This window comes from Blastococcus sp. SYSU D00820 (assembly GCF_054050695.1).
This window is the reverse complement of record NZ_JBJGZW010000028.1, coordinates 1-56,046: the sequence shown is the minus strand read 5'-3', so window position 1 is coordinate 56,046 and position 56,046 is coordinate 1. Positions and strand designations below refer to the sequence as shown.

The following is a 56,046-nucleotide window of genomic DNA, read 5'->3' as shown; positions in this document are numbered from 1 at the left end:
ACGTCGACGGCGACGTCGTCACCGTCGACGCGGCCGCGGCGGGCGTGACCGTGACCGCGATGGACGGCCTCGACCTCACCCGGCCGCTGGCCCGGGTCGTGCTCGACGCGGCGCCGGCCACGCCGGTGGCCGCCGGCGCCCGGGCGGCGGTGGACCGCGGCCTCGCCGAGGCGACCGTCGTCCTGGCCGCCGAGCTCAGCGGCGTCGCGGCTGCGGCGCTGGCCGAGGCCGTGGACTACGCCCGGCTGCGCACCCAGTTCGGCCGGCCGATCGGGTCGTTCCAGGCCCTCAAGCACCGCATGGCCGACGTGCTGGTGGCCGCCGAGGGCGCCTGGTCGAGCACCCGGTACGCCGCGCTGCTGTGCGACCAGCCGGACGCCGGCCCCGACGAGCTCACCCTCGCCGTCGGGGTCGCCAAGTCGGCGGCCTCCACCGCCGCGGTGTTCGCCACGGCCGAGGACATCCAGGTCCACGGCGGCATCGGCTTCACCTGGGAGCACCCGGCGCACCTGCGCTTCCGGCGGGCCCGCAGCGCCGCGGCGCTGCTCGGCCTGCCGGCCGACCACCGGCGGCGCACGGCCGCCGTCCTGACCGGGGAGGGGACCCGTGGAGCTGCGTGAGGCCCACTACGTCGACGGCGGATGGCGCGAGCCCTCCGGCCGGGGCACGGTCGACGTCCTCGACGCCGTGACCGAGGAGGTCATGGGCCGGGTGCCGGCCGGGGACGACGCCGACGTCGACGCCGCCGTCCGCGCCGCGCACGCGGCCTTCCCGTCGTGGTCGGCGACCCCGGTCGCCGAGCGCGCCGCCCTGGTCCGGGCGATCGCCGACGAGCTGGACCGCGAGCGCGAGCCGCTGGCCCGGCTGATGGCCCGCGAGGTCGGCACGCCGATCGCGACGTCGTACAAGACCCAGGTCGACCTGGCCGTCGCCGTCTTCCGGTCGATGGCCGACCTGGTCGAGCAGTTCCCCCTCACCGAGCAGCTGGGCTCGGCGCGGGTGGTGCGCGTGCCGGCCGGGGTGGTCGGCGCGATCACGCCGTGGAACTACCCGCTCTACCAGCTGGCCGCCAAGGTGGCCCCGGCCATGGCCGCGGGCTGCACCACCGTGGTCAAGCCGAGCAGCGTGGCCCCGCTGGCCGCCTTCCACCTGGCCGACGTGCTCGACCGGCTGGGCGTGCCGGCCGGCGTGGTGAACGTCGTCTCCGGCGGCGGCGTGGCCGTGGGCGAGAGCCTGGTCCAGCACCCGCTGGTTGACATGGTCAGCCTCACCGGCTCGGTCAACGCCGGGGCCCGCGTGGGCGAGCTCGCCGCGCGCGGCATCAAGCGCTGCACGCTGGAGCTGGGCGGCAAGTCGGCGTTCGTGCTGGCCCCCGGCGCCGACCTCGCCGCCGCCGTGCCGGCGCTGCTGGCCAGCGCCTTCGCCAACAACGGGCAGACCTGCTCGGCGACCACCCGCCTGGTGGTCACCCGCGGCGACCTGGCCGACGTCGAGGACCTGGTGGCCGAGCAGGTCGCCGCCATGGCCGTCGGCGACCCGCTCGACCCCGCCACCGCGGTCGGCCCGGTCGCCTCGGCCGCCCAGCAGCAGTCGATCCAGCGCGACCTGGTCAAGGGCGCCGGCGAGGGCCGGGTGCTGGTCGGCGGTCCCGAGCCGGTGGCCGAGCACGACCGCGGGTTCTTCGTCCGGCCCACCGTGGTCAGCCGCCTGGACAACACCGCGTACCTGGCCCGCGAGGAGGTCTTCGGCCCGGTGCTGTCCGTCGTGCCGGTGGCCGACGTGGACGAGGCCGTGGCGGTCGCCAACGACTCCGACTACGGCCTCTCCGGCGCGGTGTACGCCGCCTCGGTGGAGGAGGCCACGGCCATCGCGATGCGGCTGCGCACCGGGCGGGTCTCGGTCAACGGCGGGCGCAGCAGCGTCCTCTCGCCGTTCGGGGGCTTCCGCAAGTCCGGGATCGGACGTGAACTGGGACCGCACGGCCTGGCCGAGTACTTCGAGCTGATGGCCCTGCACCTGCCCACCTGACCAGCACCACCCCTGACCGACCCCGCACCACGTACACGGCACCACCGAGGAAGGAACCAGCCATGACCGAGACCGCCGTCCCCGCCGAGCTCGACGGCGACCGCCGCGACGCACTCACCCAGCTCGTCGTCCGCGGCATGCACCGCGGCGAGCTCAGCGCCGCGCAGCAGGAGCTGGTCGACGCCGGGCTGGCGCTGGCGCGCGGGCCCGTGCTCATGCCCACCGAGGCCGGCCGCGACGCGGTCGCCGCGGCGCTGCGGCTGGAGGCCGGCAGCGAGACCGAGCAGAAGGTGTACCAGCTGTTCACCGCCTTCCTGCCGGTCAACCGGCAGCTGCGCGAGGTGTGCACCGACTGGCAGCGCAAGCCCGACGGCTCGGCCAACGACCACACCGACGCCGCCTGGGACGCCGCCGTCCGCGACCGGCTCGACGACGTCGACACCGCCATCGGCCGCGTGCTCCGGCGGCTGTCGGCCGTCGAGCCGCGGCTGGGCCACTACCGCGAGGAGCTGACCGCGGCGCTGGAGCAGCTCGACGCCGGCGACCCCTCCGCGCTCACCTCCCCCCTGTCGGCCAGCTACCACAACGTGTGGATGTGGCTGCACCAGGAGCTGCTCCTGATGCTGGGGATCAGCCGTGCCGAGGACGAGGCCTTGGAGGAGCAGCTGGTGCGGGGCCAGTCCGCCTGATGCCCACGCCACGTTCCACGGAGTTCCTCGTCCCCTACGGCCAGGGGGCGGCGCGCGGCCTGGGCCCCGACGAGATCGGCGAGCACGGCGCCCAGTTCGACCGCATGGTCGCCCTCGGGCTGCCGGTGGTGCCCGGGCTGACCGTCGTGGCCGGGTCGGCGTCGCTGCTCACCGACCCGGTCGGCGCCCAGCGGGCGGTCGAGCTGGTCGAGCAGCTGGCCGGCCGCAGCACGGTCGACGCCGACCGGCCGCTGCTGCTGCGGCTGATCGCCAGCGCGCCGGTGCCGGTGGCCGGGCTGCCGCCGGCGCTCACCGCCATCGGCCTGACCCGCGACCGGGTCGCCGACGTGCAGCGGGCCGTCGGCCGCGAGGGCGACACCGTGGCGCTGTGGGGGCTGCTGGTGCGCACCCTCGCCGTGGGCGCGCTGGACGTCGACCCCGACGACCTCGACGACGTCGTCTTCGACCTCTCCGACCCGCGCGAGCAGGTGGAGGCGGTGCTGCACCTGTGCGCCACCAAGGGCAGCGGCCCGGTGCCCGACGAGCCGGCCGCCCAGGTCGCCCTCGCCGCCCGGGCCTTCCTCGCGCACTGGGACTCCCCGCGCGGGCGGCGCGCCCGGGCCGCGCAGGGGCTGCCGGCCGACCTGCCGATCAGCCTGCACCTGCAGGCCCTGCGGATCGGCCCGTGGGAGAAGTCCGGCTTCGGCGAGGCGGTGAGCCGCGATCCGGAGACGGGGGACTTCGGCGCCCACGGGTCGTTCTTCCGGGGCATGCGCCGCTCGGCGGTGGCCGGGATGACCGGGGAGCCCCTCACCGAGCGCTCCGAGGGGTACGCGCTGCTCCGCCACGGCCTCACCACGCTGGAGACGCACCTGCAGGCGGCGGCGCAGGTGACCTACGAGCTGCGCGACGGCGAGCTGGCGCTGCTGTCGGCCTGCCCCGCGCCGCACCCGAACCGCAACGCCCTCCTCAAGCTGGCCTGCGACCTGGTCGAGCGGCGCGGCCTGCCGGCCACCGCCGGGCTGGCCCTGGTGTCCCCGCGGCTGGTGGAGGAGGTGCTGCACCCGCGGCTGACCCTGACCGGCGACGAGCACCCGTTCGTCACGGGCCTGGCGGCCTCCCCGGGCGCGGCCACCGGCCGGATCACCCTCTCGGCCGACCGGGTGCTGCAGTGGGCCGCCGAGGGCGTGCCGACGGTCTTCGTCACCACCGAGACCAGCCCGGCCGACGTCCCGGCGCTCATGGCCGCCGAGGGCGTCGTCACCACCCACGGCGGCCTGGCCTCGCACGCCGCGGTGGTCGCCCGCGGTGCGGGCCGCCCGGCGGTGTGCGGCGTGGCCGGGCTGACCATCGACCGGGCCGCGGGCCTGGTCACCGGTCCCGCGGGCACCCTCGCCGAGGGCGACCTCGTCTCCATGGACGGCCAGTCCGGCGCGGTGTACGCCGGCAGCCTGCCGGTGCAGGCGCCCGAGCCCCCGCCGCAGCTGCACAGCGTGCTGGGCTGGGCCGACGACTACCGCCGGCTCGGCGTCCGGGCCAACGCCGACACCGCGCGGGAGGCGGAGATCGCCGTCTCCCTCGGCGCCGAGGGCATCGGGCTGTGCCGCACCGAGCACCAGTTCCTCGGGGAGCGGCTGCCGCTGATCCGGCGGCTGCTGCTGGCCGGCAACCGCGACGAGGAGGTCGCGGCGCTGCAGGGCCTGCGGGCCGCGCAGCGGGAGGACTTCCGCGGCCTGCTCGCGGCGATGGGGGACCGGCCGGTCACGGTGCGGCTGCTCGACGCCCCGCTGCACGAGTTCCTGCCGCACGACGGGGAGTACGAGACCCCGGAGCAGGCCGAGCGCGCGCGGGGGTACCGCGAGGCCAACCCGATGCTGGGGCTGCGCGGGGTGCGCCTGGCGGTGCTGCGCGAGGACCTCTACCCGGCGCAGGTCGACGCGCTGGTGCGGGCCTACGCCGACGTCCGCGCCGAGGGGCTGACGCCGCGGCTGGAGATCATGGTGCCGCTGGTCGCGCTGCCGGCCGAGCTCGCCGTCGTCGTGGACCAGATCCACCGCGCGGTGGCCGCGGCCTCGGCCGAGCTCGGCATCGAGGTGCCCTACCTCGTGGGCAGCATGATCGAGACGCCGAGAGCGGCGCTGCTGGCCGGGGAGTTCGCCCGCGCCTCGCAGTTCCTGTCGTTCGGCACCAACGACCTCACCCAGCTCACGTACGGCTTCTCGCGGGACGACGTGGAGAAGCACGTGCTGGCCGCCTACACGGCCAAGGGCATCCTCTCGGCCAGCCCCTTCGCGGTGCTGGACGACCTGGGGGTCGGCGCGCTGGTGCGCAACGCCGTCCGCGACGCCCGCGCGGCCCGGCCGGACGTGAAGCTCGGCGTCTGCGGCGAGCACGGCGGCGACCCCGAGTCCATCGCCTTCCTCGACGAGGTCGGCCTGGACTACGTCTCCTGCTCGGCCCACCGGGTGCCGGTGGCCCGGCTCGCGGCGGCCCAGGCGACGTTCGCCCGGTGACCGGGATCCGGCTGCGCCGGACCCGTGACCACTAACTGTACTTCGACTAGAGTTCTGAGTCGTCGGCGGACGCCGGCGGGAAGCGAGGCAGACATGTCCGTCACCGAGGCAGGGGCGGAGGTGGGGGTGCTGCCGTCGGCCGACGTCATCCGCGACCTCCACCTGCGCATGGTCCGGATCCGGGTCTTCGAGACCGAGGCCGGCGTGCTCATGGAGGGCGGTGACCTCCCCGGGTTCCTCCACCTCTACGTGGGCCAGGAGGCGGTCGCCGCCGGGGTCATGAGCGTGCTCGAGGCCAGCGACCAGATCACCTCGACGCACCGCGGCCACGGCCACGCCGTCGCCAAGGGCGCGCAGTTCCGGCCGATGTTCGCCGAGCTGTTCGGCCGGGTCGACGGCTACTGCCACGGCCGCGGCGGCAGCATGCACATCAACGACCTGTCGATCGGCATGTACGGCGCCAACGGCGTCGTCGGCGCCGGCATCCCCATCGCCACCGGTGCGGCGTTCGCCAACGCCTACCGCGGGACGACGTCGGTCGCGGCGACCTTCTTCGGCGACGGCGCCTCGAACATCGGCACGTTCCACGAGGCCGCGAACATGGCGGCGATCCTGCGGCTGCCGGTCGTCTTCGTCTGCGAGAACAACGGCTACGCGGAGTTCACGCCGCAGAGCCGGCACATGCTGCTCCAGGACGTCGCCGAGCGGGCCGCCTCCTACGGCATGCCCAGCGAGATCTGCGACGGCATGGACGCCCTCGCCGTCCGCGCCGCCGCCGACCGGGCGGTGCAGCGGGCGCGGTCCGGGGGCGGCCCGACGCTGATCGAGGCCAAGACCTACCGCTACTACGACCACCAGGGCGTCAAGGGCCTGCGCAAGACCTACCGCACTCAGGAGGAGGTGGCGCAGTGGCGCGAGCGGGACGCCATCGCCCTCCTCGAGCGGACCGCGAGCGAGGCCGGCCTGGTGCCGGCCGAGGAGTTCCAGGCCGTCTGGGACGCCGTCCGCGCCGAGGTGGCCGAGGCCATCGAGTTCGCCCGCACCAGCCCGATGCCCGACGTGGAGGACTTCGATGTCGACGTCTACAGCGACTGACCCCGTGGCCCCCGCGGCCGCCGCCCCCGCCCGTCGCACCACCTACGGCCGGGCGTTCAACGAGGGCCTGGCCCAGCTCATGCGGACCGACGACGACGTCTTCGTCATCGGGGAGGACGTCGGCGCCTACGGCGGGGTCTTCCACAACTTCGAGAACCTGCACAAGGAGTTCGGCGACCGCCGCGTCGTCGACACCCCGATCGCCGAGGCCGGCCTGATCGGGCTGGGGGTCGGCGCCGCCGCCAGCGGCCTGCGGCCGGTCGTCGACATCATGTTCATGGACTTCCTCGCCGTCGCCCTCGACCAGGTGGTCAACCAGGCCGCGAAGATGAAGTTCATGTTCGGCGGCTCGGTCCGGGTGCCGCTGACCATCACCACCGCCTACGGGGCGGGGGTCAGCGCGGCCGCGCAGCACAGCCAGAGCCTGGAGGCCTGGCTCGCGCACACCCCGGGGCTCAAGGTGGTGATGCCGACCACGCCGCACGACGTCAAGGGCCTGCTGGTGGCCTCGATCCGCGACGACAACCCGGTCGTGTTCATGCAGCACAAGAAGCTGTTCGGGCTGCAGGGCGAGGTGCCCGAGGAGCTCTACGAGGTGCCCCTCGGTCAGGCGGCCGTGCGCCGCCCCGGCACCGACGTCACGATCGTGGCGCTGGGCCGGATGGTGCACGAGGCGCTCACCGCGGCCGAGCGGCTGGCCGAGGACGGCGTCTCCTGCGAGGTCATCGACCCCCGGACGGTGCAGCCGCTCGACGTGCCCACCATCGTGGAGTCGGTCCGCCGCACCAACCGGGTCATGGTGGTGCACGAGGCGGTCCGCTTCGGCGGCATCGGCGCCGAGATCGCCAGCCAGATCCAGGAGCAGGCGTTCGACCACCTCGACGCCCCGGTGGCCCGGGTCGCCGCGCCGTTCACCCCGGTGCCGTTCAGCCCCGCGCTCGAGGCCCACTACGTGCCCGACGCCGCCCGGATCGCCGCGGCGGCGCGGCAGCTGGTCGAGCGGAGCTGACCGTGGCCGTGGAGATCCTGGTCCCCAAGCTCGGGCTGACCATGACCGAGGGGATCGTCGACCAGTGGCTGGTCGAGCCGGGCGTCACCGTCCGGGTCGGCGATCCGCTGCTGACCCTCAGCACCGACAAGGTCGACGTCGAGGTGGAGGCCGAGGCCGAGGGGGTCTTCCACCCCGGCGTCCCGGCCGGGTCCTCCCTGCCGCCGGGGGCGGTCATCGGCTGGCTGCTCGCCGAGGGGGAGCAGCCGCCCACCGGGGCGGGGGCCGCGCCGCCGGCCGCCGCCGAGGCGGCCGCGCCGCCGGTCGCCGAGCCCGGCGCGGTGGTGCCGGCGGCACCGGCCGCGGACGCCCCGTCCCCGGACGGGACGGCCCCCGACGGGCGGCTCCGGGTCTCGCCCAACGCCCGCCGGGTCGCCCGCGAGCTCGGCGTCGACCTGGCCGGCCTGACCGGCACCGGTCCGGGTGGGCGGATCGTCTCCGAGGACGTCGAGGAGGCCGCCGCCGCGGCCGCGGCGGCGCTGCCCGCCGCCCCGCCGGCCGCGCCGGTGAACGGCAGCCGCACCAGCCCGCTGGTGCGCAAGCTGGCCGCCCAGCTGGGCGTCGACCTGACCGCGGTGGTGGGCACCGGGCCCGACGGGCGGGTCACCAAGACCGACGTGCACCTCGCGGCCCGGCCCGCGCCGGCCGCGCAGCCGGCCGCCGCCGCGGGCGGGGGGCTGACCGGCCTGCGCGGGGCGATCGCCCGCAACATGGTCACCAGCCTCCGGGAGATGGCGCAGCTGACCCTGGGCCACGAGGCCGACGTCTCGGCGCTGGTCGCCGCGCGCGCGGCGCTCAAGGCCGAGGACGCCGGGTCCGGCCGCCGCACGCCCACGATCAGCGACTTCGTGGTCCGTGCCGCGGCGCTGGCCCTGCGCGACCACCCGACGATGAACGCGACCCTGCGCGACGGGCGGATCGAGCCCAACGACACCATCGACGTCGGCCTGGCCGTCGCGATCGAGGGCGGGCTGGTCGTCCCCGTGCTCCGCCAGGCCGACCAGGGCAGCCTGCGGACGCTCTCGGAGACCGCGGCGGAGCTGGCCGCCACCGCGCGCGCCGGGAAGCTGACCCTTCCGCAGCTGGAGGGGGCCACCTTCGCCGTCTCCTCCCTGGGGACGGCGGGGATCGACTTCTTCACCCCGATCATCAACCCCGGCAACGTGGGCATCCTCGGGGTCGGCCGGATCCGCGACGGCGTCCGGTGGGAGGGGGAGACCCCGCGCCGGAGCAGCGTCATGACCCTGTCGCTCACCTTCGACCACCGCGTGATCGACGGCGCACCGGCCGCCGAGTACCTGCTGCAGGTCGCCGACCTGCTGTCGCGCCCGCTGGGCCTGCTCGCCGGCTGACCCGCCGACCGGGTCCCGGCCGGCGGGTCAGCCGGCCAGGACCCGGTCCAGGCAGCGGCCGAGCACCGTGCGGAAGGCCGGGGTCTCCCAGCTGCCGCGGTCGGCCTCGGTGGCGTCGGGCCGGCCGAGCTCGTGCAGCTCGGCCAGGCTGCGGCAGTGCCCGAGGGTCAGGTAGACGACCTCGCCGTCGCCGTACCGGCGCAGGTACAGCACCGGGCGCGGCTCGTCGTCGAGGGCGTCGCCCTCGGCGTAGGACGGGCAGCGCCCGGTGAACCGGGTGTGCAGCAGCACCTCGAGCGGGCCGTGCAGCTCGCAGACGTACAGCTCGTCGCTCACCGTGAACGGCTCGATCCCGGCGACCAGCTCGTGGGTGGGGTCGGTGACCTCGACCCGGTAGGGCGCGATCGGCGGGTGCCCGAGGACCTGGCTGCCGAGCACCCGCGCCACCTCGCCCAGCAGCCGCGGCGTGCCGAACACGCGCGGCTCCCCGGGAGCGGGGGGCTCCAGCACGGAGTTCGTGGCGTGCAGGGCCAGCCACCGCCCGCCGCCGGCGACGAAGTCGGCGAGGACCCGCTGCGCGGCGGGGGAGGGGCGCAGGTCGCAGGTGTAGGACACCAGGACCGCGCCCGGCGGCAGCGGCTGCTCCGGCCACGCGGGGGAGTCGAGCACCGCGGCGTCCCGCGCGGCGAGCTCGGCGTGCAGCTGCTCCCGCGCGTACGGGAAGTCGTGCCAGCGGCCCCCGGTGACCAGGTGGACGGCGCCCACCGTCAGTGGCCGCGGAAGATGCGGGCGCAGAGCTCGGCGGTGGCGTTGCGCATGCGGGCCATGGCCGCCGGCGTCTGCGGGCCGCCCTCCATCTGCAGCGGGTGCACCGCCAGCGCCAGGCCGATCACCGTGCGGACGGTCAGCGTGCGCACCGCGTGCTCGGCCGCGGCCTTGCGGCGGTTGTCGAGCACGGGGTCGGTCTCGAAGTAGTCGTAGGCGCGCCGGACGCTGCGGTCCAGGTACTCCCGGGCCAGCGCCCGCGACCCCGGGGTGGCACCGCCGGGCATGTGCAGGAACAGCAGCCGGGCCATGTCCGGATTGGCCTCCGCCCAGGTCCACGACGCCTTGACCACGTCCTTGAAGACGTCGGGGTCGGCCGGCGCGTCGTCGGGGCGGGCCTCGGCGATGACCGCGCTGTTGGCGGTCATGACCCGGCTGAGGGCCGCCTCGAACAGCTCCTCCTTGCCCGCGAAGTGGTAGTAGACCGCCGTGGCGACCATGCCGGCCTCGTCGGCGATCTCCTGGATGCTCGCCGCGGCGAAGCCCTTGCGGGCGAACACCCGGATCGCGGCCTCGACGATGAGATGCCGGCGCGAGGGCCGGTGCGGGCTCGGCCGGGCGGCGTCCGCCGCCGGCTCGGTCGCGGACTCCTCGTCGCGCTGGGCGGGAGCGGTGCGCGGGCGGCCGCGGTGACCGGCCACCGCCGTCGCGGGCCGCGGGCGGGCCGCCGGCTTGCGGGTCTTGGCGACGGCGGGCGCGGCGCCGTCCGCGGCCTTCTTGGCCGCGCGGGGAGCCGGGGGCGTCGCGGCCGGCTCGGGCGCCTCGGCGGGGCCCGACTCGCCGCCTGACCTGGGTCGCCGTACCGCCATGGGTAGATTAAACACGTGGCGACCGCCCCGAGACGTCCGGCGCATCGACCGTCCCGGCGGCAGGCCGTGCTCGACGCGGCCATGCACCTCTACGCGGTGCGCCGGTTCGAGGACGTCACCGTCGCCGACATCGCGACCGAGGCCGGCATGACCTCCGCGGCGGTCTACTACCACTACCCCTCCAAGGACGACCTCCTGCTGGAGGGGCTGCGGGCCTTCGCCGGCGGGATGCTCGAGGAGCTGCGCCGGCTGCTGGACGACGCCGCCGAGCGCGGGTCCACCGAGGGCGAGGTGATCGCCGACCTCGTGGCGTGGATGGACGGGCACCGGTACGCGGCCGTGGTGTGGTTCGTCGCCTCGCCGGGGCTGTCGGAGTCGGTGGAGCGGATCCGGCGGGAGACCCGGCTGGAGATGGTGGAGGTCTTCGCCGCGCTGTTCCGCGAGCGGGGCTCGGACATGAGCCGGGCCGACGCCACGGTCGCCGGCGCCGGCCTCGTGGTGCTGCTCGAGCAGTCCGCGGTCTCCTCGCTGACCGAGGACGTCGTCCTGGCCAACCTCGGCCGCCGCCGGTTCCTCGCCGAGGTCGCCGAGCTCGGCAACCTGATCGCCGGCCGCACCGCCGCCGAGCCCGCGGGCTGACCGGCGCGACCCCCTGCCCGGCCGGTGCATCAGTGCGCCGTGCTGCGTCCCTCGGGGTCCTTGCCCCGCAGGACGGTCGGGAAGCCGCTGGGGTCCACCCGGTCGCCGAACTGCTGCAGGTTGTGCGTGTGGCCCAGCTGCTGCAGCGCCATGGCCGCCTGCTGGGCGGTCCAGTAGCCCTGCGCGTCCTGCATCTGGTTGACCGCCTGCTTGGCCAGCTTCAGCCCGAAGCGGGAGCGCCCGGCGATCCGCCGGGCGAGGTCCATGACCCGCGCGTCGAGCTCCGCCGGCGGCACGACCTGGTTGACCATGCCCATCGCCTCGGCGGTGCGGGCGTCGACCCAGTCGCCGGTGAACAGCATCTCCTTGGCCTTGCGGACGCCGAGCTCCCACGGGTGGTTGAACATCTCCACGCCGTTGACCCCCATGGCGACGGTGGGGTCCCGGAACCGGGCGTCCTCCGCGGCCACGATCAGGTCGCAGGGCCAGACCAGCATCAGCCCGCCGGCGATCACCCGGCCCTGGACCGCCGCGATGGTGGGCTTGGGCAGGTTGCGCCAGCGCATCGACAGCCCCAGGTAGATCTCGTACTCGCGGGCCATCCACCCCTCGGCGCCGGGCAGGTCGAAGCCGCCCCACGAGGAGGTGAGCGGGAAGTCGGCCAGCTCGGCGTCGTCGAGCAGGTCGTGCCCGCTGGAGAAGTCCGGCCCCTCCGCGCGCAGCACGACCACGGTCACCGCGTCGTCGCGCACCGCCCGCACGAACGCCTCGTCCAGCCGGTACAGCAGGTCGAGGTTCTGCGCGTTGCGCTTCTCCGGGCGGTTGAGGGAGATGACCGCCACCGCGCCGTCGACGGCGTAGGTGACGGGCTGGTCAGAGGGCATCGTCGCACTCCTGGCTCGGGGTCCCGGACGCCGCGACAGTATCTACAAACTGGCACCTGTATCTAGCCGGGAATTCCGTTACTGTGCGGCTGTGCCCCCCGTCACCCGAGCCCGCACGATCGACCTCGAGAACCCCTTCGCCCCGCTCGACGGCATGTGCGAGCTGCTGCTCGTCCGCCACGGCGAGCAGCTGCTCAGCGGCGACACCACGGTCTACGAGGCCATCGACCCGCCGCTGTCCCCGCTGGGGGAGCGGCAGGTCGAGGCCGTCGGCCGCCGGCTCGCCGGTACGCCGATCGCGGCGGTCTACAGCTCGCCGCTGCACCGGGCGTTCGCGACCGGCCGGGCCATCGGCGGCCACCACGGCCTCGAGCCGGTGCCGATGCCGGAGCTGCACGAGTACCACCCGTGGGCCGCCCTGCCCGACGACCGCCCGGTCCGCGAGGTGCTGCCGGCCGAGCAGCTGTCGGCGATCTTCCGCGAGCACGCGCGGACCAAGAGCTTCGCCGCCTTCCCGCACGGCGAGGACCGGCAGGCCTTCCGCAAGCGCGTCACCACGGCGCTGGGGGAGCTCGTCGACCGGCACCTCGGCGAGCGGATCGTCGTCACCTGCCACAGCGGCGTGGTGAACGCCTTCCTCGCCTCGGTCGTGGACACCGACCAGGACGTGCCGGTGCGGGTGCACCACACCTCGATCAGCGTCTTCCGCGGCGCCGACACCCGCCGCGCGGTGATCTCGGTCAACGACTTCGCCCACGTCCTGCCGTTCCAGGACGCCGTCGGCACCTACAACATCTGACCCCCTCGCGACCGCCCAGCCACCACCCAGGACGAAGGAGTCCCCCATGGACCTCGGTCTCGCCGGCAAGAAGGCCCTCGTCACCGGAGCCAGCCGCGGCATCGGCCTCGCCGTCGCCCGCTCGCTCGCCGCCGAGGGCGCCGACCTCGCCATCTGCGCCCGCGGGCAGGAGCGCCTCGACGAGGTGGCCGGGGAGCTCTCGGCGACCGCGAAGGTGTTCGCCCGCGCCGTCGACGTCTCCGACCACGACGCGCTGCGGCAGTTCGTCGACGCCGGGGCCGAGGCGCTCGGCGGGCTGGACATCGTGGTGGTCAACGCCTCGGGCGGCAGCGGCCGCGGCCACGAGTCCTGGGTGCGCAACTTCGAGATCGACCTGATGAGCCTGGTCTACCTGATCGAGGCCGCGCACCCGCACCTGGTGGCCAGCTCCGCCGCCGCGGTGGTCGACATCGCCACGACGTCGGCCGTGGAGGCCGGGGTGCTGCGCACCGCCAGCGGCTACGGCGCCCTCAAGGCCGCCGCGCTGCAGCACGCCGGCGCCCAGGCCCGGGCGCTGGCCGCCGACGGCATCCGCGTCAACTCCGTCTCACCCGGCCCCACCTACTTCCCGGGCGGCGACTGGCAGACCATCGAGGAGCAGCGGCCCGAGCTGTTCGCCGCCGCCCGCGGCGACATCGCCCTGGGCAAGTTCGGCACCGACGTCGACGTGGCCAACGCCGTCACCTTCCTCGCCTCCCCGGCGGCCGGTCACATCACCGGCGTCAACCTCGTCGTCGACGGGGGCTTCACCAACCGCTTCGACTTCTGAGCCGCGGCGATGACGGTGACCACGGACGACGGCCCGGTCGCGGAGCTGCTGGACCTGCGCGACGGCGCGCAGGCCTGCCCGCACCTGGCGTGGCGGGAGCTCCGGCAGCGCGGCCGGGTGCTCTGGGTGGAGCGGCTCGGCGCCTACGTCGTGACCTCGCACGAGGACGTCGACACGGTGCTGAGCAATCCGCGGCGGTTCCCGTCCGGGCTCGGCGACCCGCGCGGGCCCTCGATGGCCGGCCGGCTGGCCGAGACGCGGGCCCGGCTGGCCGAGACCAGCGCGGAGTTCCGCGAGCTGCTGGACCGGATGCGCCCGGACTGGCGGGGCCACCGCGTCCTGATGAGCGCCGACGGCGAGGAGCACCTGCGCCACCGGGCCCTGGTGTCGGGCATGTTCAGCGCCCGCCGCGCCGCCGCGCTCGAGCCCCGCATCACCGAGCTGGCCGGCGAGCTGGTGGCCGGCCTGCGGGCGACCGTGGCCGAGCAGCCGGTGGTCGAGATCGTCTCCGCCTACTGCGCCGCGCTGCCGGTGCGGGTCATCGCCGAGCAGCTCGGCATGGGCGAGGAGCGCATCCCCGACTTCCTGCGCTGGGCGGTGCACGCCAACCGGCACCTGGGCAACGACTCGTTCACGCCCGAGCACGTCGTCGAGCACACCCGCAGCAACGTCGAGTTCGCCGAGTACTTCCGCCCCGTGATGGCCGCCCGCCGGGAGGACCCCCGCGACGACTTCGTCACCAAGGTGGTGCAGACCGACGACGAGACCAGCCACCTGGACGACCAGAAGCGGCTGGCGCTGATCTCGCAGATGCTCAACGCCGGCCACGAGACGACGTCGAAGACCCTCGCCGAGGCGGTGGCGCGGCTGGCCGCCGACCCGGCGCTGGCCGCGCGGCTGCGCGCCGAGCCCGAGCGGGTGCCCGAGTTCGTCGAGGAGGTGCTCCGGCTGGCCAGCCCCACGCAGGGCCTCTACCGGACCGTCGCGGAGGACACCACGCTCGGCGGCACCGACCTGCCGGCCGGCGCTCCGCTGCTGGTGCTCTACGCCTCGGCCAACCGGACCGAGGAGGTCTTCCCCGACCCCGACGAGGTGGACGTCGACCGGCCGAACCTGACCAGCCACCTGGCCTTCGGCAAGGGCCGGCACTTCTGCCCAGGGGCCCCACTGGCCCGCGTGGTCCTCCGCGTGGGGCTCACCGCGATGCTCCGCGAGCTGCCGCCCTGGTCGGTGGACCAGGAGGCCGGCGGCGAGGTGTTCCACCCGAGCTACCTGCTGCACGGGCGCACCCAGCTGTGGCTCCGCTTCGGCGGGGCCGCCCGGTGAGCGCCGGTCCCGTCGTCCTGGTCACCGGGGCCGGCGGCGGCATCGGGCGGGCGACCTGCGAGGCCTTCGCCGCGGCGGGCTGGCTGGTCGTGGCCGGCGACGTCGACGGCGCGGCGGCGGAGGCGACCGCCGCCCTCTGCGGCCCGGACGCCGTGGGCCTGCGGGCCGACGTCACCTCCGCCGACGACGTCCGCTCCTTCGTCGCCGCGGCGCACGGCGTGCGCGGCCGGCTGAACGCGGCGGTGAACAACGCCGGCATCGCCCCGCCCAAGCGCCCCTTCCCGGAGGTGACCGAGGAGGAGTTCGCGCTCGTGATGGCGGTGAACCTCGCCGGCGTCTGGCGATGCATGCGGGAGGAGATCCCCTGCATCCTCGCCGGCGGCGGGGGCGCGATCGTCAACATCTCCTCGCGCACCGGGCACATGGGCAGCCCCGGGCGGGCGCCGTACTCGGCGAGCAAGCACGGCGTGATCGGGCTCAGCCGGTCGGCCGCCCTGGAGTACGGCGCGGCCGGGCTGCGGGTCAACACCGTGTGCCCGGGGGCGATCCGCACCCCCATCGTCGAGGCCGCGGTGCCCGACACCCCCGACCGCGAGGCGATCCTGGGGTCGAGCTCGGCGATGGCGCGGGTGGGGGAGCCGCGCGAGATCGCCGACGCCGTCCTGTGGCTGTGCTCGGACGCCGCGTCCTACGTCAACGGCACCGAGCTGATGGTCGACGGCGGCGTGGCCCGCGCCTACTCGGGCGGTCGCCGCTCCTGAGCCGCCGCCGGCTCAGATGTTGCCGGCTCAGAAGTCGCCGGCTCAGAAGTCGCCGGCACGGTGGCGCAGCGCGCGCAGCACGTTCACCAGCGTGCCCACCATGCGCTGCGGCAGCCCGACGCGGCAGAACACCTCGGCGTTGAGCAGCTGGGTGGCCTCGAGGGCGACGGCCCGGCCCGAGTCGGTGAGCTCGGCCAGCGTCGTCCGCCGGTCGGTGGGGTGCGGCCGCCGGACGACGTGGCCCTGGGCCTCGAGCCGGTCCACGGCGTTGGTCACGCTGGTCCGGTGCACCTGCAGCCGGGTGCCGACGGTGCTCAGCGGCAGCGCGCCGCCGCGGCTGAAGGTCAGCAGCATCAGGAGCTCGTAGCGGGCGAAGCTCAGGTCCAGCGGGCGCAGCACCTCGTCGATGCGCGCCTGCATGATCTGCTGCGCGCGCATGACCGAGGTGACCGCGGCCATGCCGTCGGCGGCCTCGGCCCACCCGTGCTCGATCCAGTGCCGCCGCGCCTCCTCGATGGGGTCGAAGGGCAGCGGCTCGTTCTCGGTCATCCGGCTCTCCTCGTCGATGCCGGGCGGTCACGCTACCCGCGGGGGACGAGGACGCCGGGGCGCCGGCGGGAGGAGGGACCGCCGGCGCCCCGGGCCTCAGCGGTTGGTGGGGAAGCCCAGCTCCACGCCGGAGCCGCCCCGCTGGTCGGGCGCCAGCCACCGGGTCGTCACGGCCTTGGCCCGGGTGTAGAAGGTGACGCCCTCGGTGCCGTAGACGTGCAGGTCGCCGAACAGGCTCTGCTTCCAGCCGCCGAAGGAGTGGTAGGCCACCGGCACCGGGATGGCCACGTTGACGCCGACCATGCCGACCTCGACCTGCTCCTGGTACTGCCGGGCCGCCCAGCCGTCGTTGGTGAAGATCGCCGTGCCGTTGCCGTAGGGGTTGGCGTTCACCAGGTCCAGCGCCTCCTGGTAGGTGTCCACCCGCACCACCTGCAGCACCGGGCCGAAGACCTCCTCGCGGTAGACCTCCATGTCCGGCTGCACGTGGTCCAGCAGCGTCGGGCCCAGCCAGAACCCGTCCTCGTGGCCCGGCACCTGCACGCTGCGGCCGTCGACGACGGCGGTGGCGCCCTCGTCCAGGCCGGACTGCACGAGGCGGGCCACCCGGTCGCGGTGGGCCTGGGTGATCAGCGGCCCCATGTCGGAGTCCGGCGCCGTGCCCGGCCCGACGCGCAGCTCGAGGGTGCGGGTGCGCACCGCCTCGACCAGGGCGTCGGCGGAGTCGCCGACCGCGACCAGCACCGAGACGGCCATGCAGCGCTCGCCGGCCGAGCCGTACCCGGCGGAGACCGCGGCGTCGGCGGCCGCGTCGATGTCGGCGTCGGGCAGCACCACCATGTGGTTCTTGGCGCCGCCGAGGGCCTGCACCCGCTTGCCGTGCTCGGTCGCGCCGCGGGACACCGACGAGGCGATCGGGGTCGAGCCGACGAAGGAGACGGCGGCGACGTCGGGGTGCGCGAGCAGCGCCTCCACCGCGCGGCGGTCGCCGTTGACCACCGAGAAGACGCCGTCGGGCAGGCCGGCCTCGGCCCACAGCTCGGCGACCAGGGTGGAGGCCGAGGGGTCCCGCTCGCTGGGCTTGAGCACGAAGGCGTTGCCGCAGGCGATGGCCACCGGGTGCATCCACATCGGGACCATCACCGGGAAGTTGAACGGCGTGATGCCGGCGACCACGCCCAGCGGCTGGCGGATCGTGTGGACGTCGATGCCCGTCGAGGCCCCCGCGCTGAACCCGCCCTTGAGCAGGTGCGGCAGGCCGCAGGCGAAGTCGACGACCTCGAGGCCGCGGGCGATCTCGCCGGCGGCGTCGGAGAGCACCTTGCCGTGCTGGGCGGTGATGATGCGCGCCAGGTCGTCGCGGTGGCGGACCACCAGCTCGCGGAAGGCGAACAGCACCGAGGAGCGCTTGGCCAGCGAGGTGGCGGCCCAGGCCCGGCCGGCCTCCGCGGCGGCGCGCACGGCGGTGTCGACGTCGGCGGCCGAGGCGAGCGCGACCCGGCCGCTGACCGCGCCGGTGGCCGGGTCGTACAGGTCGGCGTACTCGCCGCTGGTGCCCGCCCAGGTCGTGCCGCCGACCCAGTGCAGGGCCTCGTCGAGCAGGGTCCCGGTGGTCGTGGTCATGGTGTCCTTCCGATCAGGGGTGGGAGCGGTCAGAGCCGGAAGTCGACGACGGCCCGGCCGACGACCTCGCCGCGGGCGAGCGCCTGGTAGGCGTCGTCGGCGCCGTCGAGCCCGACGCGCCGGGTGATCAGCTGGGCGGGCTGGATGACGCCCTGCTCGGCCAGGGCCAGCAGCCGCGGCATGTCCGAGCGGGCGCGGGCGCCGTAGGAGCCGAGGACCTGCAGCTTGCGCCGCACGATCCGGGTGATGTCGACGCTGCCGAGGGCGCCCACGGGGGCGATGCCGACCAGGACGGCGCGGCCGCCGTCGTCCAGGACGCCGAGGGCGGTGCTGAAGGTGCTGGGGTGGCCGAGCGCCTCGAAGGAGACGTCGACGCCCCGGCCGCCGGTCAGCTCGCGGACCGCCTCGACCGGGTCGACCTGCGAGGCGTCGACGGTGTGCGTGGCGCCGAGGGCCTTGGCCGCCTCGAGCTTGTCCGCCGACAGGTCGATCGCCACCACCATGCCGGCGCCGGCGGCGCGGGCCAGCTGCACCACGCCCGAGCCGACGCCGCCGGTGGCGACCACCGCGACGGTCTCGCCCATGCGCAGCTGCGCGACGTTGTGCACGGCCCCGTAGGCGGTGAAGGCGCTGCAGCCCAGGACGGCGGCGTCGTGCAGGTCCATGCCGTCGGGGACGCGGAAGACGTCGGTGGCCGGGACGACGCAGTACTCGGCCAGGCCGCCCATCGAGTACATCCACAGCGGCTCGCCGTCGGCCCGCGACAGTCGGGTCTCGCCGTCGTACAGGGTGCCGCGGAGCCGGTTGAAGCCGAAGAACGTCTCGCAGATGTCCTCGTGGCCGCGCACGCAGTGCCGGCAGGTGCCGCACGGCATGATGAAGCTGCAGACCACGCGGTCGCCGACGGCGACGGTCGTGACGTCCGGACCGAACTCGGCGACCACGCCGGAGACCTCGTGGCCCAGGACGCACGGCGAGGGGAAGGCGACCTCGCCCTTCATCACGTGCAGGTCGGTGTGGCAGACCCCGCAGGCGGCCACCTCGAGCAGCACCTCGCCGCGGCGCGGCGTCGGGCGCGGCACCTCCTCGACCCGCAGGACGGGCGCGTCCCCGGTGAACACCGCGGCTCTCATCCAGGCCTCCTCCGGCGCCGCTGGGGCGCCGTCCGTGTGCAGGTCCGGACCGCGCGGACGCGGTGACCCTTGCATCTCCGACAGTCGGACGTCCGAACAGTAGGACGCCCTCCCCCCGAGGGGAAGGAGTTCCGCGAAGTTTCTTGACGCCGACTCTGCTTACGCCCCACGATGGCCGCCACGCGCAGCCGGGCCCCGCCCCGCTGCCGCCGCGTCCCCGTCACCGGTGTCCTCCGGCGACGGCCTCTCCTCGCCGCCTCCGAAAGGCCCGTGCGTGTCCCTCGACGACCCGTTGCCGCCCACCGCGCCCACCCCGGTCACGGGCTCCGTCCGGAGCGGTGCGCGCGAGGGCGTGGGGCACCTCGTCCTCGACCGCCCGGAGGCGCTCAACGCCCTGGACACCGCCATGGTGCAGGCGCTGGACGCCGCGCTGGCCGGCTGGGCCGGCGAGTCCGGGATGCGGCGGGTGGTGCTGGAGAGCTCCTCGGCGCGGGCGTTCTGCGCCGGCGGCGACATCCGCGCGGTTCGCGAACGGGCCCTGGCCGGCGACACCGCGGGCAACCGCGAGTTCTTCGGCACCGAGTACCGGCTCGACCGGCGGATCGCGGAGTACCCGCTGCCCCACGTCAGCCTCGTCCAGGGCGCCTGCATGGGGGGCGGGCTGGGCGTCTCGGTCCACGGGAGCCACCGCGTCGCCACCGGCACCGCGGTGCTCGCGATGCCCGAGACCGGCATCGGCTTCTTCCCCGACATCGGCGCGACCTGGTTCCTGCCCCGGCTGCCGGGGCACCTCGGCGTCCACCTCGGGCTCACCGGCGCCCGGCTGACCGCCGAGGACGCCCTCTACTGCGGGCTGATCACCCACCTGGTCCCCGCCGAGCGGCTGCCCGACCTCCGGACCGGCCTGGCCGACCCGGCGCGCGAGGTGGCCGACGTCCTCGACGCCCTGGCCGTCTGGCCGGGCGGGCGGCGGGTGCGGCCGCCCGGGGACGACCCGGTCTGGCGGGCGGTCAGCCGGCTGGCCGACGCCCGGGAGGCCGTCGACGCCGTCTGGTCCGCGCCCGACCTCGCCGCGGTCCTCGACCGGCTGGCCGCGCGCTCCGACGACTGGTCGGCCGAGACCCTGGCCGCCCTGCACCGGGCCTCGCCGGCCAGCCTGCACGTCACCTGGGCGCTGCTGCGCGCGCCGCAGCCGTCGCTGGCCGCCAGCCTGGACCGCGAGCTGCAGGTGGCCCTGGCCGTCACCGGCACCCCGGACTTCGCCGAGGGCGTGCGGGCCGCGCTGGTCGACCGCGACCGCTCGCCCCGCTGGGACCCGGCGGTGTCCCTGACCGACCGGTCGGCCGACGTGCTGGCCGCCGTCCTCAACACCCTCGACCGAGCCCCCGCCGTCTGACCCGAACCGGCCGGGCACCCGCCGGGCCGCGTCCGTCCCACCCGGAGGAGACCGTCATGACCGATCTCGCGGACCCGCCCGTCACCGGCCTCGCCGCGCTCGCCGCGGCGCCGGCCCCACCGGCGAAGCGGGTCTACGACTTCGCCGAGGGCAACCGGGACATGGCCGACCTGCTCGGCGGCAAGGGCGCCAACCTGGCCGAGATGACGGCGCTCGGGCTGCCCGTGCCGCCGGGGTTCGTGATCACCACCGAGGCGTGCACGGAGTACCTGCGCACCGGGCTGCTGCCGGAGGGGCTGGCCGGGGAGGTCGCCGTCCACCTCGCCCGGCTGGAGGCGGCCCTGGGCAAGCGGCTGGGCGATCCGGAGGACCCGCTGCTGGTGAGCGTCCGGTCCGGGGCCCGGCACTCGATGCCGGGGATGATGGAGACCGTCCTCAACGTGGGGCTCAACGACGCGAGCGTCGAGGGGCTGGCGCGCCGCTCCGGCGACGAGCGGTTCGCCTGGGACTCCTACCGGCGGCTGCTGCAGATGTTCGGCACCACGGTGCTCGGGCTGCCGGGCGAGGCCTTCGCCGGGGAGCTGGAGGAGACGCTGCGGGCGCGCGGCGCGGCCTCGGAGGTGGAGCTGGACGCCGCCGGGCTGCGCACCCTCGTGTCCCGCTACCGCGACCTCGTCCGCGCGCACACCGGCGAGGACTTCCCGCAGGACCCGCACCGCCAGCTGGAGCTGGCCACCCGCGCGGTGTTCGAGTCGTGGAACACCGAGCGGGCCCGCGTCTACCGACGCCAGGAACGCATCCCCGCCGACCTCGGCACCGCGGTCACCGTCTGCGCGATGGTGTTCGGCAACCGGGGCCCGGACTGCGGCACGGGGGTGGCCTTCACCCGCGATCCGGCCACCGGCGAGCCCGGCGTGTACGGCGACTACCTGCCCGACGCGCAGGGCGAGGACGTCGTGGCCGGCATCCGCAACACCCTGCCGCTGGCCGCGCTCGCCGAGCTCGACCCCGCCGCGCACGCAGAGCTGATGGCGGCCGTGGCCACCCTCGAGCGGCACTACGCCGACCTCTGCGACATCGAGTTCACCATCGAGGCCGGGAAGCTGTGGCTGCTGCAGACCCGGGTGGGCAAGCGGACCGCCGCGGCGGCCTTCCGCATCGCCGTCCAGCTGGCCGACGAGGGCGTGATCGACGAGGACGAGGCGCTGCGCCGGGTCAGCGGTGCCCAGCTGGCCCAGCTGCTGTTCCCGCGCTTCGGCGACGTCTCCGCCGCGCCGCTGCTGGCGCGGGGGATGGGCGCCAGCCCCGGAGCGGCGGTGGGCGCCCTGGTCTTCGACAGCGCGACCGCGGTCGAGCGCGCGGCCCGCGGCGAGGACGTCGTCCTGGTGCGCCGGGAGACGACGCCCGACGACCTGGCCGGGATGCTCGCCGCCCGCGGGGTGCTGACCAGCCGCGGCGGCAAGACCAGCCACGCCGCGGTGGTGGCGCGCGGCATGGGCCGCACCTGCGTCTGCGGGGTGGAGAGCCTGACCGTCGACACGGCCGCGCGCACGGTGCGCACCGCCGACGGCCGGCTGCTCCGCGAGGGCGACGTCGTCTCGATCGACGGCACGACCGGCTGCGTGTACGCCGGCGCCGTGCCGGTGGTGCCGAGCCCGGTGGCGCGCCACCTCACCGGCGAGGCACCGGACGACGCGGGCGATCCGCTGGTGGCCGCGGTCGACCGGCTGGTCGGCCACGCCGACGCCCGGCGCCGCCTCGGCGTCCGGGCCAACGCCGACAGCCCGGAGGACGCGGTGCGGGCCCGGGCCCTCGGCGCCGAGGGGATCGGGCTCTGCCGGACCGAGCACATGTTCCTGGGGGAGCGCCGGGCGCTGGTCGAGCGCCTGGTGCTCGCCGTCGACGACGCCGAGCGCGATGCGGCCCTGGCGGCGCTGCTGCCGCTCCAGCGGGCCGACTTCGAGGGGATCCTCGAGGCGATGGACGGCCTGCCGGTCACCATCCGGTTGCTCGACCCGCCGCTGCACGAGTTCCTGCCCGACCGCACTGAGCTCGCCGTCCGGGTCGCGCTGGCCGCCGAGCGCGGGCGGCCGGTCGCCGACGACGTGCGGCTGCTCGCCGCCGTCGAGCGGCTGCACGAGCAGAACCCGATGCTCGGCCTGCGCGGCGTGCGGCTCGGCCTGGTCGTGCCCGGCCTGTTCGCCATGCAGGCGCGGGCGGTGGTCGAGGCCGCGCGGTCGCTGCGGGAGCGCGGCCGGGATCCGCGGCCGGAGATCATGGTGCCGCTGGTGGCCACCGTGCAGGAGCTCGAGGCGGCCGCCGAGCAGATCCGCCGCGTGGTCGCCGAGGTCCAGGGGGACGACGCCGGGGTGCCGATCGGCACGATGGTCGAGCTGCCCCGCGCCGCGCTCACCGCCGACGAGATCGCCGGCGCCGCGGACTTCTTCTCCTTCGGCACCAACGACCTCACGCAGACCGCGTGGGGGTTCAGCCGCGACGACGTCGAGGCCTCCTTCTTCCCCGAGTACCTGGAGCGCGGGGTCTTCGCGGTCAGCCCGTTCGAGACGCTCGACCGCCGGGGCGTCGGCCGGCTGGTGCGGACGGCGGCGGCCGAGGGCCGCGCCGTCCGCCCGGACCTGCACCTGGGCGTGTGCGGCGAGCACGGCGGGGACCCGGCCAGCATCGCGTTCTTCCACGAGGTGGGGCTGGACTACGTGTCCTGCTCGCCGTTCCGGGTGCCGGTGGCGCGGCTGGAGGCCGGCCGGGCGGCGGTCTCCTGACCCGGGGACGTCCGCGGCTCAGAGCAGGCCGCGGACGTACCCGATCTGGCCGAGGTGGGCGAAGTCGTCGCCGATGACGCTGACCAGCCGGACGCCCAGGGTGACCGGCGGGTCCCACCGCTCGTCGACCACCCGGTCGAGGTCGTCGTCGGAGAGCCCGGCGAGGAACTCCGCCGACTGCCGGTGCACCGCCGCGGAGTACTCGACCAGCAGGTCGGGGGAGTCCACGCGCACCGCGGCGACCTCCTCGGAGGAGAAGCCGTAGCCGGTGGCGTCGTCGTCGACGGGCAGGGCGAACCGCTGCGCGAAGCCCTGCGCCGTCCACACCTGCTCCCGGCCGGCCACCTCGGCGAGGTGGTCGTCCTGCACCCGGAGCAGGTGCCAGGCCAGCCAGGCGATCGGGTTGGCGTCGGGGCCCACGCGGGCGGCCAGCTGCTCGGCGGTCAGCCCGCGCAGCGACGACCGGAGCGTCTCGTCGATCTGCGAGTAGGCGTAGGCGAGGAGGTCGCGGCTGCGCACGGTCAGTCCTCCTCGGGCTCGCTCTGCGCCTCGAGCTCGGCGGCCTGCTCGGGGGTCTCCATCTCCAGGGCGATGTCGCGCGGCTGGGGCTGGTCGGGCTCGGGAGAGGTCATGAGCCGAGCCTGCCTCAGAACAGCAGGCCCAGCAGCGCCAGCAGGCCGCCGACGGCCGCCGCGAGCAGGAGGACGACGAGTACCACGGGCACCACGACCCAGCGGCGCCGGAACCGGCGTCGCCGGCGGGGGGCCGCGGCGCGGCGTGCGTCCCGGCGGGCGGTGGTCGGGCGGGATGCGGCCGGCGGGGGAGCGGCCGGCCGGGAGGCCGCCTCCTGCTTGCGCTCCCGTCGCCGGCCGGCGAGGTACCGCGCCTGGTCGCGGGCGTCCCGGGCGACCGATCCCAGGACGGCAGCCGACGCCTTGGCCAGCGTTTTGAGGTCGTCGGCGTCGAGCCGCACCACCTGCCCGCCCCGGGCGGCCTCGCCGGCGTGCGGGGGCGCCGGGGAAGGGGGCATGCCGGTGGCCGGTGGCGTCCAGGCAGGAGCGGCGGCGTCCGGCGGCAGCAGCGCCGTCAGCTGCTCGCGCACCTGGGCCGCGGTCAGCCGCTGCGCCGGGTCCTTGGTGAGCAGGCCGCGCAGCACCGGTTCCAGCGGCCCGGCGAGCACGGCCGGCGGCGGGTGCTCGGAGACCACGGCCATGAGCGTGGGCACCGGGTCGCCCCGGGAGAACGCCGGCCGGCCCTCCACCGCGGTGTAGAGCGTGACGCCGAGGGACCACAGGTCGGTCGGCGGAGCGGGCGCGGCGCCCTGGGCCAGCTCGGGTGACATGTACGACGGCGAGCCGATCAGCGTGCCGGCAGTGGTCAGCGACGAGTCGCCGGTGGTCGTGGCGATGCCGAAGTCGGTGAGGTACGCCCGGCCGTCGGAGGCCACCAGCACGTTGCCGGGCTTGACGTCGCGGTGCACGATCCCGGCCGCGTGCGCGGCGCTCAGCCCGGCCAGCACGTCCAGCCCGATCCGCGCCACGGCCGGCCACGGCAGCGGGCCGTGCTCCTCCACCAGCTGCTGGAGGCTGCGGGAGGGCACGTGCTCCATGACCAGCCAGGGCCGGCCGTCCTCCTCGACGACGTCGAAGACGGTGGTCACGTGCGGGTCGTCGAGGCTGGCGGCGGCCCGGGCCTCGCGCAGCGTGCGCTCGCGCAGCACCTCCCGCTCGTGCGCGGTGACGTGCGGGGGCCAGACGATCTCCTTGACCGCGACCGGGCGGTCGAGCATCCGGTCGGTGGCCCGCCAGACCACGCCCATGCCGCCGCGGCCGATGACCTCCGCGAGGACGTACCGGCTCCCGAGCAGCCGCCCGTCGGCCCCTGCGTCGGCGGACATGGGCGGACAGTACGCCCGGGAGCCGGTCCCGGCTCGGTGGTCAGGTGCCGCGCTGCTGGGTCATCCCCATCCGTCCGAGGACGACGGTCTCCAGCACCTGCACCAGGTTGTAGAGCACCAGCGAGGCGAGGGTGACGACCACGACCGCCGACCACACCAGCGGGAACTTCGCCTGGCCGCTGGCCTTGAGGATCGTGGAGCCCATGCCCTCGCCGGTGGCCAGCCACTCGGCCAGCAGCGCGCCGGTGAGCGCGCCCGGCACCGAGATGCGGACGGCGGCGAAGAACGCCGGGAGCGACGCCGGGAGGGCGACCTTGCGCAGCGCGGTGACCGGCCCGCCGCCGTAGACCGACACCACGTCGAGCATCTCGGGGGAGGCCGACCGCAGCCCGAACACGATGTTCACCAGCGCCGGGAAGAGCACCACGATGCCGGCGACCACCGCGACGGTGGCGACGTCCCGGCCGAAGACCAGGATGATCAGCGGCGCCAGCGCGATCAGCGGCACCGAGCGCAGCAGCATGGCGATGGGCATGAGCGCGTGCTCCACGCCGCGGGACAGCCGGAACGCCGTCGCGCCGAGCAGCGCCACGACCAGGCCCGCGACGAAGCCGATGAACGCGTCGTAGAGGCTGATCCACAGCGAGTCGAAGACGATCGTGCGGTGCTCCCCGGCGTCCTCGTCGGTGACCAGGTACTCCCACACGTCCAGCGGGCCCTTGGCGACGTACTCGGGGACGTCGAAGAACTCCAGGACGGCGACCCACAGGCCGACGACCACGACGACGGTGAGCACGAAGGTCAGCAGCGTCCGGCCGACGCCGCGCAGCACGGTGCGCGAGGTCTCCCGCCGGATCTCCCGGCGCCGCTCGGCCGCACCGGGATCGGCCGGCGGGCGGGTCAGGGTGGCGGTCACGAGCTGCTCCTCCCGCGCGACCAGGGCGCGACGACGCGGGCGATGAGCCCGAAGAACGCGAATCCGACGATCGCCACCGCCGCGCAGGCCAGCGCGATGCCCCACACCCGCGCGGCGTGCAGCCCCTGCTGGGCGTTGATCATCGCCGGGCCGATGCCGGAGTCGACCTTGCCCAGGTACTCGCCGAGGATCGCGCCCAGGAACGCGGCGGGAACGGCGATCTGCAGGGCGTTGAGGATGCTCGGCAGCGCGGCCACCAGCCGCACCTTGCGCAGCTGGGTGAGGGCGTTGCCGCCGTAGACGGCGACGACGTCCAGCGCCGCCCGGTCGGCCGCGCGCAGCCCCAGCAGGGTGCCCACCACGGTGGTGAAGAAGCAGCTGAGCGCGGCGAGGAAGACCGCCGTCCCGGAGGGCTCGCCGGGCTCCGGCGCACCCGCGACCAGCAGCACGATCGGGCCGATCGCGACGATCGGCACGCAGTAGGTGATGGTGGCCAGCTGGGTGACCAGCCCCTCGGTGCGCGGCAGCACGAGGACGACGGCCGAGAGCACCAGGGCGATCGCGTTGCCCCAGAGGAAGCCCTGGGCGCCCTCGAGGATGGTCACGCCGAAGTTGTCCAGGTACAGGCCCCAGCCGTCGGTACCCCACTGCTGCACCACCTGCGGCGGGGTCGGGATGGCCTGGCGCTCGCCGGCGCCGACGCCGGAGAAGACGGTGGCGGCCAGCAGCCACCACACCGCGACGACGGCGACCGTGCCGACGATGCCGACCGCCCAGGACGGCAGACGCAGGCGGGTCACGTCAGTCGTCCGCCGCGGCGCCGCCGGCCCCGAACAGCAGCTCCGAGGCGTGGTCGACGTAGGCGTGGAACTCCGGCGTCCGCTGCATCTCGGGGGTGCGCGGGCGGGGGAGGTCGACGTCGATGACCTCCTTGACCCGGCCGGGCCGCGGGCTCATGACCGCCACCTGGTCGGACAGGAAGATCGCCTCGGTGATGCCGTGCGTGACCATCAGCGTGGTGGCCGGCTTCTCGGTCCAGATCCGCAGCAGCTCCAGGTTCAGCTTCTGCCGGGTCATGTCGTCCAGCGCCCCGAAGGGCTCGTCGAGCAGCAGGACCGAGGGCTTGAGGATGAGCGAGCGGGCGATGGACACCCGCTGGCGCATGCCGCCGGACAGCTGCGCGGGCTTGGCCTTCTCGAACCCCTCGAGGCCGACCAGCGCGACCATCTCGCGCACGTAGTCGCGGTCGACGGGGACGCCGGCCACCTCGAACGGCAGCCGGATGTTGGACAGCACGCTGCGCCAGGGCAGCAGCGCGGAGTCCTGGAAGGCGATGCCCAGCTCGTGGCCGCTGCGCAGCTCCTGCGGGCTCTTGCCGTCGACCCGGATGGAGCCCGCGGTGGGCTCCTCCAGGCCGGCCAGGATCCGCAGGATCGTCGACTTGCCGCAGCCCGAGGGCCCGAGCAGCGACAGGAAGCTGCCCTGGTCGGTGTGCAGGTCGGCGTCCTGCAGGGCGGTCACCCGCCGGGTGCCCATGCGGAACACCTTGGACAGGCCGGAGATCTGCACACCGGTGCCCAGGGCGGCCTCGCCGCCCTGGACACCGGTGCGCGGGGTCATGTCGATCACGGTTCCCCTGAGGTGAGCCGGGCCGGTCAGGCCTGGTAGTCGAGCAGGTCGGGGTTCTCCTCGTAGACCTCGGCGAGGAGGGACAGGTCGAACAGGTCCTCCGCCGCGATGTCGATGCCGGCGCCGGCCAGGGAGGCGATGGTCTCCTCCTGGAGCTCCTCGGTGATGGTGAACAGCCCGTTGGCCTCGGTGTCGGAGGAGACGATCAGCTCCTCGTTGGCCGTCTGCGCCGAGATGAGCTCCACCGCGGGGTCCAGCCCGAGGTCGGCGCCGTAGTCGGACAGGCACAGGTCGACGGCCGCCTGCGGGTCGGCGAGGACGTCGGTCCAGCCGCGGATCTCGGCGACGAGGAAGGCCTTGAGCGCCTCGCGGTCCTCCTCGATCGACTGCTGGGTGACGGTGAAGGTCTCGGCGACGAAGGGCAGGCCGTTGTCGGCGAAGGGCAGGTTGGTGACCGCCTGGCCCTGCTCGGAGACGGTGATCGACTCGTTGGTCAGGTAGGCGACGAACCCGTCGACCTCGCCGTTGACCAGCACCGAGGGGTCGTACTGGACCGGCACGACGGTGACCTGGTCGGGCTCGATCCCGTTGGCGGCCAGCAGCGCCTGGAACAGGCTGGTGTTGGAGTCCTGGACGCCGATCTTCTTGCCGATCATGTCCTGCGGGGTGGCGATGTTCCCGCCGTCGGCCAGCGACAGGATGGTGAACGGGTTCTTCTGGTAGGTGGTGCCGATGATCTTCACCGGCACCTCCTCCTCGGCGATGGCGGTGCCGACGGAGACGGCGTCGCTCAGCGCCACCATGGCCTGGCCGGACAGCAGCTCGGCGACGCCGGTCGAGGGGCCGGAGACCAGGCTGACCTCGCCGAAGCCGGCGTCGCCGTAGTAGCCCTCGCTGTCGGCGACGTACTCGCCGAGGAACTCGGCGTTCTTGATCCAGGACAGCTGCACGGTCAGGTCGCCGAAGTCGCCACCACCCTCGGCCGAGGAGCCGGAACCTCCCGAGTCGGCGTCGTCGCCGCCACAGGCGCTGAGGGCGAGCGCGAGGCCCAGGGCGGTGACCGCGGCGGCGGTGCGGCGACGGGCGCCGGCGGTGGAACGGAACGTCATGGAGAGGTCCTCACTGGCGGTCGGGAGCGGGTCGGACGCCGTCCGGCGTCGGCCGGGACAACCTCACCGACGGAGATTTCGCCGAGCGGCCGCTTCCTGTTTCGCTGCGGTAACCACACCGAACCGTGATGGACGAGCCCTCCCGGCGACCCCGGTGCCCCGATCGCGGGACATGCCGGGCTGTGGACGGCCGCTGGCGACGGCACCTGGGAAGCTGCCCCGGGGCCTGCGACCGAGCGGGCCGCACAGCGAACCAGGAGGACCCATGACCACGCCGGGCTCGAACGGCCCTGACCAGCAGCCGGGGGGTGGCGCCCCCCAGTGGGGCGAGCAGCCGCCGCAGGGCGGTGCCCCCGGGCAGTTCCCCCAGGGGCAGTACCCGCAGCAGGGCCAGTTCCCCCAGGGCCAGTACCAGCCGCAGCCGGGTCAGCCGGGCCAGTTCCCGCAGCAGGGCGGCCCCGGCGGTCCCGGCCAGCCGCCGTTCGGCGGCGCGCCGCAGAAGAGCGGCACGGCCAAGTGGCTGATCCCCGTCGTCGCGGTCGTCGTCGTGCTGATCGCCGTCGGCGTGCTGTTCTTCGCCTTCGGGGGCAAGCCGGAGGTCGGCGACTGCCTGGACAGCACGTCCGGCCAGCCCGACGTCGTCGACTGCGAGGACTCCGAGGCCCAGGTCCGGGTCATCGGCATCGACGACCGGGAGCTGACCTCGGCGGACTTCTACAGCGACCCCAGCACCTGCGAGGAGTTCCGCGACCAGACCGAGTACCAGCTCTGGTACGGCGACACCAGCGACCCCGACGCCACCGGCACGATCTACTGCCTCGAGCTCGTGTGAGCTGACCTGACGATCGAGGGCCCGCCCGGTGCAGCACCGGGCGGGCCCTCGTCGTCCGGGGAGTTCCGGAACCGACACGCCGCGCCGGACGCCGGGGGGACGCGGGGCTCCCCGCCAGGAGTTCCGCGCCGAGACCGAGTACCAGCTCCGGTACGGCGATCCGGCCGACTCCGACGCGACCGGCGTCCTCCACTGCCTGGAGCTCGTGGGCTGACCGCCGGGCCGGTCAGCCGCCCGCCAGCCGGCGGCGCAGCACCTCCTCCTCCCGGCGCAGCACCACCTGGGCCAGCTCGCGCACCGCGGCCTCGGCCTGCCGGCCCACCAGCGGGGCGTCGACGTGCGCGTCGGCGGAGGTGGTGACCAGCGTGCCGCCGTCCGCCGCGGTCAGCGTGCGCACGCCGGACAGCCGGGCGGTGCGGCCGAAGATGCGGGCGCCGACCTCGAGCTCCCCGTGCCGGCCGCCGTCGCCGTCCGGCCGCCAGGTGCGGCGGTCGACGACGCCGACCTCGCCGCCGACGAAGCGGGCGAAGACCGCGGGGATGCCGGCCGTCGAGGCGACCATCCGCACGGTGGTCACCACCTCGTCGCCGGCCTCGTCCACCGCCACCTCCTCCACCCGCGTGCCCAGCGCCGCGGCCACCTCGCGGAGGAACGCCTCGTCGGTGAGGACGGCGAGCAGCGCGGCCGGGTCGGCGGGGTGCTCGGTGCGGGCGTCGACGGGCACCGCCCCATCCTCGGCCGAGGACGAGGCGGGTGCCGGATGGCGCGGTGCGGGCGGTGCAGGTCCGGGGTGCGGTGCGGTCAGGCGCGCAGCGCGGCGCGGGCGATCGGCACCAGCGCGGCGAGCACCAGGGCCTCGCCGAGGAGGCCGACCGCCAGCGGGAACTCGCCGCTGGCGAGGACGAAACCGGCCAGGTAGGCGGGCGCGGCCCAGACGGTCACGTCGGCGCGGGCACGGACCAGCGCGGCGGTGGTCACCAGGGTGCCGATGACCGCCATGAGCACCAGCGGGCCGAGCACCAGGAAGGGCGGGCCCTGCTGCACCGACGTCCACAGGTCGGCCGCGTCGGCGCCCCCGCGCTCGGCGATCACCTGGGCGATGAGCCGCATCCCGGCGAACCCGCCGCCGCCCACGCAGCCCGCGGCGAGCAGCGCGGCCGCGATGCCCGACAGCCACGGCGCCCGGCGGCGGCCGGCCAGGGCCACGGTCGCGGCCATCGCGAGGGTGGCGACCATGCCGACGAGGTAGACGACGATCGAGGCGACCTGGGCGGTCGGGGCCGCGGCGAGGCCGGCCAGCCAGGGGCCGGCCTCGTCGCGGGGGAGGCCGGCCGAGGAGAGCGCGTACTGGGCGGCGAGGGCGACCGGGCCGACGAGCGCGGCGCCGACCAGCAGCCGGCGCCGCGGGTGCACGGCCGGGACGGCCGGGCCGCCGGCCGGGGCGGTGGCGGGCGCGGCGATCGCGTCGGGGGCGACGAGGCCGGCGCCGAGGTGCGTGCTGGTGTCCATGGGGTTCCTCCGGGAGGTCGCCGGCTCCTGTCGGCCGGACGGGAGGACCGTCGCCGCCGGGGCGTCCCCCGGGCATCGGACGGCTGTCCCGACCTGCCGGGGGAGCGGTGTCCCTGGGGTCCGGGACAGCTGCGCTGCCACCATGTCGCGGTGCCCCGCGCCCGAGCCGCCGTCGCCGTCGCCGCCGCGGCCACCGGGATGGCGGCCGCGGTCGCGGCACTGGTCCTCTCGCTGACCGCCGTCGCCGATCCGGACCCCGCCACCGTCGTCTGGGGCCTGGCCGGCGCGGTCGGCTTCGGCGGGCTGGGTGCGGTGGTCGCCGTCCAGCGCCCCCGGCTGCCGGCCGGCTGGCTGATGCTGGCCGTCGGCGTCTGCGGGGGCGGGGAGGCGCTGGCCGCCGTCCTCGCCGCGGCGCTGCTGCCGGACGACCCCGGTTCGGCCCTCGGGGCGACCGCCTACTGGATCTCCACCTGGCTGTGGGTGCCCTCCTACGTGCCGGTGCCCGCGCTCCTGCTGCACCTGCTGCCGTCGGGTCCCCTGCCCGGCCGCGGGTGGCGCCTGGCGGCCGGGGTCGGCGCGCTGGCCGCCGTCCTCGCGCCGATCGGCTGGGCCGTCACGCCCTACGACGAGCAGGACCAGCCGGTGCCCGCGGCCTACGGCGCCCTGACCAACCCGGTGGGGATCGAGGGCGCCTGGTCGGTGGTCGGCGCCTCGCTGCTGCTGGTGCTCACCGCCACGGCCCTCGGGGTGGCGTCGCTGGTGGTGCGGCTGCGGCGCAGCACCGGCCGGGACCGGGACCAGGTGCTGTGGGTGCTGGCCGGCGCGCTGGGCACGGTGCTGCTGCTGGCGCTGGCGTGGGCGGTGCCCGCGGCGCAGACGCTCTGCATCGCCCTGGCCCTGCTGCCGCTGCCGGCCGCCGTGGCCTGGGCCCTGGCACGTACCCGGCTGTGGGACCTCGACCCGGCGCTCGGCCACACCCTCGTCTACCTGGGCATGAGCCTGCTGGCCCTCGCCCTCTACGGCGGGCTGCTCGTGCTGGCCCGCGGGGCGCTGGGCGGGCTGGGCCCCGAGGCCGACGTCGTCGTGCTGCTGCTCGCCGCGGTGGGCGTGCAGCCCGCGCGCGACGTGCTCGAGCGCGGGGTCAACCGGCTGCTCTACGGCGCCGCGGTCGAGCCGGGCGTGGTCGTCACCGAGCTGGGCCGCCGGGTGGACTCGGCGACGGCGCCGTCGCAGGTGCTGCCGGGGGTCGTCGACGTGCTCGCCAGCACGCTGCGTCTGCCGTACGTGGCGCTGCGGCTGCCCGGCCGGGGCCCGGTGGTCGCCGGCGACGCCGCCACCGAGGTCGAGACGCTGCCGCTGGTGCACCAGGGCCGGACGGTCGGCGCGCTGGACGTCGGGCTGCCGGCCGGCGGGCTGGGCCCCCGGCTGCGCTCGATGGTCGAGGAGCTGGCCCGGCAGACCGCGCAGGCGGCGCACGCGGTGCTCCTGCAGGAGGAGCTGCAGCGCTCCCGCGAGTCGATCGTGACCTCCCGGGAGGAGGAGCGGCGGCGGCTGCGGCACGACCTGCACGACGACCTGGGTCCGGGGCTGGCCGCCACGGCCATGCAGCTGGAGGCGGTCGCCGAGCTCGTGCCGGCGGACCCGGTGCGCGCCGGGGCGATGCTCGACCAGGCCGCGGAGTACCTGCGGAGCACGGTGGCCGAGGTACGCCGCATCGTCGACGACCTGCGGCCGGCCGCGCTCGGTGACCTGGGCCTGGTCGGCGCGGTCCGCGCCCACGCCGCGCGGCTGGCCGACGCCGGCATCGAGGTCACCGTCGACGCGCCCGACGACCTGGGCGAGCTGCCCGCCGCGGCGGAGGTGGCAGCCTTCCGCATCGTGGGGGAGGCGATGACGAACGTGGCGCGGCACGCGCGGGCGCGGTCGGCGCAGGTGACCATCGCGCGCCGGGACGGCGTGCTGGAGCTGTGCGTCGCCGACGACGGCGTCGGGGTGCGCCCGGGTGCCCCGGCCGGTGTGGGGCTCGGCTCCATGCACCAGCGGGCGGCGGAGCTGGGCGGCACGTGCGTGGTCACCGGCGGCCGCGGGACGACGGTGCGGGCCACCCTGCCGGCGGAGCCGGCATGACCAGCGTGCTCGTGGTCGACGACCACCCGATGTTCCGCGAGGGGCTGGTGGCCCTGGTCGACTCGCTGGACTGGGCCTCGGTGGTCGCTCAGGCCGAGGACGCCGAGGCCGCGGTCGCCGCCGCGCTCGAGCACCGGCCGGACGTCGTCCTCATGGACCTGCACCTCCCGCGCGGCAACGGCCTGGACGCCACCGCCCGGATCGTCGAGCAGCTGCCGGGCACCGCCGTCCTCGTGCTGACGATGGTGGAGAACCAGGACGCGGTCGCCGCGGCACTGCGCGCCGGTGCCCGGGGCTACCTGGTGAAGGGCGCGACGCGGGCGCAGATCGCCCGGGCGATCGAGGCGGTGGCCGACGGCGAGACGATCCTCGGCCGCGGGGTCGCCGGTGCCCTGTCCCGGCTGGATCCCCGCGGCGACGCCCTGGCCGCCTTCCCCGACCTGACCGACCGGGAGCGGGAGATCCTCGGCCTGATGGCCACCGGCATGACCAACGGGCAGATCGCCGGCCGGCTGTTCCTCTCCGACAAGACGGTGCGCAACGTCGTCTCGACGGTGTTCGCCAAGCTGCAGGTGTCCAGCCGGGCCGAGGCGGTGGCGCGGGCCCGCGACGCGGGGCTGGGCGGCGCGGCGCCCGGCCTCGGCGTGCCGCCGGCCTGACCGCGCCGAGCAGGGGGCCGACGTGCCGTTCCTCCAGCAGGACCCCGACGGCGGCTGGCGGGAGACCCGCGAGGTCGACCTCCGCCAGCTGGCGCCGGTGCCCGTGCGCTTCTGGGCCCGGACGGAGTTCCGCGTCCTCACCGGGTTCCGCTACGCGTACCCGGGTCGCCCGCCCGCCCGGGTGCGCCCGCCCGACGCGGCGCTGGAGGTCCGGGCCGGCGACACCACCGACCTGGCGTCGGTGCCGCCGTTCCTGTGGGGCGTGCTGTCCAGCTACGGCAGCCACACCATGCCGGCACTGCTGCACGACCGGCTCTGCGCCGTCGCCGAGCGGCAGGAGCTCGGGGGTCCCGCGCTGCGGCGCTGGGCCGACGCCCTCTTCCGCCGGATGCTGCGCGACGAGGCGCGGGCCGGCATCGCCACCCGCTGGGCGATGTGGTCGGGCATCCGGCTGTTCTCGTTCCCGCCGCTCGGCGTCGTCGCGCTCGCCTGGGCGGCCGCCGTCCACGGCTGGTGGGCCTGGACGGCGTGGGCCGGCCCCGCCCCGCGCTGGCCGGCGATCGCCGCCGTCGCGCTCACCGCGCTGACCGTGCTCCTGGCCGTCGTCCGCGCCGTCGAGCCGCCGCTGCGCTTCGACGCGGCCGCCGGCCCGGCGGCGCCGCGGTCGTTCCGGCCGCCGGCGGCGGGCAGCCTGCTGGGTGCCGCGCTGGTGGCGCTGCCGGCGGTGCCGCTCTTCGCGCCGGTCGTCGCGGTGACGCTGGCGGTCCGGGGCCTGCTGCTCGCCGCCGATCTGCTGCTGCGCCTGCTCGTCGTCCCGCTGTCCGGGCTGGCCGGCGCCTACCGGCGGGCGCGGCCGGCTCCCGATGCGGGGGCCGGCCGCGTCTCGCGAGGCGACGACGTGGTGCAGGCGGTCATGGACGAGCCCTGGCCGGTGGCCGGCACCGTCTTCCCCCGCCCGTGAGCGGGTGTGCCGCGGACCCGGCAGCGGGTACCCGTACGGCATGAGCACCGGAGACAAGATCAACAACAAGATCGACCAGCTGGCCGGCAAGGGCAAGGAGGCCCTCGGCCGGGCGACCGACGACCCCGACCTCGAGGCCCGCGGCAAGGGCGAGCAGGCGACGAGCAACCTCAAGCAGGCCGGCGAGAAGATCAAGGACGCCTTCAAGTGAGGCGGCGGGCACCGCTCGTCCCGACGTGAGGGGATTGCCGGTTCCCGGCAACCTGAGGTACCCGCAGTTGACCGGCGGCTGCCGTTGTCCGGCCACGAGGGGAGCGGGCACCGTGGGGCCGGGCCCGCGGAGGGCGGCAGTCGCCGCACCCGGGCCGTCCTGACCGTCGGCGGAGAGGGGAGGCCTGGTGGCCGTGCCGATCCTGCCGACGACCGGGCCCGCCCGGTCGTCCCGCGGCTTCCGCGGGCCGGACGTGCTCCGGCGCGGCCAGGACCGGGCGCCGCCGGCGAGAGCCCGACCATCCCGGTCCCCGGCTCTCGTCCCGCGCGTCCCACCTCCTGGTGGGGCGCGTTTCTCGTATCCCTGGAGTTCGCCATGACCACGCTCGTCCCTGCCATCCCGACTCCCGATCGGGCAGCCTTCCGGCAGCTGCTGGAGACCCAGCGCGCCGACTGCGTCCGGCAGCGGGAGCTCGCCCTGGCCGAGACCGCCACCTCGCTGCCGGATCCGGTCGCGGTCAGCCGCGCGGCCGCCCTGCTGCGCACCATCGAGGAGATCGACGCCGCGCTCGAGCGGATCGCCGCCGGCACCTACGGCGTGTGCACGGGCTGCGGTTCGGCCATCCCCGCCGAGCGTCTGGAGTTCCGTCCCTTCGCGGCCTCTTGCGTCAGCTGCCAGCAGGCCCGCTGACCGGCGCGCCCCGCGCCCCGCTCCCGCCCGCCGGCGACCGGTCCCGTCGCCGGCGGGCGGCACCGAACCCCGGAGCCGCTCGTGCCGGACACCCCCACCGCCCGGACCACCCCCGAGGCCCGGCGACTGCTGACGGTCACCACCCGGCGGAGCCGCCGGCCCGGCCGGGTGGTCGTCGACGTCGCCGGTGAGGTCGACAGCTGGACCATCCCGGCGCTGGAGATCTGCCTGCAGTCGCAGACCGGCCGGCCGCAGGTGCGCGAGGTCGTGGTGGACCTCGGCCAGATGACCTTCCTCGGCGCGGCCGGTGTCGGAGTGCTCGCGCGCGCGCACCGCCGCGCCCGCGCGCGGGGTGCCCGCTTCGCCGTCCGCACCGGCGGGCGGCGGCAGGTGCTCCGGCCGCTGCAGCTCACCGGCCTGGCCGACGTCGTGCCCGTCGACCCGGCCGACGTCCTCCGGCCGCGCGCGTCCGGTCCGCGGCCGTCGCAGGTCCGCCGGCCGGGACGGAGGCACCGCCGGATCCGGCAGTGAGGCGGGCCGCGCGGCCGCCGCTGCCGATGCGCGCCGCGGCCGCCGCCTACCGCTTCCGGGAGAGCCTGTTCGCGCTCCCGGCGCTGCTCGTGCTGGCCGGCATCGGCCTGGCCGAGGCCGCCGGCGCGGCCGACGAGGCACTGGGGGAGCGCGCCGTCCCCCTCACGCTGACGATGGCCGGCAGCACCGCCACCTGGCTGCTCGGCACCGTGGCCGGCGCGACCATCACCACCGCCGGGGTGGTCTTCTCGCTGACCGTGGTCAGCCTGCAGCTGGCCAGCAGCCAGTTCAGCCCGCGGGTCATGCGCTCCTACATCCGCGACCGGCTCAGCCAGGTGGTCATCGGGCTGCTGGTCGCCACGTTCGTCTACTGCGTGCTGGTGCTGCGCCGGGTGGACGGCGACGGCGCCGGGCCGGCGCCCGGCATCTCGCTGACCCTCGCGGTGGTCCTCACCGTGGCCACCGTCCTGCTGATCGTGGCCCACCTCGACCACCTGGCCCACGGGCTGCAGGTCGGCCACGTCGTCCGCCGCATCTCGGAGGAGGGGGAGGAGGTGCTGCGGGCGGCCGCCCGCGAGGTCCGTGCCGAGCGGCCGGCCACCGCCCGCACCGCGCCGGACGGGGGCGGCGTGCTGACCGTGCCCGCGCCGCGCGACGGCTGGATCACCCAGGCGCCCAGCGACCGGCTGCTGCGGGCCGTCGGGCCCGGGACGACGGTGCGCCTGGACACCCGCACCGGCGCCTACGTCCACGCCGGGGAGCCACTGCTGACCGTGTGGCCGGTGCCGGCCGACGCCGACCGGGTGGCGGGGCGGCTGGCGGCCGCGGTGCTCGTCGACGACGTCCGGACCATGCAGAGCGACGTCGACTTCGCGCTGCGGCAGCTGGTCGACATCGGCCTGCGGGCGCTGAGCGCCGCCATCAACGACCCCACGACCGCGGTCGAGGTGGTGCTGCGCATCGGCAGCCTGCTCCGCCGGCTGCTGCTCGCCGACGGCCCCGCCGACGCGGTGGCGGGCCGGGACGGGCGGCTGCTGCTGCGGCCCTGGCAGCTGTCCGGCGACGAGCTCGTCGCGCACGGGTTCGACCAGCTGCGGCAGGCCGCCCCGACCCAGCCGCAGGTCGCCGCGGCGCTGCTGCGGGTGCTGCGCATGCTCGAGGGGCACGTGCGGGAGGCCGGCCGGCCCCAGCACCTGCCGGAGCTGCACCGGCAGGCCGACCTGCTGCTGGACGCGCTGCGCGGCACGCCCGGGCTGCACCCGGCCGACCTGGCCCGGCTGGAGGCGATCGCCACCGGCACCGACCCCGCCGACCACAGCGCCCGGTGGGCCTGAGCGGAGTCAGCGCGGTCCGGGTCGCGGCGGTGCGGCGCCGCTGAATGGCCAGGACGTCGCCGAGCCCAGCTCGCCCAGCCGCGGCCACCAGCGCCACAGCGCCCATCCCGCGGCGGTCGCCACGGCCACCGCCGCGGCGGGGGGCGCCGCGCCGAAGAGCAGCAGGAGGACCGCTGCCCAGCAGCCGACACGGACCGACGTCGGCAGGTCCGCGAGCCGTCCGCGCACCGGGCGTCGCGGCGGTTCGGCGGCCTCCTCGGTCCGGAACCGGTCGACGACGTCGTCCCACACCCGCTGTTCGGCCTCGCTGAGCACGGCACCTCCTTGCCGGTGCCCAGCATCGCCGTCGCACGGCATCCTCGACCATCGCGCTCGCCGGACGGATGGGGCAGGCTGGCCTTGCCGGTGACCGGCAACGTGAGAGGAGGAGCCGTGACGCGGAGCGGTCGGGCAGCGGCGCACGGCGACTGGCTGGCGGCGGTCGGCGCCGCGGCGGGCGACGCGGTGCACGCGCCGCCGGACCTGCTGGGCGAGTACCTCGGGATGCTCGCCGACGCCGCCGTCCACGGGCGCCGTCCGGATGCGGTCGCGCTGGAGGCGGTGCGCGAGCAGGGCCGGCAGGCGGCGGCGCGGGGCGTCGGCGCGCGGCAGGCCGTCGACCTCTACCTGTCGGCGGCCTGGCGGCTGTGGCGGCACCTGCCGGTGGTCGAGCGCTCGAACGACCCGGAGAAGGTGCGCGCCGCCGCCGAGACGGTGCTGCGGGTGCTGGACGACGCCGTCGGCGTGCTCGTCGACGGCCACCAGTCCGAGCGGCGCGACATGATCCGCCGGGAGGAGGCGCTGCGGGCGGAGTTCGTCGACGACCTGCTGCGCGGCGACGCCGACGTCTCGCGGATGGTCGAGCGGGCCGAGCCCTTCGGCATCGACTTCGGCACGGCGCACCACGTGGCGCTGGTGGCCCCGCGGTCGGCCGCCTGCGACGTGGCGCGGGTGGCGACCGTGCTGGAGCGGGCGGTCGTCGACCGGTTCGGCGACCGCGAGGTACTGGTGGCGACCAAGGACGGGCGGGTGGTCGTCCTCGTCCCCGGTGCCGCGGGGGGCCCGGACGTCGGGAGCGTCGTGCAGGCCGACCTGGCCCGGCTGCGGGTGGCCGGGCGGTGGCAGGTGGCCGCGGGGCGGGCGTTCCCCGGCGTCTGGGGCGTGCCGCGCAGCTACGAGGAGGCGCGGGAGGCGCTGGCCCTGGCCGAGCGGCTGGGATCGGAGGACGGCGTCGTCCACTCGCGCGACCTGCTGGTCTACCGGGTGCTGGGCCGCGACCAGCCGGCCATCGCCGACCTCGTGCGCGACGTGCTCGGGCCGCTGGAGCAGGCCCGCGGGGGTGCGCAGGTGCTGCTGGAGACGCTGCGGGCGTACTTCGAGGCCGGTGACGTGGCCACCGAGGCCGCCCGCCGGCTGCACGTCTCGGTGCGCACGGTGACCTACCGGCTGGACCGGGTCGCCCAGCTGACCGGTTACCGGGTGTCCCGTCCCGACCAGCGGTTCTCGCTGCAGGCGGCGGTGCTGGGAGCCCGGTTGCTGGAGTGGCCGGGGCGGCCGCTGCCGAGCGAGTAGGACGCGGTCAGCCCAGGCGGCCGTACGTCGTCAGCGCGGTGTCCACGGTCAGCGCGACGGCGACCACGAGGGGAGCCAGCGGCTCGGGAAGGGGCTGGCGCAGCTCGGTCACGTGCCGGCCGGCCTCCGGGGTGACGCGGGCCAGCTCCGCGCCGTCGAGGCCGGTGACCACGTAGCCGGGCCGGCCCCATCCGCGTCCGGGGACCCGGCGGACCGTGCCGACCGGGCGCCCCCCGGCGTGGAGCCGGTACCTCGCGCGCCAGAGGGAGGCCGCGACGCTGCCGACCTCGCGCCCGCCGGGGCGCGCCACCCGGAGCAGGACCCTGTCCCACCCGATCTCCGGGCGGGTGAGGACGAGGACGGGCCCACCGGCGTCGCTCACGAGGAGGGTCTGCGGGAGTCGGGCCTCCAGGCCCGCCGTGCGCCGGCGCATCGGGCTGACGGTGTCCAGCCAGCCGCGGCCGTCCCAGGTGACGCTGCCGACTTCCCGGCCCGCGCCGTCGTGGACGGGGAAGCGGGCGAGCTCGGCCAGGCGGGTCTTCACGCCGACGGCGAGGACCTCCTGCTGCAGCAGACCCGCGGGGGCGAGCGGCTCGGGCCGGACCTCGGACATGGCGCGGACCGTAGCCGCGTCCCGGGTCGGCGGGGGGCGGGATCCACCCGGTCGGGCGACGGCCGGAGCCGTTCGCGCCGACCCGCCGGCCGCGATGATGCCGGGGTGACCGACGACCGCTTCGCGAGTCCTCGCAGCCGGCGGATGCGCGAGCTGCGGCACGCCGTCCTGGAGGGCGGGGAGCTCTGGGCCTGGGGGACCGACGACGGGCCCCTCCACCGCGAGGACCACAACGGGACGACGATGCTCCCGCTCTGGATCTCCGAGTCGCGGGCCCGGGAGGAGAACGAGCCCGGCGCCGAGGCGGACGAGTTCCCGATGCGGTTCACCCTGCCGGAACTGCAGGAGAAGGTGCCGCAGTGGCGGCGCGCCGGCGTCCGCCGGTACGGCCTGGAGCCCGAGGGCGAGAGCGTGCTGTACATGCTCGACGCCCGGGAGTTCCTGACCTTCCTCGAGCACGGCCGGCCGGAGGTCCGCCGACTGCCCTGACCAGCGGTGGGGCGGGTGGGGCTCGAACCCACGACCCAGGGATTATGAGTCCCATGCTCTGACCGGCTGAGCTACCGCCCCCGACGCCCTCAGCCTGCCATGCGGCGCGCGGCTGGACGCCGGGGCGTCCAGCCGATCCCCAGCCGGCACCCAGGCACACCGCAACTCCCCGGGCCACCGTCGAGGTCGACCTCGTCGTCGACCCCGCGGAGCGCCGGATGACCGCTTTCCTCGTGCCGGCAGCGCTGCTGCTCGCCCTCGGCCTCCGGCCGCCGGTCCGCAGCGGGGCGGCGGCGGCCGGCGCCGGGCAACTGGTCGTCGTCGCCGGCCTGCCGGGGAGCGGCAAGACCACCCTCGTCCGCCGGCTGTTCGGTCCCGACGCCGACAGCACTCCCGGGGTCCGGGTGCTCGACGCCGAGCAGGTCGCCGCCCGGCTGCGGCGGGGTGCGCCGCGGGTGCCCTATCCGGTGCTCCGGCCGGTGGCCCACATCTGGCACCGCGCCCGGGTGCTACGCGCACTGGCGGGCGGCGCACCGGTCGTCGTCCTCCCCGATCCCTGGACCCGGCCGCTCTGGCGGCGCGCGGTCGAGCGGGCCGCACGCCGCTCCGGCCGGCCGCTGCGGCTGGTGCTGGTCGACGTCCCGGCCGGGCAGGCCCGGGCCGGTCAGGACGCCCGGCGCCGCACCGTCCCGGCGCGCCGCATGGCCCGGCACACCGCACGCTGGGCGGGGGTGCGGCAGGAGCCGGCGGCGCTGGTGGTCGACCGGGCCGGCGCCGACCGGCTGACGGCCGCCGAGCTGCTCGGTCCGGCCGCGCCGGTGCCGGCCGGGGTGCCGGCCACCCGGTGGTCGGCGTGAGGTCCGTCACATCGGCCGCGCGCCGGCCGGGACCCGCGCTGCCTCGGTCCGGCGGCCGCTCAGCGCACCCACCTGCTCACTTGGGGTAGCCGGAACTCACCCGAAAGGGCAAGGCGACGCGCCGCGGGAGTTACTCGATCGTGACCCGGAGCCCGATCCCGGGTAACTTCGCGCCCGGTCCTGCCGGGCTGCGCTCCTCGTCCCGGGGACCTCGGCGGGCCCTGCCCCCCACTCGGGTCGGCGGGGACGACGAACGGAGAGCGCACCTCTTGGCGAGCCCGCACCACCATCCCGGTCCGGCCGACCGGCGCTCGCCGAGGCGTCGCCTGCGCACCGCCGTGCTCGCCGCCGGCGCCGCGGTCGCGCTGCTCGGCGCGCCGCTGCCGGCGCTGGCCGCACCCGCGGACGACGTCGCCGCGGCCTCCGCCGCCCAGGCCGACCTCGCCGCACAGGTCGGTCAGCTGGCCGATCGGGTGCGCGCGGCCGAGGAGCAGCTGCAGCGCATGACCGTGGAGGCCGAGGCCGCCGCGGACGCGGCCCTGGTGGCGCAGGCCGAGCTGGCCGCCGCGCAGGGCCGGGCCGACCAGGCCGCGGCCGAGCTCGCCGCCGCGCAGGCCGACGTCGCGGCCGCTGAGGAAGGCGTCGCCGACGTCGGCCGCGAGGCCTACATGGGCACCGGCGACCGCTACGGCGACGTCGCCCTCCTGCTCGACTCGTCCAGCCCCGAGGAGCTGCTGCAGCGCGCGGCCACCCTCGAGGTGCTGGGCGAGCAACGCGCCGCCGTGCTCACCGAGTTCGAGACGGTGGAGGCCCAGGTGGCCGCGGCCGAGGCGCAGGCGCGGGCCGCGGTGGCCGAGCGCGACGCCGCCGCGCGCACCGCCGCCGAGGCGCAGGCCGCCGCCGAGGCCCACCTCGCCGCCGCGCAGGCCGACTTCGACTCCCTGGCCGCGGAGAAGGCGGCTCTGGACGCGCAGCTGCGCGACGCCCAGATCGAGCTGCTCCGCCTGCAGGGCATCGCCGACGCCGAGGCGGCCTGGGCGGCGTCGCAGGCCACCGGTGCCGGCACGCTCTCGGCCTCCGGGGGAGCGGTGCCGCCGACCACCGGCCGGGTCACCTCCTGCTACGGCTCGCGCTGGGGCACCATGCACTACGGCGTCGACATCGCCGCCCCGATCGGCACCCCGGTCTACGCGCCGGTGGGCGGCGTGGTGCTCCAGGCCGGCGCGGCCAGCGGTTTCGGCCAGGCCGTCTACCTCCAGCACCCGAACGGCTCGATCACCCTCTACGGGCACGTCGACCGGTTCCTGGTCGGCGCCGGGCAGGTCGTCGTCGCCGGCCAGCAGATCGCCACCGTCGGCAACCGGGGCCAGTCCACCGGTCCGCACCTGCACTTCGAGGTGCACCAGGGCGGGCTCTACGCCAGCCGCACCGACCCGGTGCCGTGGCTGAGCGCCCTCGGCATCTCCCTGGGCGGCGCCTGCTAGCGGCGTCTACCGACGGCGCCCGCGCAGCCGGCCGAGCAGCCCGCCGGCCCCGCCGACGGTCCGTGCGGCCAGCGCGAGGATCGGCCCGCCGGGGATGCCCGGCGCGACCGAGACGATCGGCGCGAGCGCCAGCAGGCCGCCCAGGTCGTGCACCCGCAGCCGACGGCGGGCCAGGGCGACCACCGGGTTGACCCGGCCCGACGCCGCCTCCAGCAGCAGGTCGGCGGGCGCCTCGACCGCGGTGCCGGCAGTGTCGCCCGCGGCCACCTCGCGCACGGTCCAGCCCGCGCCGTCCGCGGCGAACGCCCAGCCGCCGCCGGGGCCGACGAGGGTGGCGCCCCCGGTGATGCCCTGCCCGGCCGCCAGCGCCCCGGTGACGTCGGCCAGCGCCGCGAGACCGGAGTGCAGCACGCCGGCCGGCACGGGCGGTGCCCCCGCCGCGGCGAGGTCCAGGCCGTGCACGGCCAGCTCGTAGGCCTGCCCGAGGACGACGCTGAGCAGCGGCAGCGTGCCCACCGTCGCCACCGTCGGCGCGGTGTCCAGCTCGACGGGCTCCTCGGCGAGGTAGCGGGCGGTCGCCTCCCGGTTGCGGCGCAGCCCCGCCAGCACCTCCTCGCGCGCGGCGTCCCGGTGCGCCGCCGTCACGCGCGCGTTGGTGCCGTCGACGTCCGGGGGCGTACCGGCGCCGCCGGCCCGTGCCGAGGCGATGAGGTCGGCGAGCGCGGTGTGGTCGTCCCAGCAGCCCAGGTGCACCAGCACCTCGTGCACCCGCCATCCGGGCAGCCGGGTCGGCCGGTCGAGGTCGACCGCCTCGGCCTGCGCGAGGAAGGCGTCCCACGCCTCGAGCACCATGCCGCCGACGCGCTCCCGCCCGGCGTCGGCCATCCCGTGCGATCGCATGCCCGGCCCCGTACCCCGCTCGCCGCCGCCGAGGCGTGAGCCGGCCCACCCGGAGGAGGGAGGCCCCGGTCAAGGGGAGGGGCCGGCGCGTCGATGTCCGATCCGTGGAGCGACTACAGCCGCCGGAGCGGCGCGCGGGCCGGGCCCGGCGACCGCGCGCGCGGCGGGCGCTCGCCCGGGTACGCAGCGGGCTGTACCGCCCGCTGGCCGGGGACGACGACCGGGTCCGGTACTGGATCCGCCACGTGCGGCTGGGCGTGCTGCTCACCGAGGTCGCCGCCTGGACCGTCGTGGGCTACGCGCTGGTCACGCCCACGGCCGGGCACCTGCACCCCGTCCTCTTCGCCGCGGCCGGCATCGCGATCGTCTCCGTGCCGCTCGTGCTGCTCCTTCCCCTGGCCGAGATGATGCGCGACTCCCGCGGCCCGCTGCTCTTCTACGGCTGGACGGTCGGGACGGCGGTCCTCGTGGCCGTCGGCGCCCGCTTCGACGGCGGCAGCTCCAGCCCGCTGTTCTGCCTGCTGTTCCTCACGCTCGGCTTCATGGCCGTCGCCTATCCGCCTTACGGCGTGGTGGCGATGGGCGCGTTCATGTCCGCCGCGTACCTGCTGCTCGCCGTGCTGCCGGCCCCGTCGGTCTACGGCTTCTTCCTGCTCGCGGTCATGGCGGCCTTCACGATGCTCTGCGCGATGTCGTCGGCCAACCAGTGGGAGGCCTACGACCGCTCGGTGCTCCTGCTGCGCACCCACGAGCTGCTCGCCGCGACCGACCCCCTCACCGGGGCGCTCAACCGCCGGGCGTTCCTCGACCGGCTGGACGCCGCGATCGACACCGGCGGCGACGACGGCACCGCGGTCGTCTGCCTGGTCGACCTCGACGGCTTCAAGAGCGTCAACGACCGGGACGGCCACGCCGCCGGGGACGCCGTCCTGCGGGCCGTGACCGTCGCCCTCGGCGCCGCGGTGCGCGAGACCGACAGCATCGCCCGGCTCGGTGGCGACGAGTTCGCCGTCCTCGCCACGGTGGGCGACCCGGCCGACGCCGAGGTGCTCGCCGACCGGATCCGCACGGGCGTCGCAGGGGTCGGGGCGAGGGCCGGCGTCACCGCCAGTGTCGGGGTCACCGCCGTCCGCCCGGGCGACGACGAGCACGAGGTGCTGCTGCGGGCCGACGCAGCCATGTACCGGGCCAAGGCCGCAGGTGGCGACCGGGTCGCCGCGGCGGTCGCCGAGTAGCCGACGCCCTCCCTTTCGTCACTCTCCGTCATCGGAGTGGCCCGGTGCGGGCCGCGGATCGGTCGGGGGGACGACACGACGCGCCGGACTCGCGCATGCCGCGCCGTACGCACGACGACGGCGGTGGACGACGGTAGGCTGCCCGTGGTAAGGCCGCTGACCTGCACGGAATGGTTACGGCGGTCACCATCCGTCACATGTGACCCATCCGGCGCCCCCGCACTGGCGCGATGGGGGGACCATCGTGCACACTGGTGGAGGGACGCCTGGTCCCGGACCGCCGAACACAGCCTGTCACCGAATCGATCGTCCGTTGGGGAAGACGAGACCGATCGAGTCGATGGAGGTGCCTCGTGCAGCGACGGTCTACCCAGGGTGTCGTCTTCGTGCACGCGTGCCCGAAGGCGCTCTGCCAGCACGTCGAGTGGGCGCTCGAACGCGTCGTCGGCGCGCCGGTCTCCCTGTCGTGGGCCGACCAGCCCGCGGCGCACGGTTCCTACCGTGCTGAGGTCGCCTGGACCGGTGCTCCCGGTACGGGCGCCAAGCTGGTCGCTGCGCTGCGCGCGTGGCCGATGCTGCGCTTCGAGGTGACCGAAGAGGCCAGCCACGGCAACGACGGCGAGCGCATGTCCTACGTGCCCGGGCACGGGGTCTTCCGTGCCCCGACGAGCGCCAACGGCGACCTCATCGTGACCGAGCAGCAGCTGCGCCACCTCGCGGCGACGGCGACCTCGGCCGAGGCGTTCCGCCACGGTGTCGACCAGCTCCTCGGTGCGGCCTGGGACGCCGACCTCGAGGTCTACCGGCACGCCGGCGACGGCAGTCCCATCACCTGGCTGCACCAGGTGGTCTGAGGACGGCTCCATCACGATCCGGGCACGACGGCGGGATCTCCACCGGCTGTCCGTCGTAGCCTGAACCCGGTCGTCCGGGCGTCGTCGGGGAAGCGGCGCCCGGGCGGTCACTCCCGTCGGGGACGCACGAGGGCCCGGTACCGCGGTCGCGGTACCGGGCCCTCGTGCGTGTGCGGGCTACAGCGGGATGTTGCCGTGCGCCCCGCGGCCGGACGGCGCGGCGGCCAGCGCCTCGACCAGGCGGCGCCGGGTGACCGACGGCTCGACCACGTCGTCGACGACGCCGATCTCCCGCGCCCGGTTGACCCCGCCGGCGATCCGCTCGTGCTCGGCGGCCAGCTGGGCGTGCAGCGCCTCCCGCTCGGACGGCGGGACGGCGGCCAGCTTCTTCCGGTGCAGGATGCCGACCGCGGCCTTGGCGCCCATGACCGCGACCTCGGCGCCGGGCCAGGCGAACACCGCGGTCGCGCCCAGCGACCGGGAGTTCATGGCGATGTAGGCGCCGCCGTAGGACTTGCGGGTCACCAGCGTCACCCGCGGCACCACGGCCTCGGCGAAGGCGTGCAGCAGCTTGGCGCCGCGCCGCACGACGCCGTCCCACTCCTGGCCGACGCCGGGCAGGTAGCCCGGCACGTCGACCAGCACGACCAGCGGCACGCCGAACGCGTCGCACATGCGCACGAAGCGGGCCGCCTTCTCCGCCGACGCGGAGTCCAGGCAGCCGCCCAGCCGCAGCGGGTTGTTGGCGATGACGCCCACGGTGCGCCCGGCCAGCCGGCCCAGCGTGGTGACGACGTTGGGCGCGAACCGCGGGTGCAGCTCCAGCCCCGGCTCGTCCAGCACCGCGGCGATCAGCGGCTTGACGTCGTAGGCGCGCTGCGGCGCCTCGGGCAGCAGCGCCCGCAGGTCGACCTCGGCCTGGTCCTCGGCAGGGGAGAAGCTGCCCTGCGCGGCCAGCAGCGCGACCGCCTGGCGCGCGGTCTCCAGCGCCGAAGGCTCGGTGTCGGTGACCACGTGCACGACGCCGCTGCGCCGGCCGTGGGTGTCCGGCCCGCCGAGGCGCTCCATGTCGACGTCCTCGCCGGTGACCGAGCGGACCACGTCCGGACCGGTCACGAAGACCCGCCCCGCCGGACCCATGATCACCAGGTCGGTGAGCGCCGGGCCGTAGGCGGCGCCACCGGCCGCCGGGCCGAGCACCACCGAGATCTGCGGTACCCGCCCGGAGGCGCGCACCATCGCGGCGAAGACCTCGCCGACCGCGTGCAGGGCGGTGACGCCCTCGGCCAGCCGGGCGCCGCCGGAGTGCCAGATGCCGACGACCGGCAGCCGCTCGCGCAGCGCGGTGTCGATGGCGTCGACGATGTGCCGGCACCCGTCGATGCCCATCGCCCCGCCCATCACGGTGGCGTCGGTGCAGAAGGCGATCGTGCTGCTGCCGTCGACGGTGCCGCGGGCGGCCATCACCCCGGAGGTGTCCCGGGCGGCGAGCAGGGTCATCGAGCCCGCGTCGAAGAACCGCTGCAGGCGGTCCTCCGGATCGCGGGGGTCGGGGCTGGGCAGGGTGGGTGCCGCTTGGACTGCCGTCACAGGGCCTCCTGGGCCTCAGGCGGTGGTGAACACCAGCGCGATGTTGTGGCCGCCGAAACCGAAGGAGTCGTTCACGGCGGCGGTGAGCGTGGCGCGCCGCGGCTCGCGGCGGACGATGTCGAGGGCCTGGACCGCGGCGTCGTCGTCGGGGTCGTCGAGGTTGGCCGTCGCCGGCACCACCTGCTCGCGCAGGGCGAGGATGGTGAACACCGACTCCAGCGCACCGGCGGCACCGAGCAGGTGCCCGGTCAGGCTCTTGGTGGCGGTGACCAGCACGTGCTCGCCGATCGCCGAGCGGATCGCGGCGGCCTCGGCCGTGTCGCCGACCGGCGTGGAGGTGGCGTGCGCGTTGACGTGGCCGATGTCGGCCGGGGTGAGCCCGGCGTCGCGGAGCGCCGCGCCGATGGCCCGCGCGGCGCCCTCACCCTCGGGGTGCGGGGCGACCAGGTCGTAGCCGTCGGCGGTGGCGCCGGCACCGGCGAGCCGGGCGTGCACCGTGGCGCCGCGGGCGGCGGCCGCGTCGGCGCGCTCGAGCACGAGCGCCGCGGCGCCCTCACCGAGCACGAAGCCGTCGCGGGCCTTGTCGAACGGGCGGGAGGCCCGCTCGGGCTCGTCGTTGCGCGTGGACATGGCGCGCATGGCGGCGAAGCCGGCCATCGGCAGCGGGTGCACGCAGGCCTCCGTGCCGCCGACCAGGACGACGTCGGCCCGGTCGAAGCGCAGCAGGTCCAGCCCCCAGCGGATCGCCTCGGCGCCGGACGCGCAGGCGCTGACCGGCGCGTGCACGCCACCCTTGGCGCCGACCGCCAGGCCCACCGCGGCGGCGGGACCGTTGGGCATGAGCATGGGGATGGTGAAGGGGGAGACCCGCTTGGGGCCCTTTTCCTCCAGGACGTCGTCCTGCCCCAGGAGGGTCAGCGCGCCGCCGATGCCGGTGCCGAACACGACGGCGATCCGCTCCGGGTCGACGCCGGAGTCGGCCGCGCCGGAGCTGCGCCACGCCTCCTCGGCGGCGACGACGGCGACCTGCTGGCTGCGGTCCAGCCGGCGGGCGCGCACCCGGTCGAGGGACTCGGCCGGGTCGACGGCCAGCCGGGCCACGAGCTGGGCGGGGAACTCGCTCACCCAGTCGTCGGTGATCCGGCTGACCCCCGACCGCCCGGCCAGCAGTGCGTCCCAGGTGCTCGCGACGTCGCCTCCGAGCGGGGTGCTGGCCCCGAGTCCGGTGACGACGACGTCGGCGGTGCTGCTCATGCGGAGTTCCTCCTGGGACGGGACGGCGGGCCGGGCGGCCGGGGCGGGGCTCAGGCCTTGTTGTTCTGGATGTAGCTGATCGCGTCGCCGACGGTCTTGATGTTGCCGAGCTCGTCGTCGGGGATGGCGACGCCGAACTTGTCCTCGACGGCGGTGGCGATCTCGACCATCGACAGGGAGTCGACGTCGAGGTCCTCGGTGAACGACTTCTCCGGGGTGGCGTCGGCAGGGGCGACCCCGGCGACCTCCTCCAGGATCTCGGCCAGACCGGTCTGGATGTCCTCGCTCACGCGTGGGTCCTCTCTTCTCGTCGTCCGCGGCGGGGAGTCCCGGCGCGGGGGTCGTGGGGTACCCGGGCGGGCGCCCGGTGCACCGGATCAGGGCAGGCGGAGCACCTGGCCGGCGAAGGTGAGCCCGGCGCCGTAGCCGAGCACCAGGGCGAGGTCGCCGCTCTTGGCCTCGCCGGACTCCAGCAGCGCGCTCAGCGCCAGCGGGATCGACGCGGCCGACGTGTTGCCCGACTGCACGATGTCGCGGGCGACGACGGTGCGCTCGGGGAAGCCCAGCCGCTTGTGCATCGACTCGACGATGCGCAGGTTGGCCTGGTGCGGGGCGAAGACGTCGATGTCCTCGGGGCCGACGCCGGCGCTCTCCATCGCCTCGGTCAGCGCCGCGGTGAGCTTGGTGGTGGCCCAGCGGTAGACCGCCTGGCCGGCCATCGTCATCGTGCTGCGGCCGGCGGCGATCTCGATGGCGGAGTACTGGTCGCCGTCGCTGCCCCAGGCGACCGGGCCGATGCCCGGCTCGTCGCTGGCGCCCACGACCACGGCCCCCGCGCCGTCGGCGAAGATCACCGCGGTCGACCGGTCGGTGAGATCGGTGACGTCGGTCAGTCGCTCGGCGCCGACGACCAGGACGTTGCGGGCCGAGCCGGTGCGGATGGCGTTGTTGGCCATCTCCAGCGCGTAGCAGAACCCGGCGCAGCCGGCGTTGAGGTCGAACGCGCCGGGCCGGGGGATGCCCAGCCGGTGGGCGACCTGCGGACCGATGCCGGGGATCGGCGCCCGGAGGCTGGCGCTGGCGAGCACCACCATGTCGATCTCGCCGGGCGCCAGGCCGCTGGCGGCCAGCGCCTTGCCGCCGGCGGCGACGGCCATCTCGACGAGGGTCTCGTCCTCCGACGCCCAGCGGCGCTCGGCGATGCCGACCCGGCTCTGGATCCACTCGTCGCTGGTCTCCATGACCTGCGCGAGCTCGTCGTTGGTGACGCGGCGGCGGGGGCGGTAGGCGCCGATCCCGAGGATGCGCGCGCCGGGCGAGCCCGTCTTCAGCTGGATCGAGGTCACGCGGACACCTCCGGGTAGAGACGGGCGAGGGGGTCGCCGGCGTCGACGAGGTCGCCGTCGTGCACCAGCCACTCGGCCAGGACGCCGTCGTAGCCGGCCGACACGTTGACCTCCTCGCGGCGGCTGCGGATGCAGCCGAGCGGGGTGCCGGCCGGCAGGTGGGTGCCCTCGGCGATCGCGGCCGGGCTCACCGTGCCCCGCACCGGGGCGACGACCATCCGCCAGTCGGGGGCGTACTGCGCCTCGGCCCGGCCGCGCTCGGCGTCGATGAGCTCGCGGGCGCGGTCGAGGTCGGCCGGGGAGCTGATCGCGAGGATCTCGATGCCGGCGCCCTTCCACTCGCGCTTGGCGAGGCCGGCCAGCGCGCCGGCCGGGGGCAGCTCGATCGCGGCGGTGACACCCAGCTCGCGCAGCGTGGCCAGGCACGCGTCGAAGCGGACCGGGCTGGTGACCTGGCTGACCAGGCGGGACAGCGCCTCGGCGCCGGTGGTGACCGCGGCGCCGTCGGCGTTGGACAGGAGCAGCCGGCTCGGGTCGGCCGGGCGGATTCCGCCGACCAGGCCCTCGAGCTCGGTGCGCGCCGAGGCCATGTACTCGGTGTGGAAGGCGCCGGCCACCGACAGCGGCATCACACGGGCCTTCGCCGGCGGCTCGGCCCGCAGCGCCTCGAGCCCGTCGAGCGGGCCGGCGACGACGGTCTGGCCGCCGCCGTTGTGGTTCGCGGCCACCAGCCCGTGGCGCTCCAGCGCGGCCTGCACCTCGGCGGGGTCGCCGCCGAGGACGGCGGACATGCCGGTCGGCGTCTGCGCGCAGGCGGCGGCCATGGCCCGGCCGCGGACGGCGGTCAGCGCGATGGCGGCCTCCACCGACAGGACCCCGGCCAGCGCCGCGGCGGTGAGCTCGCCGACGCTGTGGCCGGTGATCGCCACGTCGCGGCCGGCGGCCGGCGCGTGCACCACCGGGCCGGGCAGGCCGCCCAGCTCGCGGGCGATGAACAGGCTCATCGCGACGACCAGCGGCTGGGTGACCGCGGTGTCCTTGATGGCCTCGGCGTCGCCGGTGGTGCCGAGGGTCAGCAGGTCGGCGTCGGCGATCGCACCGGCCCAGCGGAAGAAGGACTCAGCACCGGGGAGGTCGAGCCAGTCGGTGAGCATCCCGGGCTTCTGGGCACCCTGTCCGGGGGCGAGGACGGCCAGCACGTGTCCACCGTGCCAGGGATGCCGGAGCCGCGCGGGTGGGGAGCGGCACGAAAGCACACCGGTGGTCTTTGGAGGGTCTCCACAAAGTCAGCGTGGCCGAGCAGCCCGGGGAGCCGGTCCAGTGGTGGAGAGCACACGACCCCGCTCCCCGCGGGCGGCCCACATGATCAGGGACCCTGATCGTGCGGCGTCTTCCCGGACCGTGCACCGCCGGGGAGGACCCCGGATGACCAGGGACCCTGATCATCTGCAGCCGCGACCCCTCAGTGCCAGAGCGAGCGCGCCCCCGCCAGCTCGGACAGCGCCAGCGCCACCTGCAGCGTCCAGCTCCCGCGCGGATCGGTGGCCGACAGGCCGGTCAGCTCCAGCGCCCGCTTGAGCCGGTAGCGCACCGTGTTGGGGTGCACGAACAGCGTGCGCGCGCTGGCCTCGAGGTTGCCGCCGCTGGCCAGCACCGCGCGCACCGTCTCCAACACCTCCCCGCCGGCGGCGCGCAGGGGGGCGGCGACCCGCTCCTCCAGGGCGGCGCGGGCGGCGGGGTCGCCGTCCAGCGCGCGCTCGGGCAGCAGCGCGTCGGCCGGGACCGGGCGCGGGGCCTGCGGCCAGGCGGCGACGGCGCGCAGCCCGGCCAGGGCCGCGGCGGCGGACTCGCCGGCCTGGCTCAGCCGGTCGACCACCGGGCCCACCACCACCGGCCCGGCACCGAACTCGTCGGCCACCCGGTCGGCCACCCCGGTGAGCTCGTCGGCCCCGCCGAGCACCACCACCAGCTGCTCGGCGTGCACCCCGACCAGCACCTCGCTGCGCAGCGAGCGGGCGGCCCGCCGGATGGTGGAGTGCACGTCGCCCTCCGGCGGCGCGGCGCCGACCAGCACCGTCACCGGGCTCATGGACGCCCAGCCCAGCGCGGCGGCCCGCCCGGGCAGCTCCTCCGAGCGCTCGCCGCGGACGAGCGCGTCGACGACCAGCGCCTCCAGCCGGGCGTCCCACGCACCGCGGTTCTCCGCGAAGGCGGCGTAGACGTGCGCGGTGGCGAAGGCGACCTCGCGGCTGAACTGCAGCACCGACAGCCGCAGCGCGTCGGCGTCCCCGGGCTCGGCGACGGTCTCGACGTGGTCGTCCATGACCTCGACGGTCACCTTGATCAGGTCGACGGTCTGCTTGAGCGGCACCGCCCGCACCAGCTCGCGCGGCGCGGCACCGAACACCTCCCCGGTCAGCCGGGGCGGGCGGCCGGGGTTGCGGCACCACTCGACCAGCGAGGCGATGCCGGCCTGCGCGACGAGCATGACCCAGGACCGCTGGTCGGCCGGCATGGTGCGGAACCACGACAGCTCCTCGTCCATGCGGGCCACCGCCTGCGTGGCCAGCGAGCCCGAGGCGCGCTCCAGCCGCCGCAGCGTCGCCGCCGACGGCGGGCGGCTGCTCACCCGGGAGGACACGCGCCCAGCGTGTCACGCGCGCCGGCGTCGGGGAGAGTGGGGCGGTGGACCTCCCTCCCGACGGCACGCCCGGCCGGAGCCGCAGCCGCGCCCTCGCCGCGGTGGTCGGCGGGGTCGGCGTCCTGGCCGTGCTCGGTGCCGGCGTGCTCACCGACTTCGCCCCCCAGATCCGCCTCGACACGGCGGTCAGCGACGCGCTCTACGCCGGCGACGACCGCTCGCCGCTCGTCGGCGGCCTGCTCGACGTCCTGACCACCCCGGGGGTCACCTGGTTCCGGGTGCTGGCGCTGCTGCCCCTGTTCGGCTGGCTGGCCGCCCGCCGTGCCTGGCGCACGCTGGCCTGGTCGGTGCCGGCCGCGCTGCTGGTCGGCCCGCTCACCGTCGGGCTCAAGGAGCTGATCGGACGGGCCCGCCCGGCGTTCGAGGGCGGGGGCCTGAGCTACGGGGGGCTGAGCTACCCGAGCGGCCACTCCTCGGGGATCGCCACGCTCGTGGTCGTGGCCCTGGTCGTCACCTGGCCGCTGCTGCGCCGGCGCGCGCGGCGGTGGGTGCTCGCCGCCGGCGTCGCGCTGGTGCTGCTGGTCGGGCTGACCCGCATGTGGCTGGGCGTCCACTTCCTCTCCGACGTCCTCGGCGGGTGGTCGCTGGGCATCGCCTGGACCCTCGCCCTGGCCCTGGTCGCCGACGGACTGCCCGGTGGCCGCGGCGCCGTGCGCGCCCGACCGCGGGTCGCGGAGCCGGCGCCGTGACCGGCCTGGACTCGCGGGTGCTGCTGGCGCCCGACGACGGCTCGCTGGGCCCGCTGCTCCGGCTGGCCGACGACCGGCTGGCACCCGGCGCCGGGTACGGCCGGCACGCGCACCGCGCGGTCGACGTCGTCGCCGTCGTGCTTGCGGGGTCGCTGCGGCACGCCTGGGGGAGCGGGGTGGAGATGACCGCCGGCGACGTCGCGGTGCTGCGCGCCGGCGCCGGCCTGGACCACGACGAGGTCGCCGGGGACGGCGGCGCGCGGGTGCTGCAGTGCTACCTGCGCAGCGCCGACCCGGGGGCGGCGCCCGCGCACGACGTCGTGCGCGGAGCGGCGGGCTGGGTCGACCTCGGCCGCCCCGACGCCCGGCTGTGGGTGGGGCCGGGGGAGGCGCCGGAGGGGCTGCGCATCGCGGTGGCCGGCGAGCCGGCCGTCGTGGGCGGGGCCGGCCCCGCGGTCGTGTGGCAGCTGGAGACCACGCGCCCGGCCTGGGCCTGGGACTGATCGGCCCGAGCGGATCGGGGAGAGTGGGGGCATGCCCTCCAGCGCCGCCGAGCTGCTCGCCGCCGCCACCGCCGACGCCGACCGCACGATCGACCTCCGCCGCCGGCTGCACCGCCAGCCCGAGATCGGGCTGCACCTGCCCCGCACGCAGGCCACGGTGCTCGAGGCGCTGGCCGACCTGCCGGTGGAGATCGGCACCGGCCGGACGACGACGTCGGTGGTCGCCGTCCTCCGCGGCGCGCGGCCCGGGCCCACCTACCTCCTGCGCGGCGACATGGACGCCCTGCCCGTGCAGGAGGACAGCGGCCTGCCCTTCGCCTCCGAGGTGCCCGGCGCCATGCACGCCTGCGGGCACGACACCCACGTGGCGATGCTGCTCGGCGCCGCCCGGCTGCTGGCCGAGCGCCGCGACGAGATCGCCGGCCAGGTCGTGTTCATGGTGCAGCCGGGGGAGGAGGGCTTCCACGGCGCGCGGTACATGCTGGAGGAGGGCCTGCTCGACGTCGTCCCCGAGGCGCCGGTGAGCGGGGCGTTCGCCCTGCACGTCTCCTCGACGCTGGCCAGCGGCACGGTGCACGTGCGGCCGGGCCCGATCATGGCCGCGGCCGACCAGTGGCGGATGACGGTGCACGGCCGCGGCGGGCACGCCTCGGAGCCCGCGGCGGCGGCCGATCCGGTGCCGGTCGCCGCGGAGATCGTGCTGGCGCTGCAGTCGATGGTCACCCGCCGGGTCGACGTCTTCGACCCCGCCGTCGTCACCGTCGCGCACATCGCCGCCGGGTCGACCAACAACGTCATCCCCGACTCGGCGTTCATGGAGGGCACGATCCGCACGCTGTCCCCGCAGCGGCGGGCCGACGTCGTCGCCTCGGTGCGGCGGGTCGCCGAGCACGTGGCCGCCGCGCACGAGATGACGCTGGAGTGGGGGCACGAGCAGGGCTACCCGGTGACGGTGAACGACGCCGGGGCCGCCGCGCAGGTGGCCGCGGCCGCCGCCGAGCTGCTGGGGCCGGAGGCGGTGCCGCCGATGCGCGCGCCGCTCATGGGCGCCGAGGACTTCTCCTACGTGCTGGAGCGGGTGCCCGGTGCGATGGCGTGGCTGGGCGCCCGCCCGCCGGGCGTCGACCCGGCGACGGCGCCGGCCAACCACTCCAACCTCGTCGTCTTCGACGAGGCGCCGCTGCCGGCGGGCGTGGCCCTCTACGCGCGGATGGCGCTGCAGGCGCTGGCCGGCTGACCGCCCCCGGCCTCAGGCCGAGGCGCGGACCACCAGGCGGGTGTCGCACAGGCAGGTCTCGACGCCCTCGGCCTGGCCCTCGATCTGGCGCAGCAGCAGCTCGGCCATCCGGCGGCCGATCTCGTCGATCGGCTGCGCCACCGTGGTCAGCGGCGGCTCCGCGCTGGGCGCGACCGCCGAGTCGTCGAACCCCACCACCGCGACGTCCGCGGGCACCTGCCGGCCGGCGCCGCGCAGCACCCGCAGCGCCCCCAGCGCCATCAGGTCGGAGGCGACGAAGACCGCGTCGAGGTCCGGCGCCCGCTCCAGCAGGGTGGTCATGGCCCGGGCCCCGCCGCCCTCGGTGAAGTCGCCCTCGGCCACCCGTTCCGGGCAGTGCGGCAGGCCCGCGGCCGCCAGCGCCTGCTGGTATCCCGCGTAGCGGTCGATGCCGGCGACCTGGTCGAGGGGGCCGGTCACCGTGGCGATGCGCTGCCGGCCGAGGCCGACGAGGTGCTCGGTGGCGGTCCGCCCGCCGGCCACGCTGTCGACGTCGACGTAGGCGGCCTCGCTGCCGTCGAGCGGCCGGCCGAGCAGGACGTGGGGGACGCCGGACTCCTGCAGCGCGCGGGGCAGCAGGTCCTGGCTGTGCAGCGACACCAGCACGACGCCGTCCACGTGGCCCTGCCGGACCCAGCGGCCGACCCGCTCCTGCTCCCGCCGGTTGCGGGCCGACAGCATGACCAGGGCCCGGTCGGTGTCGCCGAACCGGGCCGAGAGCTCGTGGGCCAGGGTGGACAGGACCGGGTCGGAGAAGAAGTGCATGTTCGACTCCGACAGGACCATCGCGATCGTGTCGGTGCGCCGGGTGACCAGGCTGCGGGCCATGCGGTTGGGCACGTAGCGCAGCTGCGCCACCGCCTCCTGCACCGCGCGCCGCGCCTCCGGGCTGACCCGCGGGGAGTCGTTCACCACGCGCGAGACCGTGGCCCGGGAGACGCCGGCGAGCACCGCGACCTCGTCGAGGGTCGGGGAGGTGCGCCCACCCGTCGTCATCACCGCTGCTCCTGGCTGTCCTGGCCGCCGCTGCGGCCGCGTTGCAGACAGGTTGGCACGACCGGGGTGGCTGAGCGGAGGGGGGGGGGGCGCCGGGACGCGCCGCCCCCCCCCCCCCCCCCCCCCGGGGGGGGGGGGGGGGGGTGTGCGCGCCGCCGGGGGGCCGCCCGGGCCTGGGGTCCAGGG

55 protein-coding genes and 1 tRNA gene (1 of these 56 only partly in view) are annotated in these 56,046 nt (G+C 76.0%); 31 read left to right on the top strand and 25 right to left on the bottom strand.

Annotated features, from left to right (window positions below):
* The 7 genes from ACI79R_RS21270 to ACI79R_RS21240 form a co-directional block, all read left to right on the top strand.
* A protein-coding gene (locus tag ACI79R_RS21270; protein WP_456575668.1) for an acyl-CoA dehydrogenase family protein crosses the window boundary here: on the top strand, window positions 1-620 show its 3' portion. It extends 496 nt beyond the left edge of the window; 620 of the gene's 1,116 nt are visible here — the last part of the coding sequence; its start codon lies off the left edge, out of view; it ends in the stop codon at window positions 618-620.
* Window positions 607-2,028, top strand: coding sequence for an aldehyde dehydrogenase family protein (locus tag ACI79R_RS21265; protein WP_456575667.1), 1,422 nt, complete (start codon window positions 607-609; stop codon window positions 2,026-2,028). The genes ACI79R_RS21270 and ACI79R_RS21265 overlap by 14 nt, the downstream gene beginning before the upstream one ends.
* 62 nt (window positions 2,029-2,090) lie before the next feature.
* On the top strand, window positions 2,091-2,717 hold the full coding sequence (locus ACI79R_RS21260; protein WP_456575666.1) for a hypothetical protein: 627 nt from the start codon (window positions 2,091-2,093) through the stop codon (window positions 2,715-2,717).
* Window positions 2,717-5,230, top strand: coding sequence for a putative PEP-binding protein (locus ACI79R_RS21255; protein WP_456575665.1), 2,514 nt, complete (start codon window positions 2,717-2,719; stop codon window positions 5,228-5,230). The genes ACI79R_RS21260 and ACI79R_RS21255 overlap by 1 nt, the downstream gene beginning before the upstream one ends.
* Before the next feature lie 93 nt (window positions 5,231-5,323).
* Entirely contained in the window at window positions 5,324-6,325 is a 1,002-nt protein-coding gene (locus ACI79R_RS21250; protein WP_456575664.1) for a thiamine pyrophosphate-dependent dehydrogenase E1 component subunit alpha, read from the top strand.
* 4 nt (window positions 6,326-6,329) lie between these two features.
* Window positions 6,330-7,334, top strand: coding sequence for an alpha-ketoacid dehydrogenase subunit beta (locus tag ACI79R_RS21245; RefSeq protein ID WP_456575663.1), 1,005 nt, complete (start codon window positions 6,330-6,332; stop codon window positions 7,332-7,334).
* A gap of 2 nt (window positions 7,335-7,336) precedes the next feature.
* Entirely contained in the window at window positions 7,337-8,725 is a 1,389-nt protein-coding gene (locus tag ACI79R_RS21240) for a dihydrolipoamide acetyltransferase family protein (protein ID WP_456575662.1), read from the top strand.
* A 27-nt stretch (window positions 8,726-8,752) separates the two neighbouring features.
* On the opposite strand, the gene ACI79R_RS21235 is transcribed toward ACI79R_RS21240, so the two are convergent.
* Window positions 8,753-9,490 carry a ThuA domain-containing protein gene (locus tag ACI79R_RS21235; RefSeq protein ID WP_456575661.1) on the bottom strand — a complete coding sequence of 246 codons (738 nt, stop codon included), beginning with the start codon at window positions 9,488-9,490 and terminating at the stop codon, window positions 8,753-8,755.
* A 2-nt stretch (window positions 9,491-9,492) separates the two neighbouring features.
* The gene (locus tag ACI79R_RS21230; protein WP_456575660.1) at window positions 9,493-10,359 is read right to left on the bottom strand and encodes a TetR/AcrR family transcriptional regulator; all 867 of its coding nucleotides are present in this window, start codon (window positions 10,357-10,359) and stop codon (window positions 9,493-9,495) included.
* 15 nt (window positions 10,360-10,374) lie between these two features.
* On the opposite strand from ACI79R_RS21230, the gene ACI79R_RS21225 reads away from it, so the two are divergent.
* The gene (locus tag ACI79R_RS21225) at window positions 10,375-10,998 is read left to right on the top strand and encodes a TetR/AcrR family transcriptional regulator (RefSeq protein ID WP_456575659.1); all 624 of its coding nucleotides are present in this window, start codon (window positions 10,375-10,377) and stop codon (window positions 10,996-10,998) included.
* A 29-nt stretch (window positions 10,999-11,027) separates the two neighbouring features.
* On the opposite strand, the gene ACI79R_RS21220 is transcribed toward ACI79R_RS21225, so the two are convergent.
* The gene (locus ACI79R_RS21220; RefSeq protein ID WP_456575658.1) at window positions 11,028-11,882 is read right to left on the bottom strand and encodes an enoyl-CoA hydratase; all 855 of its coding nucleotides are present in this window, start codon (window positions 11,880-11,882) and stop codon (window positions 11,028-11,030) included.
* A gap of 91 nt (window positions 11,883-11,973) precedes the next feature.
* On the opposite strand from ACI79R_RS21220, the gene ACI79R_RS21215 reads away from it, so the two are divergent.
* The 4 genes from ACI79R_RS21215 to ACI79R_RS21200 are packed head-to-tail and all read left to right on the top strand — an operon-like array spanning window position 11,974 to window position 15,576.
* Window positions 11,974-12,681, top strand: a complete 708-nt coding sequence (locus tag ACI79R_RS21215) for a histidine phosphatase family protein (protein ID WP_456575657.1) — start codon at window positions 11,974-11,976, stop codon at window positions 12,679-12,681.
* A 46-nt stretch (window positions 12,682-12,727) separates the two neighbouring features.
* A complete protein-coding gene (locus tag ACI79R_RS21210) occupies window positions 12,728-13,489 on the top strand; it encodes an SDR family NAD(P)-dependent oxidoreductase (RefSeq protein WP_456575656.1) in 762 nt (253 codons plus the stop codon).
* A gap of 9 nt (window positions 13,490-13,498) precedes the next feature.
* Window positions 13,499-14,815 carry a cytochrome P450 gene (locus ACI79R_RS21205; protein WP_456575655.1) on the top strand — a complete coding sequence of 439 codons (1,317 nt, stop codon included), beginning with the start codon at window positions 13,499-13,501 and terminating at the stop codon, window positions 14,813-14,815.
* Window positions 14,812-15,576 (top strand): SDR family NAD(P)-dependent oxidoreductase, encoded by a 765-nt coding sequence (locus ACI79R_RS21200; RefSeq protein ID WP_456575654.1) that lies wholly within the window; start codon window positions 14,812-14,814, stop codon window positions 15,574-15,576. The genes ACI79R_RS21205 and ACI79R_RS21200 overlap by 4 nt, the downstream gene beginning before the upstream one ends.
* Before the next feature lie 42 nt (window positions 15,577-15,618).
* On the opposite strand, the gene ACI79R_RS21195 is transcribed toward ACI79R_RS21200, so the two are convergent.
* The 3 genes from ACI79R_RS21195 to ACI79R_RS21185 form a co-directional block, all read right to left on the bottom strand.
* Window positions 15,619-16,125: a MarR family winged helix-turn-helix transcriptional regulator gene (locus tag ACI79R_RS21195; protein WP_456575653.1), complete on the bottom strand. Its 507-nt coding sequence runs from the start codon at window positions 16,123-16,125 to the stop codon at window positions 15,619-15,621.
* A gap of 96 nt (window positions 16,126-16,221) precedes the next feature.
* Complete coding sequence (locus ACI79R_RS21190) at window positions 16,222-17,748, bottom strand: CoA-acylating methylmalonate-semialdehyde dehydrogenase (protein ID WP_456575652.1); 1,527 nt, start codon at window positions 17,746-17,748, stop codon at window positions 16,222-16,224.
* 29 nt (window positions 17,749-17,777) lie between these two features.
* Window positions 17,778-18,881, bottom strand: a complete 1,104-nt coding sequence (locus tag ACI79R_RS21185; protein ID WP_456575651.1) for a zinc-binding dehydrogenase — start codon at window positions 18,879-18,881, stop codon at window positions 17,778-17,780.
* Between the two features lie 274 nt (window positions 18,882-19,155).
* Between ACI79R_RS21185 and ACI79R_RS21180 the strand changes: the two genes are divergently transcribed.
* Together ACI79R_RS21180 and ppdK are read left to right on the top strand one after the other, a co-directional pair.
* Entirely contained in the window at window positions 19,156-20,277 is a 1,122-nt protein-coding gene (locus tag ACI79R_RS21180; RefSeq protein WP_456575650.1) for an enoyl-CoA hydratase/isomerase family protein, read from the top strand.
* Window positions 20,278-20,333: 56 nt separating this feature from the next.
* Complete coding sequence (gene ppdK / locus ACI79R_RS21175; protein WP_456575649.1) at window positions 20,334-23,057, top strand: pyruvate, phosphate dikinase; 2,724 nt, start codon at window positions 20,334-20,336, stop codon at window positions 23,055-23,057.
* Window positions 23,058-23,075: 18 nt separating this feature from the next.
* Here the strand turns inward: ppdK and ACI79R_RS21170 are convergent, their stop codons facing one another.
* From ACI79R_RS21170 to ACI79R_RS21145, 6 genes are all read right to left on the bottom strand, one after another.
* Window positions 23,076-23,576 carry a mycothiol transferase gene (locus ACI79R_RS21170; RefSeq protein ID WP_456575648.1) on the bottom strand — a complete coding sequence of 167 codons (501 nt, stop codon included), beginning with the start codon at window positions 23,574-23,576 and terminating at the stop codon, window positions 23,076-23,078.
* Window positions 23,577-23,703: 127 nt separating this feature from the next.
* Entirely contained in the window at window positions 23,704-24,954 is a 1,251-nt protein-coding gene (locus ACI79R_RS21165; RefSeq protein WP_456575647.1) for a serine/threonine-protein kinase, read from the bottom strand.
* Window positions 24,955-24,994: 40 nt separating this feature from the next.
* Window positions 24,995-25,870: an ABC transporter permease gene (locus tag ACI79R_RS21160; RefSeq protein ID WP_456575646.1), complete on the bottom strand. Its 876-nt coding sequence runs from the start codon at window positions 25,868-25,870 to the stop codon at window positions 24,995-24,997.
* Window positions 25,867-26,670, bottom strand: a complete 804-nt coding sequence (locus tag ACI79R_RS21155; RefSeq protein ID WP_456575645.1) for an ABC transporter permease — start codon at window positions 26,668-26,670, stop codon at window positions 25,867-25,869. The genes ACI79R_RS21160 and ACI79R_RS21155 overlap by 4 nt, the downstream gene beginning before the upstream one ends.
* Before the next feature lies 1 nt (window position 26,671).
* Window positions 26,672-27,490 carry an ABC transporter ATP-binding protein gene (locus tag ACI79R_RS21150; protein WP_456575644.1) on the bottom strand — a complete coding sequence of 273 codons (819 nt, stop codon included), beginning with the start codon at window positions 27,488-27,490 and terminating at the stop codon, window positions 26,672-26,674.
* Window positions 27,491-27,525: 35 nt separating this feature from the next.
* Window positions 27,526-28,608: an ABC transporter substrate-binding protein gene (locus tag ACI79R_RS21145; protein WP_456575643.1), complete on the bottom strand. Its 1,083-nt coding sequence runs from the start codon at window positions 28,606-28,608 to the stop codon at window positions 27,526-27,528.
* A 265-nt stretch (window positions 28,609-28,873) separates the two neighbouring features.
* On the opposite strand from ACI79R_RS21145, the gene ACI79R_RS21140 reads away from it, so the two are divergent.
* Window positions 28,874-29,440, top strand: coding sequence for an LppU/SCO3897 family protein (locus ACI79R_RS21140; RefSeq protein WP_456575642.1), 567 nt, complete (start codon window positions 28,874-28,876; stop codon window positions 29,438-29,440).
* A gap of 226 nt (window positions 29,441-29,666) precedes the next feature.
* Here ACI79R_RS21140 and ACI79R_RS21135 read toward each other — a convergent pair whose 3' ends face one another.
* The gene (locus ACI79R_RS21135; protein ID WP_456575641.1) at window positions 29,667-30,164 is read right to left on the bottom strand and encodes a DUF2505 domain-containing protein; all 498 of its coding nucleotides are present in this window, start codon (window positions 30,162-30,164) and stop codon (window positions 29,667-29,669) included.
* Window positions 30,165-30,241: 77 nt separating this feature from the next.
* Complete coding sequence (locus tag ACI79R_RS21130; RefSeq protein ID WP_456575640.1) at window positions 30,242-30,949, bottom strand: hypothetical protein; 708 nt, start codon at window positions 30,947-30,949, stop codon at window positions 30,242-30,244.
* A 150-nt stretch (window positions 30,950-31,099) separates the two neighbouring features.
* Here ACI79R_RS21130 and ACI79R_RS21125 point away from each other — a divergent pair, with 150 nt between their 5' ends.
* The 7 genes from ACI79R_RS21125 to ACI79R_RS21095 all read left to right on the top strand — a co-directional run bounded on the left by ACI79R_RS21125 (window position 31,100) and on the right by ACI79R_RS21095 (window position 37,462).
* Window positions 31,100-33,076: a sensor histidine kinase gene (locus ACI79R_RS21125; RefSeq protein WP_456575639.1), complete on the top strand. Its 1,977-nt coding sequence runs from the start codon at window positions 31,100-31,102 to the stop codon at window positions 33,074-33,076.
* Window positions 33,073-33,735, top strand: coding sequence for a response regulator transcription factor (locus tag ACI79R_RS21120; protein ID WP_456575638.1), 663 nt, complete (start codon window positions 33,073-33,075; stop codon window positions 33,733-33,735). The genes ACI79R_RS21125 and ACI79R_RS21120 overlap by 4 nt, the downstream gene beginning before the upstream one ends.
* Before the next feature lie 22 nt (window positions 33,736-33,757).
* Window positions 33,758-34,696, top strand: a complete 939-nt coding sequence (locus tag ACI79R_RS21115) for a DUF1353 domain-containing protein (RefSeq protein WP_456575637.1) — start codon at window positions 33,758-33,760, stop codon at window positions 34,694-34,696.
* 40 nt (window positions 34,697-34,736) lie between these two features.
* Window positions 34,737-34,907 (top strand): CsbD family protein, encoded by a 171-nt coding sequence (locus tag ACI79R_RS21110; protein ID WP_456575636.1) that lies wholly within the window; start codon window positions 34,737-34,739, stop codon window positions 34,905-34,907.
* A gap of 375 nt (window positions 34,908-35,282) precedes the next feature.
* Entirely contained in the window at window positions 35,283-35,597 is a 315-nt protein-coding gene (locus ACI79R_RS21105; RefSeq protein WP_456575635.1) for a TraR/DksA family transcriptional regulator, read from the top strand.
* 81 nt (window positions 35,598-35,678) lie between these two features.
* Entirely contained in the window at window positions 35,679-36,128 is a 450-nt protein-coding gene (locus tag ACI79R_RS21100) for an STAS domain-containing protein (protein WP_456575634.1), read from the top strand.
* Window positions 36,125-37,462: a DUF2254 domain-containing protein gene (locus tag ACI79R_RS21095; protein WP_456575633.1), complete on the top strand. Its 1,338-nt coding sequence runs from the start codon at window positions 36,125-36,127 to the stop codon at window positions 37,460-37,462. Before ACI79R_RS21100 ends, ACI79R_RS21095 begins: the two co-directional genes overlap by 4 nt.
* Window positions 37,463-37,468: 6 nt before the next feature.
* On the opposite strand, the gene ACI79R_RS21090 is transcribed toward ACI79R_RS21095, so the two are convergent.
* Window positions 37,469-37,777, bottom strand: a complete 309-nt coding sequence (locus tag ACI79R_RS21090) for a hypothetical protein (protein WP_456575632.1) — start codon at window positions 37,775-37,777, stop codon at window positions 37,469-37,471.
* Between the two features lie 117 nt (window positions 37,778-37,894).
* Between ACI79R_RS21090 and ACI79R_RS21085 the strand changes: the two genes are divergently transcribed.
* The gene (locus ACI79R_RS21085; protein WP_456575631.1) at window positions 37,895-39,073 is read left to right on the top strand and encodes a PucR family transcriptional regulator; all 1,179 of its coding nucleotides are present in this window, start codon (window positions 37,895-37,897) and stop codon (window positions 39,071-39,073) included.
* Window positions 39,074-39,080: 7 nt separating this feature from the next.
* On the opposite strand, the gene ACI79R_RS21080 is transcribed toward ACI79R_RS21085, so the two are convergent.
* On the bottom strand, window positions 39,081-39,686 hold the full coding sequence (locus ACI79R_RS21080; protein ID WP_456575630.1) for a scramblase: 606 nt from the start codon (window positions 39,684-39,686) through the stop codon (window positions 39,081-39,083).
* Window positions 39,687-39,791: 105 nt separating this feature from the next.
* Between ACI79R_RS21080 and ACI79R_RS21075 the strand changes: the two genes are divergently transcribed.
* On the top strand, window positions 39,792-40,175 hold the full coding sequence (locus ACI79R_RS21075; protein WP_456575629.1) for a hypothetical protein: 384 nt from the start codon (window positions 39,792-39,794) through the stop codon (window positions 40,173-40,175).
* Window positions 40,176-40,182: 7 nt separating this feature from the next.
* Here the strand turns inward: ACI79R_RS21075 and ACI79R_RS21070 are convergent.
* Window positions 40,183-40,256, bottom strand: a tRNA-Ile gene (locus ACI79R_RS21070).
* Window positions 40,257-40,393: 137 nt separating this feature from the next.
* Between ACI79R_RS21070 and ACI79R_RS21065 the strand changes: the two genes are divergently transcribed.
* Both ACI79R_RS21065 and ACI79R_RS21060 read left to right on the top strand, forming a co-directional pair.
* Window positions 40,394-41,032, top strand: a complete 639-nt coding sequence (locus tag ACI79R_RS21065) for an AAA family ATPase (protein ID WP_456575628.1) — start codon at window positions 40,394-40,396, stop codon at window positions 41,030-41,032.
* A 269-nt stretch (window positions 41,033-41,301) separates the two neighbouring features.
* Complete coding sequence (locus tag ACI79R_RS21060; RefSeq protein ID WP_456575627.1) at window positions 41,302-42,516, top strand: M23 family metallopeptidase; 1,215 nt, start codon at window positions 41,302-41,304, stop codon at window positions 42,514-42,516.
* Between the two features lie 6 nt (window positions 42,517-42,522).
* Here the strand turns inward: ACI79R_RS21060 and ACI79R_RS21055 are convergent, their stop codons facing one another.
* Window positions 42,523-43,416: a maleylpyruvate isomerase N-terminal domain-containing protein gene (locus ACI79R_RS21055; RefSeq protein ID WP_456575626.1), complete on the bottom strand. Its 894-nt coding sequence runs from the start codon at window positions 43,414-43,416 to the stop codon at window positions 42,523-42,525.
* A 104-nt stretch (window positions 43,417-43,520) separates the two neighbouring features.
* Between ACI79R_RS21055 and ACI79R_RS21050 the strand changes: the two genes are divergently transcribed.
* The gene (locus ACI79R_RS21050; RefSeq protein ID WP_456575625.1) at window positions 43,521-44,651 is read left to right on the top strand and encodes a GGDEF domain-containing protein; all 1,131 of its coding nucleotides are present in this window, start codon (window positions 43,521-43,523) and stop codon (window positions 44,649-44,651) included.
* A gap of 353 nt (window positions 44,652-45,004) precedes the next feature.
* Complete coding sequence (locus ACI79R_RS21045) at window positions 45,005-45,505, top strand: DUF3145 domain-containing protein (RefSeq protein WP_456565584.1); 501 nt, start codon at window positions 45,005-45,007, stop codon at window positions 45,503-45,505.
* A gap of 177 nt (window positions 45,506-45,682) precedes the next feature.
* Here the strand turns inward: ACI79R_RS21045 and ACI79R_RS21040 are convergent, their stop codons facing one another.
* From ACI79R_RS21040 to ACI79R_RS21015, 6 genes are all read right to left on the bottom strand, one after another.
* The gene (locus tag ACI79R_RS21040; RefSeq protein WP_456575624.1) at window positions 45,683-47,095 is read right to left on the bottom strand and encodes an acyl-CoA carboxylase subunit beta; all 1,413 of its coding nucleotides are present in this window, start codon (window positions 47,093-47,095) and stop codon (window positions 45,683-45,685) included.
* Window positions 47,096-47,110: 15 nt separating this feature from the next.
* Window positions 47,111-48,349 (bottom strand): beta-ketoacyl-[acyl-carrier-protein] synthase family protein, encoded by a 1,239-nt coding sequence (locus ACI79R_RS21035; protein ID WP_456575623.1) that lies wholly within the window; start codon window positions 48,347-48,349, stop codon window positions 47,111-47,113.
* 50 nt (window positions 48,350-48,399) lie between these two features.
* The gene (locus ACI79R_RS21030) at window positions 48,400-48,639 is read right to left on the bottom strand and encodes an acyl carrier protein (protein WP_456575622.1); all 240 of its coding nucleotides are present in this window, start codon (window positions 48,637-48,639) and stop codon (window positions 48,400-48,402) included.
* 87 nt (window positions 48,640-48,726) lie between these two features.
* On the bottom strand, window positions 48,727-49,695 hold the full coding sequence (locus tag ACI79R_RS21025; RefSeq protein ID WP_456575621.1) for a beta-ketoacyl-ACP synthase III: 969 nt from the start codon (window positions 49,693-49,695) through the stop codon (window positions 48,727-48,729).
* Complete coding sequence (locus ACI79R_RS21020; protein WP_456575620.1) at window positions 49,692-50,894, bottom strand: acyltransferase domain-containing protein; 1,203 nt, start codon at window positions 50,892-50,894, stop codon at window positions 49,692-49,694. Before ACI79R_RS21020 ends, ACI79R_RS21025 begins: the two co-directional genes overlap by 4 nt.
* A 263-nt stretch (window positions 50,895-51,157) precedes the next feature.
* Window positions 51,158-52,336, bottom strand: coding sequence for a PucR family transcriptional regulator (locus ACI79R_RS21015; RefSeq protein WP_456575619.1), 1,179 nt, complete (start codon window positions 52,334-52,336; stop codon window positions 51,158-51,160).
* A 44-nt stretch (window positions 52,337-52,380) separates the two neighbouring features.
* Between ACI79R_RS21015 and ACI79R_RS21010 the strand changes: the two genes are divergently transcribed.
* Genes ACI79R_RS21010 through ACI79R_RS21000 form a run of 3 tightly spaced genes read left to right on the top strand, consistent with a single transcriptional unit; the run spans window position 52,381 to window position 54,825 of the window.
* The gene (locus tag ACI79R_RS21010) at window positions 52,381-53,085 is read left to right on the top strand and encodes a phosphatase PAP2 family protein (RefSeq protein WP_456575618.1); all 705 of its coding nucleotides are present in this window, start codon (window positions 52,381-52,383) and stop codon (window positions 53,083-53,085) included.
* On the top strand, window positions 53,082-53,588 hold the full coding sequence (locus ACI79R_RS21005) for a pirin family protein (RefSeq protein ID WP_456575617.1): 507 nt from the start codon (window positions 53,082-53,084) through the stop codon (window positions 53,586-53,588). The genes ACI79R_RS21010 and ACI79R_RS21005 overlap by 4 nt, the downstream gene beginning before the upstream one ends.
* 31 nt (window positions 53,589-53,619) lie before the next feature.
* Window positions 53,620-54,825 (top strand): M20 metallopeptidase family protein, encoded by a 1,206-nt coding sequence (locus ACI79R_RS21000; RefSeq protein ID WP_456575616.1) that lies wholly within the window; start codon window positions 53,620-53,622, stop codon window positions 54,823-54,825.
* A 12-nt stretch (window positions 54,826-54,837) separates the two neighbouring features.
* Here ACI79R_RS21000 and ACI79R_RS20995 read toward each other — a convergent pair whose 3' ends face one another.
* On the bottom strand, window positions 54,838-55,860 hold the full coding sequence (locus tag ACI79R_RS20995) for a LacI family DNA-binding transcriptional regulator (protein ID WP_456575672.1): 1,023 nt from the start codon (window positions 55,858-55,860) through the stop codon (window positions 54,838-54,840).
* Between the last annotated feature and the right edge of the window lie 186 nt (window positions 55,861-56,046).

Bases quoted from the DNA above. Each gene is read 5' to 3' on its own strand.
- ACI79R_RS21055 (WP_456575626.1), bottom strand. From the start codon at position 43,416: ATGCGATCGCACGGGATGGCCGACGCCGGGCGGGAGCGCGTCGGCGGC.
- ACI79R_RS21220 (WP_456575658.1), bottom strand. From the start codon at position 11,882: ATGCCCTCTGACCAGCCCGTCACCTACGCCGTCGACGGCGCGGTGGCG.
- ACI79R_RS20995 (WP_456575672.1), bottom strand. From the start codon at position 55,860: ATGACGACGGGTGGGCGCACCTCCCCGACCCTCGACGAGGTCGCGGTG.
- ACI79R_RS21250 (WP_456575664.1), top strand. From the start codon at position 5,324: ATGTCCGTCACCGAGGCAGGGGCGGAGGTGGGGGTGCTGCCGTCGGCC.
- ACI79R_RS21140 (WP_456575642.1), top strand. From the start codon at position 28,874: ATGACCACGCCGGGCTCGAACGGCCCTGACCAGCAGCCGGGGGGTGGC.
- ACI79R_RS21080 (WP_456575630.1), bottom strand. From the start codon at position 39,686: ATGTCCGAGGTCCGGCCCGAGCCGCTCGCCCCCGCGGGTCTGCTGCAG.
- ACI79R_RS21035 (WP_456575623.1), bottom strand. From the start codon at position 48,349: ATGAGCAGCACCGCCGACGTCGTCGTCACCGGACTCGGGGCCAGCACC.
- ACI79R_RS21120 (WP_456575638.1), top strand. From the start codon at position 33,073: ATGACCAGCGTGCTCGTGGTCGACGACCACCCGATGTTCCGCGAGGGG.
- ACI79R_RS21165 (WP_456575647.1), bottom strand. From the start codon at position 24,954: ATGTCCGCCGACGCAGGGGCCGACGGGCGGCTGCTCGGGAGCCGGTAC.
- ACI79R_RS21150 (WP_456575644.1), bottom strand. From the start codon at position 27,490: ATGACCCCGCGCACCGGTGTCCAGGGCGGCGAGGCCGCCCTGGGCACC.
- ACI79R_RS21190 (WP_456575652.1), bottom strand. From the start codon at position 17,748: ATGACCACGACCACCGGGACCCTGCTCGACGAGGCCCTGCACTGGGTC.
- ACI79R_RS21110 (WP_456575636.1), top strand. From the start codon at position 34,737: ATGAGCACCGGAGACAAGATCAACAACAAGATCGACCAGCTGGCCGGC.
- ppdK (WP_456575649.1), top strand. From the start codon at position 20,334: ATGACCGATCTCGCGGACCCGCCCGTCACCGGCCTCGCCGCGCTCGCC.
- ACI79R_RS21130 (WP_456575640.1), bottom strand. From the start codon at position 30,949: ATGGACACCAGCACGCACCTCGGCGCCGGCCTCGTCGCCCCCGACGCG.
- ACI79R_RS21205 (WP_456575655.1), top strand. From the start codon at position 13,499: ATGACGGTGACCACGGACGACGGCCCGGTCGCGGAGCTGCTGGACCTG.
- ACI79R_RS21000 (WP_456575616.1), top strand. From the start codon at position 53,620: ATGCCCTCCAGCGCCGCCGAGCTGCTCGCCGCCGCCACCGCCGACGCC.
- ACI79R_RS21185 (WP_456575651.1), bottom strand. From the start codon at position 18,881: ATGAGAGCCGCGGTGTTCACCGGGGACGCGCCCGTCCTGCGGGTCGAG.
- ACI79R_RS21195 (WP_456575653.1), bottom strand. From the start codon at position 16,125: ATGACCGAGAACGAGCCGCTGCCCTTCGACCCCATCGAGGAGGCGCGG.
- ACI79R_RS21230 (WP_456575660.1), bottom strand. From the start codon at position 10,359: ATGGCGGTACGGCGACCCAGGTCAGGCGGCGAGTCGGGCCCCGCCGAG.
- ACI79R_RS21065 (WP_456575628.1), top strand. From the start codon at position 40,394: ATGACCGCTTTCCTCGTGCCGGCAGCGCTGCTGCTCGCCCTCGGCCTC.
- ACI79R_RS21145 (WP_456575643.1), bottom strand. From the start codon at position 28,608: ATGACGTTCCGTTCCACCGCCGGCGCCCGTCGCCGCACCGCCGCCGCG.
- ACI79R_RS21105 (WP_456575635.1), top strand. From the start codon at position 35,283: ATGACCACGCTCGTCCCTGCCATCCCGACTCCCGATCGGGCAGCCTTC.
- ACI79R_RS21255 (WP_456575665.1), top strand. From the start codon at position 2,717: ATGCCCACGCCACGTTCCACGGAGTTCCTCGTCCCCTACGGCCAGGGG.
- ACI79R_RS21210 (WP_456575656.1), top strand. From the start codon at position 12,728: ATGGACCTCGGTCTCGCCGGCAAGAAGGCCCTCGTCACCGGAGCCAGC.
- ACI79R_RS21260 (WP_456575666.1), top strand. From the start codon at position 2,091: ATGACCGAGACCGCCGTCCCCGCCGAGCTCGACGGCGACCGCCGCGAC.